This window comes from Hominimerdicola alba, assembly GCF_900112155.1.
In the GTDB taxonomy this organism is placed as follows: domain Bacteria; phylum Bacillota; class Clostridia; order Oscillospirales; family Ruminococcaceae; genus Hominimerdicola; species Hominimerdicola alba_D.
The window spans coordinates 1-57,671 of record NZ_FOKQ01000002.1; the positions used below are offsets into that span (position 1 = coordinate 1).

52 protein-coding genes and 4 tRNA genes (1 of these 56 running past the window's edge) are annotated in these 57,671 nt (G+C 47.3%); 30 read left to right on the top strand and 26 right to left on the bottom strand.

From position 1 onward, the window contains the following. On the top strand, window positions 1–246 hold a 246-nt coding region (locus tag BM265_RS01175; RefSeq protein ID WP_074959662.1), incomplete at its 5' end, for a hypothetical protein. A gap of 239 nt (window positions 247–485) precedes the next feature. Here the strand turns inward: BM265_RS01175 and BM265_RS01180 are convergent. From BM265_RS01180 to BM265_RS01225, 10 genes are all read right to left on the bottom strand, one after another. Beyond that, window positions 486–674 (bottom strand): alpha/beta-type small acid-soluble spore protein, encoded by a 189-nt coding sequence (locus BM265_RS01180; protein ID WP_074959663.1) that lies wholly within the window; start codon window positions 672–674, stop codon window positions 486–488. Between the two features lie 189 nt (window positions 675–863). Continuing rightward, window positions 864–948, bottom strand: a tRNA-Tyr gene (locus BM265_RS01185). A 37-nt stretch (window positions 949–985) separates the two neighbouring features. After that, window positions 986–1,061: transfer RNA gene (locus BM265_RS01190), tRNA-Thr, on the bottom strand. A gap of 135 nt (window positions 1,062–1,196) precedes the next feature. Then, window positions 1,197–1,270 (bottom strand) — tRNA-Pro (locus tag BM265_RS01195). A gap of 102 nt (window positions 1,271–1,372) precedes the next feature. Next, on the bottom strand, window positions 1,373–2,011 hold the full coding sequence (locus BM265_RS01200) for a CatB-related O-acetyltransferase (protein WP_074959664.1): 639 nt from the start codon (window positions 2,009–2,011) through the stop codon (window positions 1,373–1,375). Between the two features lie 20 nt (window positions 2,012–2,031). Continuing rightward, window positions 2,032–2,706: a tRNA (adenine(22)-N(1))-methyltransferase gene (locus BM265_RS01205; protein WP_074959665.1), complete on the bottom strand. Its 675-nt coding sequence runs from the start codon at window positions 2,704–2,706 to the stop codon at window positions 2,032–2,034. Beyond that, on the bottom strand, window positions 2,699–3,238 hold the full coding sequence (locus tag BM265_RS01210) for a shikimate kinase (protein WP_074959666.1): 540 nt from the start codon (window positions 3,236–3,238) through the stop codon (window positions 2,699–2,701). Before BM265_RS01210 ends, BM265_RS01205 begins: the two co-directional genes overlap by 8 nt. A 47-nt stretch (window positions 3,239–3,285) precedes the next feature. Continuing rightward, window positions 3,286–4,116: an RluA family pseudouridine synthase gene (locus tag BM265_RS01215; protein ID WP_074959667.1), complete on the bottom strand. Its 831-nt coding sequence runs from the start codon at window positions 4,114–4,116 to the stop codon at window positions 3,286–3,288. Further along, window positions 4,098–5,030: a hypothetical protein gene (locus tag BM265_RS01220; protein WP_074959668.1), complete on the bottom strand. Its 933-nt coding sequence runs from the start codon at window positions 5,028–5,030 to the stop codon at window positions 4,098–4,100. Before BM265_RS01220 ends, BM265_RS01215 begins: the two co-directional genes overlap by 19 nt. Then, window positions 5,011–5,673: a histidine phosphatase family protein gene (locus BM265_RS01225; RefSeq protein ID WP_074959669.1), complete on the bottom strand. Its 663-nt coding sequence runs from the start codon at window positions 5,671–5,673 to the stop codon at window positions 5,011–5,013. The genes BM265_RS01220 and BM265_RS01225 overlap by 20 nt, the downstream gene beginning before the upstream one ends. A gap of 203 nt (window positions 5,674–5,876) precedes the next feature. Between BM265_RS01225 and BM265_RS01230 the strand changes: the two genes are divergently transcribed. The 3 genes from BM265_RS01230 to BM265_RS01240 all read left to right on the top strand — a co-directional run bounded on the left by BM265_RS01230 (window position 5,877) and on the right by BM265_RS01240 (window position 8,832). Then, window positions 5,877–6,512, top strand: a complete 636-nt coding sequence (locus BM265_RS01230; RefSeq protein WP_074959670.1) for a helix-turn-helix domain-containing protein — start codon at window positions 5,877–5,879, stop codon at window positions 6,510–6,512. Window positions 6,513–6,604: 92 nt separating this feature from the next. Further along, window positions 6,605–7,906 (top strand): 4Fe-4S dicluster domain-containing protein, encoded by a 1,302-nt coding sequence (locus BM265_RS01235; RefSeq protein ID WP_074959671.1) that lies wholly within the window; start codon window positions 6,605–6,607, stop codon window positions 7,904–7,906. Further along, window positions 7,903–8,832, top strand: coding sequence for an RnfABCDGE type electron transport complex subunit D (locus tag BM265_RS01240; protein WP_074959672.1), 930 nt, complete (start codon window positions 7,903–7,905; stop codon window positions 8,830–8,832). Before BM265_RS01235 ends, BM265_RS01240 begins: the two co-directional genes overlap by 4 nt. A 117-nt stretch (window positions 8,833–8,949) precedes the next feature. On the opposite strand, the gene BM265_RS01245 is transcribed toward BM265_RS01240, so the two are convergent. The 3 genes from BM265_RS01245 to BM265_RS01255 all read right to left on the bottom strand — a co-directional run bounded on the left by BM265_RS01245 (window position 8,950) and on the right by BM265_RS01255 (window position 11,617). Beyond that, window positions 8,950–9,852: an alpha/beta hydrolase gene (locus BM265_RS01245; RefSeq protein WP_074959673.1), complete on the bottom strand. Its 903-nt coding sequence runs from the start codon at window positions 9,850–9,852 to the stop codon at window positions 8,950–8,952. A gap of 133 nt (window positions 9,853–9,985) precedes the next feature. After that, window positions 9,986–10,165, bottom strand: coding sequence for a hypothetical protein (locus BM265_RS01250; protein ID WP_143098646.1), 180 nt, complete (start codon window positions 10,163–10,165; stop codon window positions 9,986–9,988). A 36-nt stretch (window positions 10,166–10,201) separates the two neighbouring features. After that, entirely contained in the window at window positions 10,202–11,617 is a 1,416-nt protein-coding gene (locus BM265_RS01255) for a dockerin type I repeat-containing protein (RefSeq protein WP_074959675.1), read from the bottom strand. 442 nt (window positions 11,618–12,059) lie between these two features. Here BM265_RS01255 and BM265_RS01260 point away from each other — a divergent pair, with 442 nt between their 5' ends. The 7 genes from BM265_RS01260 to BM265_RS01290 all read left to right on the top strand — a co-directional run bounded on the left by BM265_RS01260 (window position 12,060) and on the right by BM265_RS01290 (window position 19,462). Continuing rightward, on the top strand, window positions 12,060–13,064 hold the full coding sequence (locus BM265_RS01260) for an aldose 1-epimerase (protein ID WP_074959676.1): 1,005 nt from the start codon (window positions 12,060–12,062) through the stop codon (window positions 13,062–13,064). Then, window positions 13,037–13,840 carry a hypothetical protein gene (locus BM265_RS01265; protein WP_074959677.1) on the top strand — a complete coding sequence of 268 codons (804 nt, stop codon included), beginning with the start codon at window positions 13,037–13,039 and terminating at the stop codon, window positions 13,838–13,840. Before BM265_RS01260 ends, BM265_RS01265 begins: the two co-directional genes overlap by 28 nt. 66 nt (window positions 13,841–13,906) lie before the next feature. Beyond that, window positions 13,907–16,390 carry a glycoside hydrolase family 94 protein gene (locus BM265_RS01270; protein WP_074959678.1) on the top strand — a complete coding sequence of 828 codons (2,484 nt, stop codon included), beginning with the start codon at window positions 13,907–13,909 and terminating at the stop codon, window positions 16,388–16,390. 318 nt (window positions 16,391–16,708) lie between these two features. After that, a complete protein-coding gene (metG, locus tag BM265_RS01275; protein ID WP_074959679.1) occupies window positions 16,709–18,664 on the top strand; it encodes a methionine--tRNA ligase in 1,956 nt (651 codons plus the stop codon). Continuing rightward, on the top strand, window positions 18,665–18,883 hold the full coding sequence (locus BM265_RS01280) for a hypothetical protein (RefSeq protein ID WP_074959680.1): 219 nt from the start codon (window positions 18,665–18,667) through the stop codon (window positions 18,881–18,883). Between the two features lie 28 nt (window positions 18,884–18,911). Further along, window positions 18,912–18,985, top strand: a tRNA-Arg gene (locus BM265_RS01285). A gap of 81 nt (window positions 18,986–19,066) precedes the next feature. Further along, a complete protein-coding gene (locus BM265_RS01290; RefSeq protein WP_074959681.1) occupies window positions 19,067–19,462 on the top strand; it encodes a hypothetical protein in 396 nt (131 codons plus the stop codon). Between the two features lie 377 nt (window positions 19,463–19,839). Here BM265_RS01290 and BM265_RS01295 read toward each other — a convergent pair whose 3' ends face one another. From BM265_RS01295 to gpr, 7 genes are all read right to left on the bottom strand, one after another. Then, window positions 19,840–21,435 carry a mannitol dehydrogenase family protein gene (locus BM265_RS01295; protein WP_074959682.1) on the bottom strand — a complete coding sequence of 532 codons (1,596 nt, stop codon included), beginning with the start codon at window positions 21,433–21,435 and terminating at the stop codon, window positions 19,840–19,842. A gap of 10 nt (window positions 21,436–21,445) precedes the next feature. After that, on the bottom strand, window positions 21,446–22,453 hold the full coding sequence (locus BM265_RS01300) for a sugar kinase (RefSeq protein ID WP_074959683.1): 1,008 nt from the start codon (window positions 22,451–22,453) through the stop codon (window positions 21,446–21,448). 4 nt (window positions 22,454–22,457) lie between these two features. Continuing rightward, window positions 22,458–23,258, bottom strand: coding sequence for a bifunctional 4-hydroxy-2-oxoglutarate aldolase/2-dehydro-3-deoxy-phosphogluconate aldolase (locus tag BM265_RS01305; RefSeq protein WP_081358331.1), 801 nt, complete (start codon window positions 23,256–23,258; stop codon window positions 22,458–22,460). A 20-nt stretch (window positions 23,259–23,278) separates the two neighbouring features. After that, entirely contained in the window at window positions 23,279–23,737 is a 459-nt protein-coding gene (locus tag BM265_RS01310; RefSeq protein WP_074959684.1) for a hypothetical protein, read from the bottom strand. Window positions 23,738–23,746: 9 nt separating this feature from the next. Further along, the gene (uxaC, locus tag BM265_RS01315; RefSeq protein WP_074959685.1) at window positions 23,747–25,162 is read right to left on the bottom strand and encodes a glucuronate isomerase; all 1,416 of its coding nucleotides are present in this window, start codon (window positions 25,160–25,162) and stop codon (window positions 23,747–23,749) included. A gap of 88 nt (window positions 25,163–25,250) precedes the next feature. Further along, the gene (uxuA, locus tag BM265_RS01320; RefSeq protein WP_074959686.1) at window positions 25,251–26,324 is read right to left on the bottom strand and encodes a mannonate dehydratase; all 1,074 of its coding nucleotides are present in this window, start codon (window positions 26,322–26,324) and stop codon (window positions 25,251–25,253) included. 582 nt (window positions 26,325–26,906) lie between these two features. Next, entirely contained in the window at window positions 26,907–27,773 is an 867-nt protein-coding gene (gene gpr, locus BM265_RS01325; protein WP_074959687.1) for a GPR endopeptidase, read from the bottom strand. 340 nt (window positions 27,774–28,113) lie between these two features. On the opposite strand from gpr, the gene rpsT reads away from it, so the two are divergent. From rpsT to BM265_RS01345, 4 genes are all read left to right on the top strand, one after another. Then, window positions 28,114–28,365, top strand: a complete 252-nt coding sequence (gene rpsT / locus BM265_RS01330) for a 30S ribosomal protein S20 (RefSeq protein ID WP_074959688.1) — start codon at window positions 28,114–28,116, stop codon at window positions 28,363–28,365. 220 nt (window positions 28,366–28,585) lie between these two features. Further along, entirely contained in the window at window positions 28,586–29,041 is a 456-nt protein-coding gene (locus BM265_RS01335; RefSeq protein WP_074959689.1) for a MarR family winged helix-turn-helix transcriptional regulator, read from the top strand. Next, window positions 29,038–30,819 (top strand): ABC transporter ATP-binding protein, encoded by a 1,782-nt coding sequence (locus BM265_RS01340; protein WP_074959690.1) that lies wholly within the window; start codon window positions 29,038–29,040, stop codon window positions 30,817–30,819. The genes BM265_RS01335 and BM265_RS01340 overlap by 4 nt, the downstream gene beginning before the upstream one ends. Then, a complete protein-coding gene (locus BM265_RS01345; RefSeq protein WP_074959691.1) occupies window positions 30,819–32,750 on the top strand; it encodes an ABC transporter ATP-binding protein in 1,932 nt (643 codons plus the stop codon). The genes BM265_RS01340 and BM265_RS01345 overlap by 1 nt, the downstream gene beginning before the upstream one ends. 163 nt (window positions 32,751–32,913) lie before the next feature. Here the strand turns inward: BM265_RS01345 and BM265_RS01350 are convergent, their stop codons facing one another. The 5 genes from BM265_RS01350 to ilvA all read right to left on the bottom strand — a co-directional run bounded on the left by BM265_RS01350 (window position 32,914) and on the right by ilvA (window position 37,908). Beyond that, window positions 32,914–34,122 carry a cation:proton antiporter gene (locus BM265_RS01350; RefSeq protein ID WP_074959692.1) on the bottom strand — a complete coding sequence of 403 codons (1,209 nt, stop codon included), beginning with the start codon at window positions 34,120–34,122 and terminating at the stop codon, window positions 32,914–32,916. A gap of 133 nt (window positions 34,123–34,255) precedes the next feature. Then, the gene (locus BM265_RS01355) at window positions 34,256–35,728 is read right to left on the bottom strand and encodes a dockerin type I repeat-containing protein (protein ID WP_074959693.1); all 1,473 of its coding nucleotides are present in this window, start codon (window positions 35,726–35,728) and stop codon (window positions 34,256–34,258) included. A 74-nt stretch (window positions 35,729–35,802) separates the two neighbouring features. Further along, window positions 35,803–36,177 (bottom strand): Rid family detoxifying hydrolase, encoded by a 375-nt coding sequence (locus BM265_RS01360; RefSeq protein ID WP_013499610.1) that lies wholly within the window; start codon window positions 36,175–36,177, stop codon window positions 35,803–35,805. 56 nt (window positions 36,178–36,233) lie between these two features. Further along, window positions 36,234–36,704 (bottom strand): NUDIX domain-containing protein, encoded by a 471-nt coding sequence (locus BM265_RS01365; RefSeq protein ID WP_074959694.1) that lies wholly within the window; start codon window positions 36,702–36,704, stop codon window positions 36,234–36,236. 1 nt (window position 36,705) lies between these two features. Further along, window positions 36,706–37,908 (bottom strand): threonine ammonia-lyase, encoded by a 1,203-nt coding sequence (ilvA, locus tag BM265_RS01370; protein ID WP_074959695.1) that lies wholly within the window; start codon window positions 37,906–37,908, stop codon window positions 36,706–36,708. A gap of 186 nt (window positions 37,909–38,094) precedes the next feature. Here ilvA and BM265_RS01375 point away from each other — a divergent pair, with 186 nt between their 5' ends. From BM265_RS01375 to BM265_RS01435, 12 genes are all read left to right on the top strand, one after another. After that, on the top strand, window positions 38,095–39,993 hold the full coding sequence (locus tag BM265_RS01375) for a leucine-rich repeat protein (protein WP_074959696.1): 1,899 nt from the start codon (window positions 38,095–38,097) through the stop codon (window positions 39,991–39,993). Between the two features lie 158 nt (window positions 39,994–40,151). After that, window positions 40,152–41,180, top strand: coding sequence for a leucine-rich repeat protein (locus BM265_RS01380; protein ID WP_074959697.1), 1,029 nt, complete (start codon window positions 40,152–40,154; stop codon window positions 41,178–41,180). 216 nt (window positions 41,181–41,396) lie between these two features. After that, window positions 41,397–41,945, top strand: a complete 549-nt coding sequence (locus tag BM265_RS01385; protein ID WP_074830617.1) for an NADH peroxidase — start codon at window positions 41,397–41,399, stop codon at window positions 41,943–41,945. A gap of 300 nt (window positions 41,946–42,245) precedes the next feature. Beyond that, window positions 42,246–43,628 carry a hypothetical protein gene (locus BM265_RS01395; RefSeq protein WP_074959699.1) on the top strand — a complete coding sequence of 461 codons (1,383 nt, stop codon included), beginning with the start codon at window positions 42,246–42,248 and terminating at the stop codon, window positions 43,626–43,628. A gap of 82 nt (window positions 43,629–43,710) precedes the next feature. Continuing rightward, window positions 43,711–44,967 carry an ABC transporter substrate-binding protein gene (locus BM265_RS01400; protein ID WP_074959700.1) on the top strand — a complete coding sequence of 419 codons (1,257 nt, stop codon included), beginning with the start codon at window positions 43,711–43,713 and terminating at the stop codon, window positions 44,965–44,967. A gap of 166 nt (window positions 44,968–45,133) precedes the next feature. Beyond that, on the top strand, window positions 45,134–45,736 hold the full coding sequence (locus BM265_RS01405) for a hypothetical protein (RefSeq protein ID WP_074959701.1): 603 nt from the start codon (window positions 45,134–45,136) through the stop codon (window positions 45,734–45,736). Between the two features lie 38 nt (window positions 45,737–45,774). After that, window positions 45,775–47,355 (top strand): xylulokinase, encoded by a 1,581-nt coding sequence (locus BM265_RS01410; RefSeq protein WP_074959702.1) that lies wholly within the window; start codon window positions 45,775–45,777, stop codon window positions 47,353–47,355. Window positions 47,356–47,406: 51 nt separating this feature from the next. After that, a complete protein-coding gene (locus BM265_RS01415; protein WP_242940745.1) occupies window positions 47,407–47,757 on the top strand; it encodes an MmcQ/YjbR family DNA-binding protein in 351 nt (116 codons plus the stop codon). Continuing rightward, window positions 47,754–48,536, top strand: coding sequence for an aminoglycoside adenylyltransferase domain-containing protein (locus BM265_RS01420; protein ID WP_074959704.1), 783 nt, complete (start codon window positions 47,754–47,756; stop codon window positions 48,534–48,536). Before BM265_RS01415 ends, BM265_RS01420 begins: the two co-directional genes overlap by 4 nt. A 5-nt stretch (window positions 48,537–48,541) precedes the next feature. Continuing rightward, on the top strand, window positions 48,542–48,994 hold the full coding sequence (locus BM265_RS01425) for a GNAT family N-acetyltransferase (protein WP_074959817.1): 453 nt from the start codon (window positions 48,542–48,544) through the stop codon (window positions 48,992–48,994). 104 nt (window positions 48,995–49,098) lie between these two features. After that, window positions 49,099–49,788, top strand: coding sequence for an L-ribulose-5-phosphate 4-epimerase (gene araD, locus BM265_RS01430; protein WP_074959705.1), 690 nt, complete (start codon window positions 49,099–49,101; stop codon window positions 49,786–49,788). Window positions 49,789–50,551: 763 nt separating this feature from the next. Further along, window positions 50,552–52,594, top strand: coding sequence for a zinc ribbon domain-containing protein (locus BM265_RS01435; RefSeq protein WP_074959706.1), 2,043 nt, complete (start codon window positions 50,552–50,554; stop codon window positions 52,592–52,594). 158 nt (window positions 52,595–52,752) lie between these two features. Here BM265_RS01435 and BM265_RS01440 read toward each other — a convergent pair whose 3' ends face one another. Next, window positions 52,753–53,511: a phosphotransferase family protein gene (locus BM265_RS01440; protein ID WP_074959707.1), complete on the bottom strand. Its 759-nt coding sequence runs from the start codon at window positions 53,509–53,511 to the stop codon at window positions 52,753–52,755. Window positions 53,512–53,934: 423 nt separating this feature from the next. Between BM265_RS01440 and BM265_RS01445 the strand changes: the two genes are divergently transcribed. The 3 genes from BM265_RS01445 to mfd form a co-directional block, all read left to right on the top strand. Further along, the gene (locus BM265_RS01445; protein ID WP_074959708.1) at window positions 53,935–55,047 is read left to right on the top strand and encodes a transglutaminase domain-containing protein; all 1,113 of its coding nucleotides are present in this window, start codon (window positions 53,935–53,937) and stop codon (window positions 55,045–55,047) included. 242 nt (window positions 55,048–55,289) lie between these two features. Beyond that, window positions 55,290–55,916: an aminoacyl-tRNA hydrolase gene (gene pth, locus BM265_RS01450; protein WP_074830587.1), complete on the top strand. Its 627-nt coding sequence runs from the start codon at window positions 55,290–55,292 to the stop codon at window positions 55,914–55,916. An 18-nt stretch (window positions 55,917–55,934) separates the two neighbouring features. Next, window positions 55,935–57,671: the 5' portion of a transcription-repair coupling factor gene (gene mfd / locus BM265_RS01455; protein ID WP_074959709.1), read on the top strand. The gene runs 1,716 nt beyond the window's last position; the window shows 1,737 of its 3,453 coding nt (coding positions 1–1,737); it begins with the start codon at window positions 55,935–55,937; its stop codon lies off the right edge, out of view.

Below are 57,671 nucleotides of genomic sequence, written 5' to 3' on the forward strand. Positions count from 1 at the left end.
CTCGAGATAAGTGAGACCTCGATTCATACATTTCAAGGTCACAGGAATGAATTCACGATAAAGCATGAACCCAGTCTTGCCTGCACAAAATGCAATAACATGTTTCAGGCTGAGCCGTATCAGTCTGAAAAGACTAATGCATTCCTGCATTTTCTGATGTCGATCAAGCTGAAGAAAGCTGAGATCGAGTACAAAGACATGATCAGGTATGTAGATAAAAATCTCAAATTCAATGGTGATGATTAAATTTGACCCTGCAGGGATGTTGATTCCTTGCAGGGTCGGATATTTTATTGGGTGCGGGATATTTGACGGTTACGCATTTTCAATAAGGCGATCAAATTTAGCCGGATTCTGCTTCAGATCAAGCTACTGTCTGCCCGATTTTTTTTGCTGGCGTTTCTGAAGAAAGATAAAAAAATCAGCCGTGCAGGTCGTGATGACTTGCGCGGCTTTATGTATCCGCCCGCTTGGGGCGGGGTAGATCAGTTCCTGCTGCCTGTCTTGTAGGCATCGATCATCTTCTTGACCATCTGACCACCAACGGAACCTGCTTCTCTGGAAGTCAGATCGCCGTTGTAGCCCTGCTTGAGGTTTACACCTACCTCGTTAGCTGCCTCCATCTTGAACTTGTTGAGAGTTTCTCTACCCTGCTGAGTTGTTACACCTTTCATTTTGTTTCTCCTTTTGTTTTATTCGGGCTTGCGATAATATTGTACACCGATACAGCCGTGATATTACAGGGAATTTTTGGCGTGATAAATTTTATATTTTTCGTCCGAAAAAAATAAAGACCTGTCAGAAAACTGACAGGTCTTTGAATGCAAAAGAAAAACGTCTTACAGTTTCCTGTAAGACGTTTCTGGTGGGAGAAGATGGATTCGAACCATCGAAGCTAGAAGCAACAGATTTACAGTCTGCCCCCTTTGGCCGCTCGGGAATTCTCCCATTTATTCACCCGGAATATTTCCCGAATGAATATAACTGGAGCTGGTGGACGGACTTGAACCCCCGACCTGCTGATTACAAATCAGCTGCTCTACCAACTGAGCTACACCAGCTAATCATCATTAGCGGTATTCCGTGGCGTCGTCTCTCTCCTGACGACTTAATTATTATATCACAACTTCCGCTCGATGTCAATAGGGTTTTTTAATGTTTTCAAATTATTCACAATTGACTTTAAGTTGTGAAAATCGAGACGACAGGATTCGAACCTGCGGCATCTTGCTCCCAAAGCAAGCACTCTACCAAACTGAGTTACGTCTCGTCCTGCGCTGTATTTCGTGCAGCTTTAATATTATATCACTCTGTGGTGCGATTGTCAAGAGGGAAATCGAAAATTTTCAGCCTTTTTAAAATTCGGTAATGATTATAGTATTTCTTTGAGTGTTTTCCTGACTTTTTCAATATCGCCTGAGGTCAGCAGGGGGATAAGACTGTTGATCTCCTCGATGCTTTTATCCCACCACCTGAAAGCCAGCAGCAAGCTGATAAGCTCATCATCGAAACGCTTGCGGAGAACCTTTGCGGGGTCGCCTGCTACGATGGTATAGGGGTCAACATCACTGCCTACGACACTGTTGGCGCCGATGATAGCTCCGTCGCCTATGTGTACCCCGGGGAGAATCACAGCGTTCTGACCTATCCATACATCGTTGCCTATGACGGTATCGCCTTTCAGGGGCAGGTCTTCGGTGGCGGGAGGTGCCATATCCCAGCCTGCGAGGGTATAGAAGGGAAACGTGGATACCGAATTCATCTGATGATTCGCACCGTTCATGACGAATTCCACACCTGAGGCTATCTGGCAGAATTTACCTATGATAAGTTTGTCTCCAAGCCATTCGTAATGGTGGGTGACATGGCTTTCAAAATCGCTGTCGGCGATGTAGGAAAAATCTCCGACGATGATATTTTTTGAAGTGACCGCGGGCTTTATGTAGATCTCTTTATCATACCCTTTTATCGGGTGCAGTACGTTGGGGTCGGGGATAATTCCGTTTTTCATGCGACCGCTCCTTTTGGTATTTATTCGCATTCCTCTCGTATTGTTTTGGAAAGCGCTTGCATCTCGCCGGCAGTATCGTCGTCTCCCGAAGCCTGTTTGCCTTTGGCGCAGGCTTCAAGGCGCACGGCCTGTCTTTGAAGATATTCTCTGCCGTCATCATCGTCAGCTTTTACTCTTCCACAGAAAAGATATCTCAGGTCGCAGGGATAGTCGGGCGTTTTGCCTGTGTACACCGCCTGCATGACGGAGTATACGAAACGTCCGCTTATACAGGGGTTTTCGGCTGTTACCTCAAATCCGTTTGAATAAAGCCATTGGCGGAGAGTATCCCACTTTGTCATGGGCTGGAGAACTAAATTTATGGCGGGTTCGGCAGATGTCAGCCACCGGCAGTCTTCCAGTATGCGGACGATAAGCTCGCCCCCCATGCCCGCGATGACTATATCTGTAAGCCCATCATTCGGGACTTTTTCAAGCCCGCAGGAAAGTATGGGTGTGACTTTGCTTTCAAGACCGTTTTCGGCGATATGTGCCGCGGCGCTTTCAAGGGGCTTCTCAGCCACGTCACAGGCATAGGCTTTATCGCAGAGACCCTCAGCCGCCATATAGCAGGGGAGATATCCGTGGTCGGTGCCGATATCGGCGATAACACGCCCTTTGCACAGCGAAACACAGGTCAGCAGACGTTTATCCATCATCTTCCTCCTGAGTCAGCGCTTTGCCGTTTATGAATTTATTGTACATACGCTCTATCTTCACTGCGATGACGAGCGGGGGATATCCGCCTGATACGGTGAAGTGGGAATGAGCCTGATATTTCGGCTTTCTGTCGTCGAAACGCGCTTTCAGCTGTTCGCGGGTGGAACTTGCGGCAATGGGGCGGTGAGGGTCGTCCTTGATGCGGTCGTAGCAGACATCAAAATCTGTGTCGATAAATACAGCCATTCCCGAGTTTTTAGCAGTCTCGCCGTTTTTTTCAGACAAAAGCGCGCCGCCGCCTGTTGCCACAACTCCGCCGATATCGCCGAAAGCCGCCAATGCTTCAGTTTCTTTTTCTCTGAAATATGGTTCGCCTTTCTGCTCGAATATCTCTGGGATAGTCATGCCCTCCTGCTCTTCGATATAGTCGTCAAGATCGATACACTGGCATTTCAGCCGTTTTGCAAGTATCTTTCCGACAGTGCTTTTACCGCAGCCCATAAAGCCGCACAAAAATATAGGTTTCATTATATGACCTCCCGAGGAATATATTTGATCAATGGGTGCCGCCGATATCAGAGCCTTCTGCCTGATCTTACGGTGACTTTTTCGCCGCTTTCGGGCGAAACGAAGCTTATCTCACTGCACATAAGTGCCTGTCCTTTTCTTTCCGAACAATCGCCGCCGTACATCTCATCGCCTATCAGCGGCAGACCTATATGCGCCATATGCACCCGTATCTGGTGGGTGCGTCCTGTTTCAAGCAGGAATTTGCACAGCATGGAGTTTTCACGCCTTTCGATGACCTGCCAGCAGGTGGCGGAATATTTGCCGTCCTCCCTGACGCAGCGCAGTATCACGGATTCGCGCTCTCTTGCGATAGGTGCGCATACCCTTCCGCCGCTGAGTTTCGTAGGCGGTATCAACCCGCAGTAGACCTTGCTTATACTTCCTGCCAGTGCATTGGCGGCATAGCGTGTCTTAGCCACGCAGACACAGCCTGCAGTATCGCGATCAAGACGGTTAACGGTGCGGAATGTCAGCCCTTTGCAGCGGTGGGCGAAAAAATTTGCCAGTGTATCGCCGCGGTGATTTATGGATTCGTGTACGGGCATATTCGCAGGTTTGTCAAAAACTATAACGTCCCCGTCTTCATAAAGCACGGGGACTTCAAGCTGGGGATTAGGGTCGGGGACAGTCTGGGCAGGTTCGGTGACTGTTATCTTCTGCCCTGCGGCTGCGCTGACTGTCACTCTCACCTTTTCGCCGTCAAGACATATGCCCTGTGAGTTTTTCAGCCTTGTAAGCAGTCGGCGGGAAAAACCCCTGCCACGCAGGATATCCTTTACCGTCGCGCCGTTTTCCTCCTGCGTGACGGTAAGTGTTCTTACATATATTTCTTCCATCTTTTTATCATACCCGGCAGCTTATCCTGATTCCTTTCCCCGAGAAGCTCACGGATGAACATGGAATAGCTGACTTTAAAATAGGGATATATCGCAAGATACGGATACACCAGCAGCATGGCGGGCACGAACTTTACGAAATGCGCTATGAAGGAAATATAACGTCCGTGTTTGCCGTCCATCAGTCTTACAGAAAGGTCACAGGCATCGTAGACGTTTGAACGGGGGTTCAGTGCCATGATAAATGGCGTAAGCGCCAGGGATATATAATAACGTACCGCCAGGAACAGCCACACCGCCGTCATGCTTAGGGATGCCATCAGCGAAAGCAGTGCACCTGAGGTCAGTTCGCTGAGCCTTATGACCTGCACCCAGTAGTGGGCGCTGTATGCCGTGATGAACGCGGGTGTTATGGCGATGATCTTTAACATCAGCTGTATGAAAGATGCATAGAAAGAGTTGCTGTAATACTTAACGGAATGTGCCGCGACATATTTCCTTGTTTCGGTGATATCGCTGTCCATGGCTATATCAAGGTACAGCCTTCTTACCAGGCAGAAAAATGGCGATACCAGCGTGAATTCAAACATGGTCTTGCTTATCCAGAACAGCCAGGTGGTACCTCTGAATTCAAGAAGCTCTCTGATGCTGTAAAGCCAGGTATATCCCACGCTGCGCAGCAGAAGATAAAGCGTAGCTTCGCAGAGGACCACCAGTGCGACTATGGAGAACTGGTATATCATCAGCGATATGCTGTCGCCGCTGCGCTTTGCTATCCTGCGGGCGGCACAGTGCCTTATCTCGGCGTTCGACAGGGGAGCGCCCTCATCGGCGGGTAAAACGGGAACATCTGCGATATCGTTTTCGATATCCATTACATTTGCAGTATCCAAATTATTCGCCTTCCTCTTCATCGTAGAAACTTCCGTAGTTTTCGTCGGGGTCGCGGTCGGGATATCTTCCCAGTACCTCAAATGCCTCCGACCTCTGCCACATGGAAGCGGTAACAAGCACTTCAAAGCCCTCGCCGAAATCACAGGCATAATCCATGGGACGACGCTTGGGCACTCCGAAACAGCTGAGCATATTCATTATTATGCCGCCGTGGGTGACTACTGCCGCGGAGGTCAGACCCTCGTACATCATATCGGAAATGATGATCTTTATAGCTTCATAGCAGCGGTTCACCATCTCTCTTGCGGATTCTCCACCCGGAGGAGGATTGTCAAGTCCGCCCTTGATATACTGTTTATATTCTGGAGTATCCATAAGCTCCTCGGCTTTTTTGTTTTCAAACTTGCCGAAATCCATCTCGCGAAGTTCGGGAAGTTCAACGGTATAGCAGTTGGGATAAATTATACCCGCGGTCTGCTTGCAGCGCTTTAAGGGTGATATATATACTTTCTGCGGATTGGGATAATCCAGCTTTTCAAGCTTGTCAAAAAGTTCCTGCGCACCCGCACTGCTCAGCGGCAGGTCGGTGGTGCCGATATATCTGCCGTCCTCGTTGGCTTCGGTGATGCCATGACGTATAAATGCTATCCTGTAACCCTTCATGGAAATTCTCCTTAAATAAATCTTTAATTTCACTTTACAAATAGTGAAAATTGTTGTATAATGGAATTGCGGTCGGTTCGTGTATTTTACTATACTGACCGTTGTCACACTATTTGTCTTGATATACCAAACGCTGCGGCAGACAGATACTGTCTGTTTTCCCGATAGCGCTGGGTATTAAATTCTCGGGAGTAGGTTTTGGTATGAAAGCAGACAAAACTCAGCAGTATCTTCAGCAGGTCGGTGAAAGGCTCAGAGGAGCACGTCTGCTGATGGGTATAACGCAAAAGCAGGCTGCGGAAGCAACGGGTATGTCGCAGTCGTTTTTGTCCTTGGTCGAACGCGGACGGAAAAGCGTCTGCACGGCGCAGATAATATCACTTATAAGGTACTACAAGGTGCCATACGAGATGATATTCGGCAGCGAGGAGAATGACTATAATCTAAGTGATTTTCCAAAGGGCTGCAGCGCTGATATCTCATTTGAGCTGCTGAGTATGCTGGTCGGAAACGGAAACAGCGACAGGCTGCTGACGGGGACCAACAATTGTCTGAAACTTGTGATATATATGATCTTCAGGACGATATACCGCGAAAACCCTAAAAACAGTGACAAGCTGTTCTCTATGGACTTTGATGATGCACTTCAGCGGGCTAATCGCGTGCTTTCAGCCGCGCCCGACAACATCTCGTCCTTTATACAGAAGAGCCGCGATGTCAAGGTCAACGGTTTCGAGATACCGACCGAAAAGAATCCAGAGCTAAGGGCATTCATCGCAGAATGCGAATTCATGCTCAGGAATGCAAAGGATTCAAGTCCGATAAAAGCACCGGACTAGATACACAGACATTATATCATATTATTTGGCAAAAGTAAAGACAAAGTGAGACAGTTCGGACAAATTTCTTCCACGGGTTAAGGAGTGATAATTTGAAAATCAGAGGTATTTTTCTCGACAGGGAAAAGAACACCGACAGAAGCCTTACGATAGCGCTGCCGACTCCCGAAAGGGTAATGGTGCCGCTTCCGATTGGCTGTAAGGCATCGGTAAAGGCGGGGCAGTGGGTGCTCCGCGGAAACAGCATATGTGACGGCGAAACGCCTGTTCATGCGTCTGTTTCGGGTAAAGTCGAGGAGATCAGAACGATCGGAAGCCCTGACGGCAGCTATGAGGCTGTGGTCATCAAGGCGGACGAAACACAGAAAGACGCGGCGATAAGGATGCCGCGTGCAGAGGACAGAGAGAGCTTCATAGCGGCTGTAAAGGCTTCGGGCAGCCCTGCGGGCGACAAGCTCGAAAAGGCAAAGGACGCTGATGTGCTGATAATCAACGGCATCGAGAGCGAGCAGTATCTTACGGCTGAAAACAGGTGTATGCTTGATGACGGCGAACTGATAACTGCGGGCATAGCGCTTATCGAAAGGTTTATGAGCATCAGTACGAGCGTAGCTGTCACGGAAAAGCTTAACGGCATCGAAAAAGTATATATCGCAGTTGCTTCAGACTGCACAGAAGCTTTCGCGGCAATGGAAAAGGTGGCGGCAAAGGCGCCGAATACCACAACAGTCAAACTCAGGGGCGATCATCCCGGCGGATCGGATCTGATGCTTGTAAACAATGTTGCGGGACGCACTATCAAGCCAACGGAAACAGCGGCGGATAAAAATGTTCTGGTGCTGCTGCCGTCTGAGGTGGCATTCATAGCTTCGTACTTTGAAACGGGTATGCCCTTTGTGGAGAGAAGGGTGACGGTCGACGGTGACCTGGTAAAGACTCCCTGCATAATGAAAGCACCTATCGGCACTCCGCTTTCGGCTCTGCTTGCTTATGCTGACGCTAATACCAAGCCTGCAGAAAAGCTGATAATCGGCGGTATGATGACAGGAAGATCGGTGACTGATCTTGAACTGCCCCTTGGTGCTGAAGACAGCGCAGTGCTGATATTCATGAAGCCCATCGAGGCGGGCAAGGGTTCGCTGAAGGTCTCCGATAAAGCCACAAACTGCATAAAATGTGGCAGATGTGCACAGGCTTGTCCTGTTAAGCTGATGCCCATGAGAATAGAAAAAGCTCTTAAAAAGAAGAGCAAGGCGGCACTTGAAAGACTGCGCCCCGATCTGTGCGTTGGCTGCGGCTCGTGTACCTACGTATGTCCTGCAAAGCGCGAGCTGAGCGAAGTTGTGCGACAGGCTGCGGAGGGATTCGGCAGCAAGGGAGGTGAACAGTCATGACGGATTTCAGACCTGAGGTGGCGGAGTTCAAACATTTTTCTGCGCCTTATATCAAAGATGATGCTTCGGTATCTAAGATAATGACACATATGCTGGTAGGGCTTATGCCTTCGCTGGTGCTTTCTGGGATACTCTTCGGCGGAAGGGCGCTGATGCTGACGGGTTTCTGTATACTTACATCGTTGCTGTGGGAATGGCTGTTCTGCTTTGTGACGAAAAAGAAGAGCTCTACTGACGATCTTTCTGCGGCGGTGACGGGCATGATATTCGCTTTCATGCTTCCGTCGAACTTCCCGTTCTGGTGTGCAGTTGTCGGTACGCTTATGGCGATAGTTGTGTTCAAACAGCTTTTCGGCGGACTAGGCAGGAATATTTTCAATCCGGCTGTGGCGTCGAGACTTGTATGCTGGTTCCTGTTCCGTTCAGACTTCAGTAAATATCTTGAACCAGATGTAATTTCTGCAGATGTCGAAACTTTCGGCGAGGTATCTCTGCTGTCGGGTGTAGATGCTTACGGTGATATGTTCCTCGGCAGAGTTTGCGGAGGACTTGGTGAGGTATCTGTAATAGCACTGCTGACAGGCGCTTTCTACCTGCTTTCAACAAGAGTAATATCTCTTTATGAACCTATCGCTTTTCTGGGAACAGTATTCTGTTTCTCGGCGGCTGCAGGCAAGGACGGTGTATATCAGATACTTGCGGGCGGAACGGTGCTTGCGGCGTTCTTCCTTTGCAGTGACAGCGTGACTACTCCGACCACTACACTTGGCAAGATAATATTCGGTATACTTGCGGGCGGTCTGACCTGTGTGTTCAGGTTCTTTGCTCATATGCCGCAGGAGGGTATGCTGATAGCTATACTTATCTGCAATGTGCTGACGATAGTCATCGACAGGGTGACAGAGACCAGACCCGATAAACAATAAATAAAAATTTTACCGACCTGCATGAAGCGGGTCGGTATTTTTATACACTCAGGTCGTGTCGGATTCCGCCGAAGTTTTCAACATAAGACAGGATCATTTGTTGAAAAAAACGGCGTCTTACAAACTGCCAAGGAAATCCTTAACATACGTCTTGTAGCTTTCGGCATCTGTGAGAATAGATATCGCGTGTCCTGCCCCTGTTATGAAGTGTACCTCGCTTCTGCCCTTGGTGCGTGCCGCCATATCCTCGGAGTTTTTCGGCAGTATAAAGCTGTCTTCAGCGCCGTGAATAAAGAGTATGGGAACTTCATTATCATCGAGAGAGTCTATGGGGCGCATACTTTTCAGCGCATAGCCGTACCTTATACGCGCTCCGATATCGGCAAGGTCAACGAGGAAAACAGGCACATGATATTTCTTATACGCCCCGCGCAGTACGTTGTCGATATCTGAAAAACCGCAGTCGGCAACGGCAAAATCAACCTCGGGGTGATATTTCATGGAAGTGACTGTGGAAGCCGCGCCCAGAGATTCGCCGTGGAGACCCAGCTGAGATATATCGCTGTACCGCGAGCGGGTATCCTTTACAAGTTCGTAAATATCCTCGCCCTCGCGTATGCCGTAGGTGGTGAATGTGGGTTCGTTCTCGCCGTGTCCTCGCAGGTCGTAGATGATGCAGTTGTATCCCAGCTCAAGGTACATGGGTACGTATTTGAGCGACCCCATGCGGTTGTCGGTGTAGCCGTGGGACAGCAGAATATACTTGTCCGTCGGGGTGGGATTTTTCAGGAACTGTACGTGAAGTTCGTAGCCGTCAAAGCTTTCAACGGTATAATTCGTTTTTTCAAGGTTTTCGTAGAATGAGGTGTCATAATGTTCGGACTGCCACTGCATAGCCTCGTCGAGTGTCTGTCTTTTGCCTGTCATAACGAATGATGCCAGCCAGAGCATCAGTGCGAATGTCAGCAGAGGTACTGTGGCGGCTATGATTATCAGCAGTTTTCGGAGCTTCTTGTTCATGTGTACCGACCTCCTTTATATCTATTATCTTATCACAGCGGCGCGGCTGTGTCAACGTACCGCAGAAAAAAGGCACACAGAGAGTATCTCCGCGTGCCGATGTTTATGCTTTTTGAACTTTTGCCTTTGCGGTTCACAGGTGGAGTACCGTGACCGCTGTGAATATCAGCAGTACTGCGGCGATAATGAGTATGATGCCTGTCCTTTGCAGACGCTTTGTGCGTTCTGCCCTATCCTGTTTTATCTTTTCAAGCTGAGTTGCTGCGTGTTCTTCTGCCTGTTTCATAAGGTCATTCTTATCGCTGCTGCTCATTATCATCACCCCGTTCCTGTGGTTTTGTTCACATGATTATACGAGTAACTTTTTCCCTTTTACGTGTGCGGCTATCAGCGTGATATCGGAAATATTTACAGAACCGCTCCTGTTGACATCCGCTCTTTCTAACTTTTCGGAAGTGAGCAACTTTTTGCCCTTTACGTGTGCGGCTGTCAGTGTGATATCAGTGATATTTATAAAGCCGTCGCCGTTGACATCGCCTAGCTTGTAAGCGGATTTTTTTGCCTTTCCTATCTTGACGAAAGCTGCCGGTTCAGAGGCGCTGTCATAGATCGTATAAGTTCCCAAAAGTGAAGGAGTAGGCTCGGTGACCATGCTGTCAGTAAGGTTGAATCCGCCTTCTCTGAAGAGGAGCGCAATTTTATTGCCTGTCGCTGTTATGTCCGAGTTGATAAATTCTATCGTGCCTGTGAGTGAGCCTATCGCCACATTGCCGGCAGCGGAGACCTTAGCGTTGTCAAATGTGAGTTTGCAGTTTTCGTTGCATATGCAGATCTCAATGTTTGAGCCTATGGTCAGTGAGCCATCACCTGTTATGACGGTGTCACCGTAAAGGACGACGTATCCCTGTAACTCGATATCGTTGACGAGATCTATGGTGAGATCGGGTACCATACTGTATATCAGTTCCTCGTCGGGTTCGTGTTCAATGTTTCCTGATATGCCGAGAACCCTGTGATCCGGGTCGTAGTAAAATTTTCCGTTTCCCAGGATATCATCACAGTTATCGGCTGTTACCAGTGTGCTGTCTATCCACAGATCGTAGGAGGGGATTATCCTGATGTCCTTGGCGTAGGACATATCTTTGTTGAATATTCCGCCTCCGCCGTATACTACATCGTCAGGTTTTGTTATGACGCATTTGAATAGTGATACGAAATCGAAGCCCTGCACTCCTGATTCTGTGCCGTGGACAGTGAGGAAAGAATTGTTCACGTAAATATCTTTTGTATCAGTTCCATAGCCGATTATGGGGTAAATGCCACTGACGTCCACATTGGCATTTTCGATGGTCAGGGATGTTTCGTTATGTACAGCTATGGTATACGGCGAATCGTAGTTTTCAAGGGATAGTTTGCCTGCTCCGGTTATCGTTGTATCGGCATTAAAGTTGAATGTTCCTTTTAAATTTGAATCTCCGATAACGTTTACGGTAAGTCCGTCTATCTCGCTTTCTATTATCTGTGTGTTCTTTTCGCCGTAATCACCATTTATGGTCAGTGTTTGCGTGCTTGGTTCATACCTGAATACGCCGTTTTCGAGTATGTCTTTACAGTTTGCCGAATTGACCTGAACATTATCTATTTTAAGATCATAGAATCCTACGGCACCAGCTTTCAGTACCCATGCGGGAAGTCCCGAAAATGCGGTGGATGACAGCATTACAGCTGTTGAAAAAGATACTATCCGCTTCTTTAAAATACTCATATCAGACACTCCTTTCTGGATCGTTCAAAAATTTACTATATCGTTTACTTTGATTTTTTCAATGTCTGTTCTGCGAAAAAATTTGTTTGCAAATATTTTAACATATTTTTGAATAAATGTCAATAATATTTGTGCGTTTTGTTTTTGTCTGCAAAAAGCTGGCAGAGAAAATGGTTTCAAAAATATTTCAATTGGAAATATATGGCAAAATTATTAGTGAATATGGTATAAAATTAAATTATTTCTGCTTAACGAACTAATGTTTTCGTAAACGTTTAAGTTTCGTTGTAAAGTTGTTCAAAACAGGGGGGGTGAAATTATTAAAATGTGCAAAAATAATTAAAAGCACTTGAATAATCATACCAAGTGTGATATAATGATTGCTATATGAGGTTACAAGAGGGTAAATGCGCCCTCTTACGCAAAGTGAGGAGAGTAAGAAGTGAATAAGATCGACTTGAATTATACGTTCAAGGGCAAAGACTGCGTAAAGATGCAGTCGGGGAAATACACCGCTGTTATCGCCCCTTCAGTGGGTTCTTCGGTGTTGAGATTCAGAGATGACGAAAACGATTTGGAAATATTTAAATTCCGTAAATTCATACCAATGAAAACGATTGAGGAACAGCGCGAGATATGGGGTCTGCCCACGCTTTATCTGCCTAACCGCTTCGATAAAGGCGTTCTCAAGACTTCCGATGCAGTTTACGAACTGCCGATAAATGAACCACTGTTTGATAATTTCATCCACGGCTGGGTACATAAGCGCGAACATGAGATAGAATGCTATACCGAAGAAAACGGCAAATGCGTTCTGATAACCTCCTACGTTTTCGATAAGAATGACGAGATGTATCAGTACTTCCCGCTGGATTTCAAGATATCCTACACATTCACCCTCTCTCCCGAAGGGCTGAGACAGGATATATATCTGACTTCAAATGCTGATAAGGCTCTGCCTGTTTCGATATGCACTCACACCTGTATAAATGCTCCGCTGAAAGACGGCGGAGATGAGGCTGATCTGAGACTCTGTGTTCCTGTGGGCGAAAAATGCGAGCTGAACAGGAGATGTCTGCCTACCGAGAAGCTGCTGTCTCTGGCAGACTGGGACAAGGAGTACAAGAACGGCGAGAAAGTGCCCGTAGGTCAGCCCCTGGACAACGATATGTACACAGCTGTGATGAACAGCTACAAAAACAAGCCTTTCAACGGCGTCATCGTAAAGGATACCAAGAGCGGTCATACTCTGCTAAACGAAGTATCCAAGGAATTCAGGTTCTGGAATATGTGGAACGACAACGGCGACAAGGGTTATTTCTGCCCCGAGCCCATGACTGCCATGATAAACTCCGCTAACCTTTCCCTCAGCGATGACATCACAGGTTACTGTGAGCTGAAAAAGGGCGAGACCTTTAAATGCTGGCAGAGGTTCTATACCGAGTAAAAAAACTTTTTACGGCAGCAGCTGCGGCAGTTTTTGCACTGTCGGCATCAGGATGTGAGTGGGACGATGCGGAGATACCCGAAACGGGATCCGCGGCAGATAAACTGACCACGGATGATGAGATAGTCACGGAGGAGGAAAGTCTCACGGAAGTGGGATCGCAGACCACCGAAAAGGACGGCGCAATAACTATCGCGAAAGCTGTTTTTGAAAAATGGCTGGAAGTCCTTGCGGAGGGTGACAACGATACCGCCGATGAGATGATGACCGAAGACCTTAAAGGGGTCGCTCCGAGGTCAAGGCTGTTCAATGAATACTTTCCGGGCAAAGCGCGTACAGAATACTTTGCGCCTGCGGGAGTATCCGAGGACGACGGCGTGACAACAGTAACACTCAGGGTAACGGTATACCCCGAAGACCTGCCATTCGGCAAGGTAAGTGCGGAGGTATCGGTACTGATAACGGCAGATGACAGCGGTAAGATAGACGAAGTTCGTGAGATAGGCACAGATGCCTCTGACGAAAAAACGCTTTACCGCAATGCCTATATCGCTTACAATGCGGCTGCAGAGGTCTTTGATGAGATCGACCCTGTAACCGCCGCAGGTATGCACCATATGGGTGAAGGCTCTGACCTGACGGCAGCTGTCTGGAAAGAAATGCGTCCTGAGGGTGCTGAAAGTTTCAGCATAGCAGTTCGGGACAATAAATTAATGTATGTATGCTGGGGCTGCGGGGCTTATTCGCAGAGATACCCGAAGCCGAAGCAGGAATGATATCATAGGATCTGTCCCCATGGGGCGGTGACTTAGTATAAAAATAATGGAAAGGTGGAAAAACCAATGAAATTCGGAAAATTCGACGACGTGAACAAGGAATACGTCATCACCGAACCAAGAACTCCTTACCCTTGGATAAACTATCTGGGCTCTCAGGCGTTCTTCTCCCTCATATCCAACACAGCAGGCGGATACAGCTTCTACAAGGACGCAAGACTGAGAAGGATCACACGTTACCGTTACAACAACGTGCCGATCGATATGGGCGGCAGATATTTCTATATCAACGATAACGGTACTGTATGGAACCCCGGCTGGTCACCTGTAAAGACTGAACTTGATGCTTACACCTGCCGTCACGGTATGGGCTACACTATCATCAAGGGTGAAAAGAACGGTCTGGAGGCTGAGGTTACATTCTTCGTACCTAACAACTACAACGGTGAGGTACAGAAGGTCGTTCTGACCAACAAGAGCGGCGCTGAAAAGTCTTTCAAGCTGTTCTCTTTTGCAGAGTGGTGTCTGTGGGACGCTCAGGATGACTGCACAAACTTCCAGAGAAACTTCTCAACAGGCCGTGTAGAGGTAGACGGCTCTGTTATCTATCATAAGACCGAGTACAGAGACAGACGCGATCACTACGCTTTCTACTCTGTAAACGACAGCATCGACGGCTATGATACCGACCGTGATTCTTTCATCGGTCTGTACAACGGCTTCAATGATCCTCAGGCTGTAATGGCTGGCAAGGCAACAGATTCCTTCGCTGACGGCTGGTCGCCTATCGCTTCTCACTACAAGGAGATCACCCTTGCAGCAGGCGAGAGCAAGACCCTGATATTCGTTCTGGGTTATGTTGAGATGCCCGCAGATCAGAAGTTCGAGGCTGACGGCAAGACCATCAACAAGGTAAAGGCTAAGGCTATGATCGAGCAGTTCAACACTCCTGAAAAGGTTGACGCTGGTCTGGCAGAGCTGAAGGCTTCATGGGATGCTCTTCTCGGCATACTCAACGTTAATACTCCCGATGACAAGGTTGACCGTATGGTAAATATCTGGAACCAGTATCAGTGCATGGTTACATTCAACCTTTCACGTTCTGCTTCCTACTTTGAGTCAGGTATCGGCAGAGGCATGGGCTTCCGTGATTCCAACCAGGACGTTCTGGGCTTCGTTCACCAGATACCCGACAGAGCAAGAGAGCGTATCATCGATATCGCTTCTACTCAGCTTCCTGACGGCGGCTGCTATCACCAGTATCAGCCCCTCACCAAGAAGGGCAACTCCGATATCGGCGGCGACTTCTCCGATGACCCGCTGTGGATGATCCTCTCTGTTTCCGCATACATCAAGGAGACAGGCGACTGGGGCATCCTGGATGAGATGGTTCCTTACGATAACGATGAATCCAAGGCACAGCCTATGCTGGATCACCTGAAGGTTTCCTTCTATCACATTGTAAACAACCTTGGTCCTCACGGTCTGCCTCTCGCAATGCGTGCTGACTGGAACGACTGCATCAACCTGTCCTGCTACTCCGATACTCCCGGTGAGAGCTTCCAGACTTACACCAATCCCAAGTTCGCAGCTGAGGGCGGCTACTCCAAGGTAGCTGAGTCTGTAATGGTTGCAACTCTGTTCACATACGCAGGTCCTAACTACGTATCTATCCTCAAGCATCTGGGCAAGGACGACGAAGCTGCCGCAGCTCAGGCTGAGATCGACAAGATGAAGAAGTGCATTATGGAATCTGCATGGGACGGCAACTGGTTCCTCAGAGCTTATGACGCTAACGGCGAGAAGATGGGCTCCAAGGAGTGCGAAGAGGGTCAGATATTCATCGAGCCTCAGGGCTTCGCTATCATGTCCGAGATCGGTAAGGAGCAGGGCGCTGACAAGAAGACTCTTGCAGCTATCGATGAAAGACTCAACACCAAGTTCGGTCTGGTACTCAACAACCCCGCATTCTCCAAGTACTATATCCAGTACGGTGAGATCTCCACATATCCCGGCGGATACAAGGAGAACGCAGGTATCTTCACCCACAACAACGCATGGATAATCTGCGCTGCTGCTTACGCAGGTGAGGGTGATCAGGCATTCAAGTACTATTCCGAGATCGCTCCTGCTTTCACTGAGGAGACTTCTGATATCCACAAGACCGAGCCTTACGTATACGGTCAGATGATCGGCGGTAAGGACGCAGGTTCCGATATCGGCAGACCCGGCAAGAACTTCGGTCAGGGCAAGAACTCCTGGCTGACAGGTACAGCTGCTTGGAATATGGTAGCTATATCTCAGTACATCCTCGGTGTACAGCCTGACTTCGATGGTCTGAAGATCGATCCTTCCATCCCTTCGGCTTGGGACGGCTTCAACATCACCAGAAAGTTCCGCGGCAACACCTACAACATCACCGTTAAGAACCCCGATCACGTATGCAAGGGTATCAAGTCGGTAACTGTTGACGGTACTAAGATCAACGGCAACGTAATGCCTGTATTCGAGGCTGATACTACTCACGAAGTTGAAGTAGTAATGGGCTGATATACTTAGCTTAATCAAAAGAGCGGTCACGTACCGCTCTTTTTTGTTTGCCCCACCGCGGACGATATTCTGTCAGAAGTACCGTGTGACTTATTGGGGGAAAACCCCCTTTCCTAAAACTTCTAAAAGTCTTTGGAAAGGAGTCTGAGGGACAACCTTTCTTCAGAAAGGTTTCCCTCAGTGAACCACGCAGTACATTTGACAAAACATCGTCCGCGGTGGGGCAAAACAAACAGAGGATTCGGCAAAAAAGGCTTGCAATTGATTTTATAATGTGCTATAATAGTATAGTGACATTCTTGACAGGAGGTCTTTTTTATGGAGAAAGAGAAGTTTTATATAACAACAGCTATTGCGTATGCGTCCAAGAAGCCGCATATCGGCAACACTTACGAGGTAGTTTTCACTGATGCTATCGCTCGTTTCAAGAGGATGCAGGGCTATGATGTGTTCTTCCTTACAGGTACGGATGAGCATGGTATGAAGATAGAGGGTCTTGCTAAGGAAGAGGGTATCTCTCCCAAGGAGCACGTTGACAAGGTAGCAGGCGAGATAAAGGATATCTGCAAGTGCATGAATATCTCTTATGACGGCTTTATCAGGACTACCGACGAACAGCACGAAAAGGTAGTTCAGAAGATATTCAACAAGCTTTATGAGCAGGGCGATATCTACAAGGGTTCTTACGAGGGTATGTACTGCGTTCCCTGCGAGAGCTTCTGGACACAGTCACAGCTGGTTGACGGCAAATGTCCCGACTGCGGACGTGAAGTAAAGCCCGCACATGAGGAAGCATACTTCCTGAAGCTTTCCAAGTATCAGCAGTGGCTGGAAGACTATATCGAGACACACCCCGATTTCATCGTTCCCGAGAGCCGTAAGAAGGAGATGCTCAACAACTTTATCAAGCCCGGTCTTCAGGATCTCTGTGTTTCGAGAACTACTTTTACATGGTCGATACCTGTTACATTTGACCCCAAGCACGTTATCTATGTATGGATAGATGCGCTTTCAAACTACATCACAGCACTGGGCTATGACCCTGACGGAAGCAGCGAGCAGTTCAAGAAGTACTGGCCCTGCGACTGCCACGTTATCGGCAAGGATATAATGAGATTCCATTCTATCTACTGGCCTATCATGCTCCATGCGCTGGGTGTTGAGATACCCAAGAAGCTCTTCGGTCACAACTGGATACTCTTCGGTGAGGACAAGATGAGCAAATCCAAGGGCAATGTTATCTATGCCGATGAAGTTGTTGATACCTTCGGTGTTGACGGCGCAAGATACTATCTGCTGAGCGAGATGGGTCTTAACGGTGACGGTTCCATAACTTACGAATCTCTGATAGAGAGATACAATTCCGACCTGGCTAATACTCTGGGCAACCTGGTAAACAGAACTGTTGCCATGACCAAGAAGTATTTCGGCGGTGAGATACGTCAGCCAGAGGTCAAAGAGCCTGTTGATGACGAGCTTATCGCACTGGCAGAAGAAACTCCCAAAAAGGTGGCTGAACTTATCGACCAGTACCGTATGGCTGACGCTATGGAAGCTATCATGACACTGGCAAGACGTGCAAACAAGTACATCGATGAGACTGAGCCGTGGGTACTGGGCAAGGACGAAGCCAAGTTCGGCAGACTTTCCACAGTTCTCTACAACCTGCTTGAAACTATCAGATTCCTAGGCGTTATCCTTGAAGCATTCATGCCCGAGACCAGCGAGAAGATACTGGCTGAGGTTGGCACAGATGTCAAGGGCCTTGACAGCCTGACAAAGTTCGGCGGACTGAAAGCTGGCGGAAACGTAGGCGAGCCTGTTCCGCTGTTCGCAAGAATAGATGCTGCAAAGTTCATGGAAGAAGCTGAGGCTAAGATGGCTGCACAGGCAGCAGCTGCTGCGGCTGAAGAAGCTGCTGATGCATTTGAGCCTGTTCCTCTCTCCGAGCAGATAACCATTGAGGATTTCGCAAAGGTCGAGCTGAGAGTTGCAGAGGTCAAGGAATGTGAAAAGGTCAAGAAGTCCAAGAAGCTTCTTTGCTTGCAGCTTGATGACGGCTTCGGCGGCAGACAGGTAGTCAGCGGTATAGCTGCATGGTATAAGCCCGAAGACCTCATCGGCAAGAAAGTCATCATCGTGGCTAACCTGAAGCCTGTTACACTTTGCGGTGTTGAATCCAACGGCATGATCTGCGCGGCAGACGCTCCCGATGGTTCTGCAAGGGTTATTTTCCCCGACCAGACACTGCCTAACGGTGCTAAGCTGAGATAAATGGGCGGATTTTCGCTGATATTGGTGCTCTTTGTTTTGGGCGCAGCTGTGTTTGGTATCATACTGTTCGGTCTTGGCACATTTGCAGCCGGTCATTTTATCGGGAGATCCGAAAAGACCAGGAAACTGGGCACTGCACTCAGGATAGTCAGCTATTTTCTGCTGATACCCATATTTGCAATTGGGATAATAATATTCGTTACTGCAAAACTAAAATAATATCGGGGGCGATAACGCCCCTGAATATGCGTCCGTAGCTCAGCTGGATAGAGCGTCAGACTCCGACTCTGAAGGCCGCAGGTTCGACTCCTGTCGGGCGCACTAAAAATCAAAAGCGCTTAAATGCGGTATGCCGCAGATAGGCGCTTTCTTGCTATATTTCATCTTTGAAGGAGTGATCGTATGAACATAATTAAATATCCGAGCGAAGCCGATGTAAACGAAGCTATTGCCGAAAAAGAGCCCTTACTCGTTTTGATCTCTTTTGACGGTGGCACTATTATAGTAAGTCATATAGATGAAGCGATGGAACATCATATACTTCTTGCCAAGGCAGGTCATGAAAGCACTGATATTGACAAGTATTTCCGCATAGTGCTTGATGATGAGGGCGCAGACTGGACTTTTGTATGCCCGCCTGATTACAAAGGCATATCCGACAAGCAAAGGCGCATCACCGCATTTTACAAGGACGGTTTCGCTGTGATATCCGATGCCCTGTCACAGCTTGGTTTCATGGTGGGTATCAATATCCCCAAGAGATACCGCAGACATTTCGACTATATGATGACAGAATAAAAGGTGTGCCCCCGCGGACACACCTTATTTTTATTATCATAACGCCCTTGAAAGCCGATCTTCCTGCCTGAAAGTATTTTACTGCATTTTACTGTATTTTACTGCAACCCATTTGCAGCAAAATAAACCGCGTAATTTCGGGCTTTTTTGGCTGAAAATCGTTTTACTGCATTTACTGCACAGGTAGTACGAACACTTTAATAAATTATTTTTTCTATATATTGGAAATATACTGTGTTTTTTACGATTACTTCTCTATCCGTGCATTATATGCAGAATAATAAAAAACAGGGCTGAAACATAGCTTTTTCGGGCATTTAATTTACTGAAAAACTGTGTCAGTAAAATGCAGGATATTCAGTAAAATGTTTAGCACACTAAAACGCTGATTTCAGGGTCGCCCTTACTGCACCCTTGCCTGCCAGCATACTGTCGAGATAGGCTGTTATCTTGTCAGCAAGACCCGCTTTCACAAGGTCGGTGCCGAAGAGAGTGCTGTTCGTCAGGATACTGCGGACTTTATCCGCATCGCAGGTGCTTCCGTACCATTCGGGGCGGACGGTCTTCTGCATCTCTTCAAGCATGGGGTCGGCACTGAGGGGCATAGCTTCGCCCTTGTCGTCAATGCCTGTGAGGTATCTCAGCCATGCGGCTATCACAAGGGGTATCAGCGTCAGTTCACCCGAAGTTCCCTTTTCGGCATAGGCTTTGATAGTCTCGCCGAAGCGTATGGCAAGCTTCTGGCTGGTATCGGTGGCTATCCTCTGGGGAGTATCGGGCAGATTTCCGTTGGGCAGTCTCTCTTCAAGAACTTCCTTGAGAAAATCCTCGGGGCGGATGATGCCCGGGTCTACCACAACAGGCAAGCCTTCGCCGTAGCCCAGACGGTACACCAGTTCTCTCAGGTCAGCATCTTCCATCTCCTCGGCTATCTTCTTATGTCCCAGCAGACAGCCGAATACTGCCAGCGCAGTGTGCAGAGGGTTCAGGCAGGTCATGACCTTCATCTTCTCGGCACGGTCAACGGTCTCGCGGTCGGTGAGGTATACACCAGCCTTTTCAAGGGGCGGTCTGCCGTTGGGAAAATCGTCCTCTATCACCAGATACTGAGGCATCTCGGCGTTCACGAAAGGCGCTATGAAAGTGCCTCGGTCAGTCTGTACAGGCTGCATATCTTCGATGCCCATAGCGGTGAGTTCATCACATACACCGCTGTCAGGACGGGGAGTTATCTTGTCTATCATCGACCATGGGAAGCTTACCTTGCCGCTTTCGAGATAAGCGATGAAGTCCTCACCTGCCAGACCATTCTCAGCCCATGCCTTTGCTGTGAACATAACGCCCTCACGAAGCTTGTCACCGTTGCGGCTGCAATTATCCATGCTGACCAGTGCTATGGGCTTAGCACCCGCCCTGAACCTTGCATACAGCATAGCCGCGATCATTGACATGGCAGAATTCAGCTGACCCTCGGGACCCGCTTTGATATCATCTTTCACAAAGGGGAATACCTCGCCCTTCATATCCTTTACGGCATAGCCCTTTTCGGTTATGGTGAAAGATATCATCTGCAAAGAGTCGTTCTCAGCGTACTTTTTCAGCTGTGCAAAACCATCGCCCTTAGCACACAGCGCACCGCCTATACTGCCAATCACCCTCAGATATCTGTCACCCTGCGCCCTCAGACCCACCAGCAGTACAAGGTCATCAAAGGGGTCGTATATCTTCTCGATAGTCTCGGCATCAAAGCTGTCCACAGCGATGATACCGCTGTCAGCATCACCCGAATCAAGAAGTTCGTCCTGCAAGCAGGCTATGTATCCGCGGAAGATGTTTCCTGCGCCGAAGTGTATCCACCTCGGAGAATCCATGGTCTTCCGCTTTACAGCTTCAGTATCGTATGCGGGCATTTTAAAGCCTTTTTCAGCCCATGCCTGTTTGTTATTAACTATGCTTTCCGTTGATAGCTTCATGATTATCTCCTCATCTCTGTACCTGTGCCGAACCGCCGCCGAATGCCAGCGACTTTACTTCCTCCACACTCATGATATTGCAGTCGCCCTCCACCGAGAGTTTAAGACAGCTTGCAGCCGCCGCAAAGTCAACTGCGGACTGTGTATCCATGCCCTTGCCCAGAGCGTATATCAGCCCCGCAGAGAAGCTGTCACCGCCGCCAACGCGGTCAACTATCAGCGAACGGTATTCACGGCTGAAACAGTGCTTCTCGCCGTCGTACAACAGTGCCGCCCACTTGTTTTCATCCGATGAAAGAGTAGTTCTCAGGGTTATGGCTACTTTCTTGAAGCCGAAGCGCTCTTTCAGCTTTTCAGCCACCGCCTTGTAGGCATCGTAGTCGCTGTCATCGCGGGCGTTGGTGGGTATGCCGAAAAGTTCCTCAGCCTGATCTCTGCCGCCGATATAGATATCGGTGTATCCAAGTATCTCCGCCATGACCTTTCCAGCGGTGTCTTTATCCCACAGCTTACGGCGGAAGTTTATATCACAGCTGACAGTTATACCCAGCTTTTTCGCAATCTTTACAGCTTCAAGTGATGCCTTTGCACATTCTTGTGAAAGGGCGGGAGTTATTCCCGTTATGTGGAACCAGTCCGCACCAGCAAGCAGTCTTTCCCAGTCGTATTCCGAAGCCGATGCCGCCGCCAACGATGAACCTGCCCTGTCGTATATGACCTTTGAGGGACGCTGTGCCGCGCCTTTTTCAAGATAGTACATACCTATCCTGTCACCGCCCCTAAGCACGTCAGAGGTATCCACGCCGTACTGACGCAGGGTGTTTATCGCCGCCTGACCTATCTCGTGGTCGGGCAGTTTAGTCACGAATTTGGCATCATACCCGAACTGTGCAAGGGATATGGCAGTGTTTGCTTCACCGCCGCCGTATACGGCATCAAAGCTGTCTGCCTGCAAAAATCTTGCGTGTCCCGGGGGAGAAAGTCTCAGCAGTATCTCGCCGAAAGTCACAAACTTCATGACATCACCCCCGCACTATGCGCATACCCGCGCCCTCGATGCTAACAAGACCCTTTTCATCATAAACGGCTGTGCTTTCATCAAAGCTAACTCCGCGGTGTGACATATGATACACCGCTCTTTCGGGGCGCTTTGAAGCAAGAACGTTCACACCGTTATCTGCCTTTATAAAGCTGAGTGAGAGCATTTTCTCAACAGCCGCTTCGGTCTCTTTCCTGACCCATTCAAAGTCACCTGCCGCTATCTTTGCGCCGTTCACCATGAAGCTTCCGCCGCAGGCGATTATCTCAGGCGAATCCAGATATGCACCGATATTCTTCGTATTCAGTCCACCTGTGGGCATGAACTTTACTCCGCGGAAAGGTGCCGCCATAGCCTTTATCATGGCAAGCCCCCCCGCCTGTTCAGCAGGGAAGAACTTGACCTCTGTAAGCCCCATAGCCACAGCCTTTCCAACTTCGGTGGGTGTAGCGCACCCGGGAAGAACAGGTACTTTTCTTTCAAGGCAGAACTTTACCACAGCTTCATCAAAATTCGGTGAAACGATGAACTTCGCACCTGCCGCCAGTGCATCCTCAGCCTGCTGTACCGTCAGCACAGTGCCTGCACCTACTATCATTTCGGGACAAGCTTTGCACATCGCCGCAATAGCATCCTTTGCCGCCGCCGTCCTGAAAGTCACCTCAGCCGCAGGAAGACCGCCCTCGCACAGTGCCTTTGCCAGCGTCACGGCTTTGCCGGCATCCTCTATCACCACCACAGGGATTATGCCTATCTTACTCAGTTCTTCAACTATCTTATCCATTGTCTGTTACCTCTATATCATCAGAGTTTTATTTCTCCTGCTATTATCTTTGCTATGAAGTCCTCAAAGCTGTCTGCCACAGTTTCCGCTTCCTCGAACTCAGGCTCGCAGCCGTACACTACTTTGCCGCTCTCCGTGTTTATGGCGTAGTATGAATATCCGTCCTTCACCGACTGCACAACAGGTATATGCCTGTCCCAGAATTCGGTAACTGCACTGTCGCCGTCACACCATTCAAGGCTCATAAGCTCAAATTCGTTCCACCGAAAGCCGTTCTCTTGTTTGCGAAAGTCCCACGGGGTCACGAACCACACCGTTGCATCATTATTCTCACAGACCTCCAGAGGTCTGATGAACTGCAACCAGTTTTCGGGGATAGCGTATCTTTCCGTTATGAAGTCGGGAAAGTCATTGCTGTCCTTTGCAGGGAATATGTTCCAGCCGTTCTTCTTTGCCCATTCCTTGAATCCATTCAGCATACAGCCACCTCATTCAACGCCAAAAAACTTCACCGCATTTTCGTAGCTGACTTTTCTGACTATGTCCCCAAGGATATCTTCATCGAAGTAAAGCTCGCCGTCAGCACACAGCCTGCCTATAAATGCGCAGAGTATCCGCCTGAAATATTCGTGCCTTGTGTAGGAGAGCATACAGCGGGAATCCGTCAGCATACCGATGAAATTGCCCAGCACGCCCTGTTCGCACAAGCTCCGCAGATGCTCTTTCATGCCGCCCATATTGTCATTGAACCACCATGCCGCACCGTGCTGTACCTTGCCGCACACGCCCTCATCGTTGAAGCACTTAGCCAGCACATCAAGGGCTGTGTTCATGGAGGGGTCAAGGCTGTAAAGCACTGTCTTTGGCAGACTGTCAGTCTTGTCAAGCTCGTTGAGGAAAGCCGCAAGGCTCTCTATGGGGGCATCGCTGTGTATGCGGTCGAATCCCGTATCTCTGCCGATGGCTTCAAACATACGGCTGTTGGTATTTCTCGCAACCCCGAAATGCAGCTGCATCACCCAGCCGTGACGGCGGTACTCTCTGCCCAGAAACAGCATGACTTCGGTAATAAATCCCAGCCTTTCTTCCTCACTGACAGCTTCACCGCCCATACCTTTATTAAAGATGCGCTCGCATTCCTTCGCAATTGTTGGTATGCAGGGGAACATCACCGTACTCTGGTCACTGCTTCGGCAGCCCATCTCAGCGAAGTAGTCTATACGCTGTGAAAGCGCCTTTTTAAGGCTTTCAAAGCTGTCTATCCCAACACCCGAAGCTTCACCCAGATTACGTACATAGTCAGCAAAGCCCTTGTCCTCTATAAGCAGTATCTTGTCAGGTCGGAATGTGGGTATCACCCTGCACCCGAGTCCCTTGTCCTCAGCTATGACCTTATGCCAGTGCAGGTCGTCGCATGGGTCATCGGTGGTGCCTATTACTTTTACTTTCGACATACCTATTATCTTCTTGGCTGAAAGCTCACCGCTTTTCAGCTTAGCGTTGCAGATATCATATATCTCGTCCGCATTCTTCTCGCATATGGGAAGATCACAGCCGAAATACCTCTGCAATTCCAGATGGCTCCAGTGATACAGCGGGCTTCCTACCGCCTGTGAGAGCGTCCTGCACCACAGCCTGAAACGCTCACGGCTGTCCTCTTTGCCTGTTATGTACTTCTCAGCTATACCGCACTGACGCATCAGCCGCCACTTGTAATGGTCGCCCCCCAGCCAGAGTTCGGTGATACTGTCGTAATTCCTGTCCTCGGCGATATCCTTCGGGTCGATATGGCAGTGGTAGTCGATTATAGGCATATCCTCTGCATATTTATGGAAAAGTATCTGCGCTTCTTCCGTGTCTAGCAGAAAATCCTTGTCCATAAAGGGTCGTCTTGTGTTATCCATATTTTACCTTTCTGTAACTGTAAAAACAGTGACATTCACTATGTCAAGGGTGTCCCCCATTTCTGCGGAACACCCGTTAGTCTTTTTATCAGCTCTGCTGACCTTTCAGCTTGTCCAGCATATCCCATACACCCAGTATGTACATGATGCCCAGAGCCCTGTCATACAAACCGTAGCCAGGTCGGCATTTTTCGTTCCAAATGTGTCTGCCGTGGTCTGGGCGGATATAGCCGTCAAAACCGCCGTCATGGTAGGCTTTGATGATATCCAGTATGCCAACATCACCGTCACAGTCGCGGTGGGAAGTCTCGCTGAAATCGCCGTTATCAAAGTGCTTGACGTTGCGTATGTGGGCAAAGGCTATCCTGTCACAGTGCTTTCTCACTATATCAGCCACATTGTTCTCGGGATTAGAACCAAGAGAACCCGAGCAAAGCGTCAGGCAGTTATATGGGTCATCTACCATGGTCAGAAAACGCTCCACCGCTGCTTCATCTGTCAGCAGGCGTGGCAGCCCGAAGATATCCCAGGGCGGGTCATCGGGGTGTATAGCCATTTTGATATCGCACTCGTGGCAAACAGGCATCAGCTCTTCAAGGAAGTATTTCAGGTTCTCCCAGAGCTTTTCCTTGTCAACGTCCTTGTAAAGGGCAAAAAGCTCTTTCAGATTTGCCAGCCTTTCAGGCTCCCAGCCGGGCATGGTGTAGCCCTTTGTCTCTTTGAGGATATATGCCGCCATCTCCTCGGGATCCTGCTTTATCTTACTTTTTTCATAATAAAGCGCAGTTGAACCATCAGGCAGAGGGTGAAAAAGATCTGTCCTCGTCCAGTCAAAAACAGGCATAAAGTTGTAGCAGACAACCTTTACACCGAACTCGCTGAGATTGCGGAGCGTCTGCTTGTAGTTTTCTATGTAGAGCTCGCGGTTCGCACCCGCAGTCTTTATATCATCGTGTACGTTTACCGATTCCACAACGCTCATGCCGAAGCCGTACTTGTCCAGCTCGTCTTTGACAGCCTGTATCTCGGACTTTTCCCAGACTTCACCCGGCTGCTTTTCGTGCAGCGCCCAGACTATCTCACTGACACCCGGTATCTGACGTATCTGCGAGAGCGTGATACTGTCATTTCCCGTGCCGTACCAGCGGAATGACATTTTCATGTGCTTGCCTCCTGTCATTAAATAATTCAACTATATTATACTACTCCGCCCATGTGAATACAAGTAAAGATTAGCTATCCCGACAGCCGTTCCGACAACGTTTAAGTACCTGCTTTTGCGGAATTTTACGAGGATACAGACGCTCTCAAAAGCTTACCGATTATTGCGGTTTTCAGAATGAACAAAAAAGTGAAACTAAGCGATCCTGCGTAAACTGCCAAAGAGACAAAGCGCGCGGTCAAGCCTCGCGCTAGCAGGCTTGCGGGAGTTTGAGGGCAGAGCCCTCAATCACCAAGGCACAAAACTAAAATACATAGCAAACAATAAAAGAGCAGCAAACTACCCGCCCTATCAAAAAGGCGCGGCAATACCAAATATTCCGAGCGTATGCGATCGTATGCCACCGCACATACTATGTGCGTAAATTATTGCCGCGCCCGTCATCGGACAGCGACAGCGAATCCGATGACTCGACCCGAGGAACGAGGGGCGAAAACAAGCAAACCAGCGTACACAGCAAATATCCGACTACCCCACCCCAGATTTAACTTAGCATACAATGAGTATCCCAATAAAAACCGACTATAAGCTCCTCAACTCCTCCAGCGTCATATTCTTCTGAAAAGCCAGATTTATCCCCTCAGCGATATATCCCGCCGCCGATTCCACCAGCTTGTCAATGCTTCCCGGGGTGACGGTCATTCGCTCGCTGCCCTCAGGGGCGGGTCTGCCGAATATCATCTCGGCGGCAGATGCAAGGTCTACCACCATTGGCACGCCGATGGCTATGCAGGTCACACCAAGGGTGGCGCGTGAAAGCTCTTTGCGGGAGTTTTCAACTCCACTGCCGGGGGATATGCCCGTGTCGCAAAGCTGTATCGTCCGCCCGAGATGGTCAAGCTCCCAGCAGGCAAGAGCATCAACAGCTATCACAAGGTCAGGGCGGACAGCTTCGCACAAAGCTTTGATCTGCTCGGTAGATTCTATCCCCGTCTGCCCCAGAACTCCTGTTTCGATAGCCGATACCTCGGTGAGTTCGTCGGTGTCCAGCTCGTGGGCAAGACGCTTTATGTGTCGGGTGGCGAATATCCTGTCCACCGTAAGAGGTCCCAGCGCATCAGCGGTAAGATGTCGGTTGCCAAGACCTGTCACAAGTATGCGCTCGCATCCGACCGCAAGGCTTCGCAGAGTTTCGGCTATGGTCTGTATACGGTCGTCGCGGCAGGTACAGTAGTTTTCAAAGGTGCTGTCCATCGCTTTTAGCGTGATATACCGCCCTTTCGGACGGCAAAGCTCTCTGGCGGCAGCAGAGGTCTCTATCGTGATGTCTGCGATCTCAAGCTGAGATCCCGACAGGATATCTATCTTGCGGCTTACGCCCTCAATATCGCGGCTGAGCGACAGCCTGCGTGCAGCCTCAACCGCCAGATCAGTGCGTGGATCTTTCATTTCAATACCTTCTTTCTGATGCTGTAAATAATAATTTATCATACGTACTGCGGGTTTTACTGGGGAAAACCTTTCTGAAGAAAGGTTTTCCCCAGTAAAACCCACAGTATGTATGATAAAATTATCGTATGTAGCATCACACAGGGGTGGATTTAAACAATATGTACAAATAAAGTTCCGAAAATTTGCGGAATTTTTTTTGAAAACCCCTTGCAATTGGGAGAAAAATGTGTTAAACTATTTTAGTAAGCTTGCCAAATCTGTTATCCGCATTTCCTCTCAGTCTGCGGATAGCTTATCCTGATAAGCGAGATTTTATACATTGAGGGAGGTGTCCATAATGCCTAACATTAAGTCTGCAAAGAAGAGAGTTAAGGTCATCGAGAAGAAGACCATGAGAAACAAGGCTATCAAGTCCGATCTTAAGACTGCTCTGAAGAAGGCTGATGCTGCTGTTGCTAACAATGCTGCTGATAAGGAGCAGGTAGTTAGAACCGCTATCAAGAAGGTCGATATGGCTTGCACAAAGGGTATTCTGCACAAGAATAACGCTGCAAGAAAGAAGTCTCAGCTTGCTAAGAAGCTCGGCTAAGATCGTTTTTAATAACGGATATGACCCGACACGTATGTGTCGGGTCTTTTTGTGCCATGCGCGTTTTGCTGAATATGCACGGAGTTATTACTTTAGTTATGCGCGTTTTGTATGAAAATAATTTGTTCATAAAATAGCTGTATAAATCATGACAAAATAGCAGTATAATTAAATAGCAGGCTGATAGTTAGCAAGCTAATCATAAGGGGGCGAATAATTAGTGAAAGAAGAAATTCAGAAAGAAGTCCTCAAAACTTCCAAGTATGTTCACCAGAAGATAGGTAACATAATCAATTCAGAGCTCGCCCATAACGATATAACCGCAGCCCAGAGCTATGTGCTGATGTTTATAATGTGTCATGAGCCGCCTGTTTATCCCTCGGATATACAGCGGGAGATGAATATAGCGGGTGCGACGGTATCGGGGCTGGTCAAAAAGCTGAGGGCTAAAGGCTATCTGACAATGGAAGGCTGCGACACCGATGAACGCAGGCGAGGTCTGATAGCTACCGAAAAGGCTGCCATGCACAAAGCCGAGATAGAAAACTGCATGGTCAGTATCGAAGGCAGAGCTTTCAAGGGTTTTGAGGAAGAAGAGCTTGAAACTCTTAACCGTCTGCTGTCGCGGATGGCAGATAATCTAAAAGACGCTGAAAAGGAGGGGCAGGATAAATGAAGAAGATCCTAGCTCAGATAAAGCAGTATAAAAAGGATACTATCCTCACACCTTTTTATGCCATGCTTGAAGTCGTTATGGAAGTGCTTCTACCCTACATAACGGCGAAGATAATAGATGAGGGTATAGAAAAGAGCGACATGAAGGCTGTCGCATTATTCGGCGGCGCGATGCTGGCTGCGGCTATTGTCAGCCTGTTGGCAGGCATGATGTCGGGTGTACACGGTGCAAGGGCATCTACGGGATTCGCCTGTAATCTCAGGGAGGAGATCTACCGCAAGATACAGACCTTCTCCTTTGCAAATATCGACAAGTTCTCCACTGCGGGTCTTGTTACCAGAATGACCACAGATGTCACCAATATACAGAACGCTTTCCAGATGTGCATACGCATCGCGGTAAGAGCGCCTTTCATGCTGATAAGCAGTCTTGTGATGAGCTTTATCGTAAGCCCGAAGATGAGCAGTCTGTTCCTGATAGTACTGCTGTTCCTGGCAATTGCTCTCGGCTCTGTTGTGGCTTTTGCCATGAAGACATTCAGCGCGGCTTTCCAGAAGTACGATGAACTCAACGCAAAGGTACAGGAAAATGTTTCCGCTATAAGAGTTGTAAAGGCTTATGTACGTGAGGATTACGAAAAGGATAAGTTCCGCAAGGCATCGGGTAACCTTTATAATATGTTCGTCAAGGCTGAGAGCATCGTAGCCCTCAACAACCCATTCATGATGCTGGTAAGCTACTCCGCGATCATCGCTATAAGCTGGTTCGGCGCACATATGGTAGTTGGCGGAAGCCTTACCACAGGTGAACTCACCAGCCTGTTCTCGTATATATTCAGCGCATTTATCTCGCTGATGATACTCTCATTCATATTCGTTATGATCTCCATGTCAACTGCCAGCATAAAGCGTATCAGCGAAGTTCTGGACGAAGAGCCCGATCTTTCCGACAAGGCTGACACCATCAAGGAGATGAAGGACGGTTCCATCGATTTCGAGCACGTTGATTTCGCATACTTCAAGGGTGAGAACAAGGAAGTCCTTCACGATATCGACCTGCATATCAAGTCAGGCGAGACCATAGGCATCATCGGACCTACAGGTTCGGGCAAGACCTCTCTTGTTAACCTTATCAGCAGACTTTACGATGTTACTTCGGGTGCTGTAAAAGTGGGCGGTGTTGATGTAAGGGATTACGATATGGAATTCCTGAGAGATAATGTTTCCGTGGTACTCCAGAAGAACGTGCTGTTCTCGGGCACTATCATCGAAAACCTCCGCTGGGGCAATGAGAATGCTACCGAAGAGGAGTGCATAGAAGCCTGCAAGTCGGCTTGTGCAGACGAATTCATCGAGCGTATGCCCGATAAGTATAACTCACATATCGAGCGCGGCGGCGCTAACGTATCAGGCGGACAGAAGCAGAGGCTCTGTATAGCAAGAGCCCTGATGAAGAGCCCCAAGGTGCTTATCCTCGATGATTCCACCAGTGCAGTTGATACTGCTACCGATGCAAAGATAAAACAGGCTTTCGCCGAGAGAATACCCGGCACTACAAAGATAATTATAGCACAGCGTATATCCAGCGTTGAAAAGGCTGACAGGATACTTGTTATCGAAGAAGGCAGGATAACAGGTATCGGCACTCACGAGGAACTGCTGAAGACCAGCGAGACCTACGCTGATATCTACAGTTCACAGGTGGGCGGCGGAGGAGACTTCGACAGACCCGAGAACGCTCAGGGCAAAACAGTCAGCACAGGAAAGGAGGGAGAGTAATGCCGAAATTCGATAAGACCGCACCACGTCCGCAGATGAGCAAGGACACATTCAAGGTGCTGGGCAGAGTTATCAAGTTCATGTTCAGGGATTACAAGATACACTTCTTTATCGTAGTTGTGTGCATTATCGTGCAGGCTATTGCCACACTTGTCGGTATGACCTACATGAAAACTCTGATAGATGATTACATCTCTCCCATGCTGAAAGCAAAAACAGCCGCTGAGGAAGCAGGAAAAGCCTACATCGCTGATTATTCAGGCCTTGCGGCATCCCTTGGCAAGCTTGCAGCTCTCTATGTTGTGGGACTCATATGCTCCTATGCGTACAACAGGATAATGGTAAACGTAGGTCAGGGCACTCTGCGTAATTTCAGAAATGAGCTTTTCGATAACATGGAAAGCCTGCCCATCAAGTATTTTGATACTCACGCCCACGGCGATATAATGTCTGTTTATACAAATGACGTTGATACTCTCCGTCAGTTCATCGGACAGAGCATACCACAGCTGATAAACTCGACCGTATCATTTGTATCCACTCTCACAGCGATGATAGTGCTGAATATCCCGCTGACGCTTCTCTCCATATTCATGGCTTTCGTAATGATGATAACTACCAAGAATATCTCCATGAAGTCTGGCAAATACTTCGGCGCACAGCAGAAAGACCTTGGTGAGGTCAACGGTTTCATCGAGGAAATGCTGGACGGTCAGAAGGTCGTAAAGGTATTCTGCCACGAGGAAAAAGCCAAAGAGGACTTTGGCAAGCTCAACGACAGACTGCGTGACAGCGCATTCAACGCAAACAAGTTCGCAAATATCCTCATGCCTATCAATGCAAATATAGGCAACCTCAGCTATGTTCTCTCTGCACTTGTAGGTGCGTTCATGCTGATAAAAGGCTGGGGCGGAGTAGAACTGGGTACTATCGCAACTTTCCTTAGTCTGAACAAGAGCTTCACAATGCCTATCACCCAGATAAGCCAGCAGATGACCTTTGTAATAATGGCATCCGCAGGCGCAGGCAGAGTTATGGATCTGCTTGACCAGACACCTGAGAAAGATGAGGGCTATGTTGAGTTCGTCAATGCAAAATTCGACAGCAACGGCGATCTCAAGGAATGTGCAGAGCGCACAGGCACATGGGCATGGAAGCACCCTCACAAGGAAGACGGCACTGTTACCTACACCCAGATGAAGGGTGAGATCGTTTTCGATGGTGTGGATTTCGGCTACAACGATGACAAGATAGTTCTCCATGATGTAAAACTGTTTGCCAAGCCGGGTCAGAAGATAGCCTTTGTAGGTTCAACAGGTGCAGGCAAGACCACCATCACCAACCTTATAAACCGTTTCTACGATATCCAGGACGGTAAGATAAGGTATGACGGCATAAATATCTCCAAGATCAAAAAGCCCGCACTGAGAAAAACTCTCGGCATAGTTCTGCAGGATACACACCTGTTCACAGGTACTGTAATGGATAATATCCGCTACGGAAATCTCGATGCTACCGATGAAGAATGTATCGCGGCGGCCAGGCTTGCAAATGCTTCGGGCTTTATCGAGAAGCTTGAGCACGGCTACGATACAGTATTAAAGGGTGACGGCGGAAACCTCAGCCAGGGACAGAGACAGCTTCTTGCCATAGCAAGAGCCGCAGTCGGCGACCCGCCTGTGCTTATCCTCGATGAGGCGACTTCCTCCATCGATACCCGCACAGAAAAGCTGGTCCAGACAGGTATGGACGCTCTCATGCACGGAAGAACTACTTTCGTTATTGCCCACAGACTTTCAACAGTCAAGAATTCCGACTGTATAATGGTTCTTGAACAGGGCAGGATAATCGAGCGCGGCACACACGATGAACTGCTTGAAAAGAAAGGCAAGTACTTCCAGCTCTACACAGGAAGCTTCGCAGAAAACTGATATTATAGTAAACGACATTGAAATTGCTGCTTTGCGAACTTCGCAAAAGCATAGATCGAACTTTTACTCGTTCTCAAAGTTCACTTTCTAATGTCGTTAACTATATAAACAAAAAGCGCAGTATGTTGTTGATAACATACTGCGCTTTCTATATTGGAGATGTTTACTTCGCATCGGCTGTGACCGGTGCGTCTTTGGTGCTGTCAGGTGATTTTGCGTAAAGGTATTTCAGGAATATGGGAGTTACAATACTGCTTACGATTATAAGCAGTATAACGGCAGTTGAGTAATCCGCAGGGATAACGCCCATGCTGAGACCTTTGTTTGTGATGATGAGGGCGACCTCGCCGCGGGTCATCATGCCCGCACCTATCTTGATGCAGTCAATGGTCTTGAACTTGAAGCACTTTGCGGCAAGTCCGCAGCCTACAAGCTTTGAAAGCATTGCCACTGCCACAAATGCCAGTGAGAACAGTATTATCTCGCTGTTGATGCCGTCAAAGTTGGTTTTAAGACCGATGCAAACAAAGAATATCGGGGCGAAGAACATATATCCGTTGACGCTTACCTTACGGTCGATATAATCCGCATCACGGACGTTGCAGAGGATTATGCCTGCGATGTACGCGCCTGTGATATCGGCAATGCCGAAGAATTCCTCAGCCACATAAGCCAGTATAAAGCAAAGGCTTAGTGCGATTATGGGGATACGCCTTGTATGGGGATATTTTTCGTCCCAGACCTTGAATACCTTGTATATCAGTATGCCGAGAACAACGGACGCTGCAAGGAATCCTACAACTTTCAGCGAAACTACGCTTATCTTGCTTGATGGGTCTTTCAGGCTGAGTACGAAAGTGAGTACCACTATGCCGATGATATCATCTATTATGGCGGCGGAAAGTATGGTCTGTCCCACGCGACCTTTAAGTACGCCCATCTCTTTAAGGGCTTCCACCGTTATGCCCACAGATGTTGCCGTCATTATACAGCCGATAAACAGCGCTTTGAAGAAATTCTCACTGCCGAAGCCGTCAAATCCGTAGAAAGCAGTATACAGTGCCGCACCGCACACCAGCGGTACAAAAACGCCCACACAGGCTAGTATACAGGCGATAAATCCCGATTTTTTCAGCTCCTGTAAATTGGTTTCCAGTCCTGCCGAGAACATTATCAGTATAACACCGATCTCTGAGAAAATGCTCAGATTATCCGATGGCTGTAGAATGTTTAGCACGCACGGACCGATTATCACACCTGCGATTATCTCGCCGACTACCATAGGCGCCTTGATCTTCCTTGCCAGCAGCCCCATGAATTTCGCACTCATCATTATTATGGCGAGATCCATAAGAATTTCGTATGCTTTCAAATCATTACCCCCTATAAAGCGCAAATATTCTCCCCCGTCCGAAAACGGGGGAGAAACGATTCCTACTATTAAAATTATAGCATACTTTGCGTCGAAATATGTCAATATTTATCGGAAAATTTGTTAAGCAAAATTAACTTAAAAGCCTCTTGCCCTTGATGTGTGCCGCAAGTTTGGTAAGGTCATTGACGTTTATTTTGCTGTCATTGTTGAAATCTGCGGCTGATGGGTCGGGGAGCATCTTTTTGCCCTTGATATGAGCCGCAAGCTTTATAATATCGGTAACATTTACCACACCGTCATTGTTGAGGTCGCCTTTAAGTTTGACCGACGGATCACTGTAGCCTGTCATTTCTGCTTTGTGCATTTCAAAGGTGAAAGAGATGTCAAAGCTTTCAACATCACGTACAACAGACAGTTTTATACGATCGGGGTCATCTTTGTCCGCTTCAACGATCATGCCGTCGATATCGTCGTTGCACAGTATCTTTACGTTTTGGCACTTTGCGGGAAGCTCAGCATCATAGTTGCCGTGTAGTGTACCGCCGCGGATAGAAAATTTATATCCCGGTTTCAGGTTCATGTCCATGTTCATGCGATAAGTAACGTGCCTTATCACAGAGTTTGTATTTATGCCCTGTCCTGCGGGATAGGCTGAGTCGATATATCCTGCAAAAGCTTTAAGATCATCAATGGTTTTGCCCGCATCGTTAAGATACTTGCTTAAGGTATTCAGCGGAACATTCGCACTGAAAGTGTAGTTCTCATAATTATCCTGTTTGAAGTCAAGGGGGATATCTGTCAGTATCTCACTGCCGTCATCAAGAATGAGAACGATCTTGGGATCGAAAGTGACCATCATAGCCTTTTTGTGAGCTTCGGTTGGCAGGTAGACATTTGCCCCCGAATAAGATACCCTGAAAACGAAGTCCATGCTGTCATAGTCATTTTCAAGGATAGTATCGCCGTAAGTTTCGGTAGTGCCTATGCCCTGGATAACTCTCTTCTCTGATGGTATCTTTGCGGTATCTTCTTTGTCAGCTATACAGTAAGCCTGGATAGATACATCAAGCATATGATCGCCGCTGTAATTGGTGTTTTCATCGTTTTCCACAGTCACTCTGTAATCGACACGGTCGATATCCTCATACTGATGACCTGTTCCTGAAAGCAGCTCTTCTGCTTTCTTGCGGGAAAGAGTTAGATAATATACATCATCGTAAGATGTATAGCCCTCCATAGTCTCGTGGCTGAATGGTCTGTCAAGCACGCTCTCGCTGCCATCCTTGAAAACCAAAACCGGTTGAAAGCTTATTTTGAGCTCCCTTGCTGCCGCTTCATCCTCGGTCTCTTTCCAGATATAGGGCTCTGCCTGTGAACTGTCGCCGGAGTCCCATTGCGAGTTCTGACTGTCAACATTGCTATCGGGTGCGCTTGAAGAATCGTAATCGGGTGCCGATGAACTTCCCGAATCATCGCTTATGGGGATTATCGGCAGTTCAGGATCGCTGTTGGTATCCGCCGATACTCCGACACCGGGCACTGCTGCCCATGCGAATCCAGCCGCAAGTACCACCGCAGCTGCTAATGCTGTTACCTTATTCATAGTATCTACCTCCGTTTCCTGTTATATTGTTATTTTGAGAAAGAGGATACCTTCATCGGGTATCCTCTCAGCCATTAAACTTCTGCTATTACCTCTACCTCAACGAGAACGTCCTTGGGGAGTTCCTTTACCGCTACGCAGGAACGAGCGGGCTTGGAAGTGAAATACTCGCCGTAAACGCCGTTGAATGCTGCAAAGTCGCTCATGTTCTTCAGGAAGCAAACTGTCTTTACAGCCTTGTCTATGGAAGTTCCCGCAGCTTTCAGTACCTCGCTGAGGTTCTTGCATACCTGATGTGTCTGCTCCTCGATGGTAGCTGCTTCAACATTGCCTGTTGCAGGGTTGATAGCTATCTGTCCCGAGGTGAACACCAGTCCGCCTACTACCTTTGCCTGAGAATAAGGTCCGATCGCATCGGGTGCTGTTTTGGTATAAACTGTCTCTGCCATAATTGATTACTCCTTTAAAATGGTTATTTATGATCACGGCTGCTGCCGTGTTATATCTATATAGTATAAAGCTTTTTTACCGTCTCATTTTCTCTTGATACAAAGTCTGTCTGAACAAATCCTGTTCCTTTCAGAGCGCTCCGTATCATAGACTTGGTCAGATCGGGGACATCGTCCCTTTCGGTGGCTTCATAAGCATCTATCCATACAGCCTCACTGTTCTCCTCGTTATCAGGACGAGCTTCGCCGCTTACATATCTTGCGGTGAAAACGCTGTACCAGTCCTTTTCACTGAACCTTATGCCTATGAGCTTTTCGGCCTTGACGGAAACTCCTGTTTCTTCAAGAACTTCTCTTTCGCAGGCAGCATCGGGAAGTTCGCCTTTTCGTATATAACCGCCGGGGATTATCAGCAGACCTTTGCCTGCGCCGTAGGTGTGCCTTACCAGCAGAACTTTGCCGTCCCTGATGACAACAGCCGCCGCGGATTTGCCCCAGTCGTTTTCCTTTTCGCTTTCTGTGCTCATATTACTTGTTTACTATCTTGAAGCCCTTTGCAGTAAGAGCCGCACGGATATCGCGGATATGGTTGTAATCTCTTGTTTCGAGTACAAGTCTCAGCAGGCACTCTGTGATATCGCTGTCCTCGCTGGCTCTCTCGTGGTGGATAGATACAACGTTCGCGCCGAGGTCGGCAATAGTTGCGGAAACGTCTTTCAGCTGACCGGGCTTGTCTTCCAGCTGAATGGTAAGTGTATCGGAACGACCCGATTTCAGCAGACCTCTCTTGATGACACGGGAGAGTATGGTAACATCGATGTTACCGCCCGAAACCAGACATACAACGTTCTTGCCCTTGATATCAGGTATCTTGTTGAACATTACAGCCGCAACGGAAACAGCACCCGCACCCTCAGCGATGAGCTTCTGCTTCTCGATAAGGTGCAGTATAGCCGAGCTTACCTCGTCATCGGTAACGGTAACTATGCCGTCAACGTACTGCTTGCAGTATTCAAATGTATTAGCACCGGGCTCTTTTACCTGAATACCGTCAGCGATGGTGTGAACGCTGTCAAGGCGGAGTATCTTGTCCTCAGCGATGGACTTTACCATTGAGGGCGCGCCCTCAGCCTGAACACCGTATACCTTTACGCGGGGATTCAGCTGCTTTACTGCAAAAGCCACACCCGAGATAAGTCCGCCGCCGCCAACGGGAACAACTATAACGTTGGCATTTGCCACCTGATTGAGTATCTCAAGTCCGATAGTGCCCTGACCTGCGATAACATTTTCATCATCGAATGGGTGTATGAAAGTGTAGCCGCATTCGTCGCGCTGACGTATAGCCTCGGCATAAGCGTCATCGTATACACCGGGAACAAGGCATATCTCAGCACCATATCTTCTTGTAGCCTCGACCTTAGAAATAGGCGCACCGTCAGGCAGGCAGATTATTGAGCGGATACCGTTCTTGGCAGCAGCAAGCGCAACGCCCTGAGCGTGGTTGCCCGCAGAACAAGCAATAACACCGTGAGATTTCTCTTCATCGGAAAGCTGGGATATCCTGTAATAAGCACCTCTTACCTTGAAAGAACCTGTTATCTGGAGGTTTTCCGTTTTCAGGAAAACGTTGCAGTCAGGATTTACCTGAGGAGCAGCGATACAGGCGGTAGGTCTGATGACCTCCTTTAATACATTTGATGCGTCGAACACTTTATCGAGTGTAAGCATGGTGATTGACCTCTTTTCAAATAATACTAAGTTTCGGTAAAAACCTTTAAACTATATTATATCACTAAGATATTGGATTGTCAATATTCTGTGAACACGAAAAAGGGGATATTTCGGGATTGACAAATGTTGAAAAACATAATATAATGTTTCTGAAATTTAATAATATAAAAAGGAGGAAATTTTATGAACATTAAAAAGATAATAGCAGGGCTTATGGCGCTGATGTTTGTTTTCGGAGGAACGGCACTGCCAAAGCTTCCGACAGCCTTCGATACCGCTGTAACGGCGAGTGCTTTTTATGAAACCTACGGGAACTTTAATTATATAGTAGATCATGAAAAAAACACTATCATGATAGACGGATTTAAAGATGGGTATGATGACTCGGAAACAAATATAGTAATACCCTCCGAGATAGATGGCAAGCCAGTTACTGAGATACTGGATGAAGCATTTAAGTGCCACAGTGAGATCAAAAGTGTTGTTCTGCCTGATGGACTTATTGAAATAGGAGAATTTGTATTCGAGGGCTGTACGAATCTTGAAGAGATAAACCTGCCAGAAAGTATCACCATCATAGGTGAAGATGCATTTTACGCAACAAAATGGTTAAATGATAAACTAGCCGAAGATCCGCTTGTTATCGATAGTAACATTGTAATTGACGGCTGCCATTGCAAAGGCGATATAGTTATACCCGATGGTGTCAGGGTCATAAGTTCATGTGCATTCCGTGAAAGTGGTATCACTAGTGTTAAGATACCTGACAGTGTCATAGAGATGGGTACATTCGCATTTGAGAGAAGTGCTCAGCTTGAAAGTGTGACTCTTTCCAATAGTATCACAGAACTTAAAACTGCTGTTTTTGAAGAATGTGAAAGCCTTACAAGCATCATCATTCCCGACGGTGTTACAAAAATAAAAGTTGATGCATTTAATTCGTGCAGTAAGCTTGCTGATGTGACCATACCCAAAAGTGTGACAGATATTGATCATAGTGCATTTTCAGGAACACCGTGGCTTGAAAAAAAGACTGTTGAAGATCCCTTGGTCATTATCAATAATGTCCTGCTCCAAGCAGGAACTTGTAAGGGAGATGTTGTGATACCCGATGGTGTTACAGTGATAGAAGATTATGCATTTCACCGCAATAAGGACATCACAAGCGTAACGATACCCGCGAGTGTTACCGAAATCGAATCACGAGCATTTGAAGATTGCAGTGAACTTGCAAAAGTTAGTATGGCAGAAGGTATGTTAAGCATAGGTTTTATGGCATTTTACGATTGTACTGCCCTTACCGATGTCAATATTCCCGAAAGTGTTCAATACGTTGGTTATTTTGCGTTTGGAAACACAAAATGGCTGGCAGACAAGCGGGCTGAAGATCCGCTGGTCATAATTAATAATAAGGTGTTTGATGCCGTTGTCTGTGAGGGCGATGTTGTTATACCAGAAGGGGTAACAGGTAATTATGAAATGGCATTACAAGACTGTTTATATATCACCTCCGTGACTATCCCGCGAAGCTTCACTTCCATAGATGACTACACATTTTCAGGCAATTACAAACTCAAAAGTGTGAATATCCCGGACACTTTGACAAGTATTGGATATAGTGCATTTGCTTTTTGTCAATCACTTGAAGAAGTTACCATACCCGAAAATGTTTCAAGCATAGGTGCTGCCGCTTTTTATAATTGCACAAGCCTGACAAGCGTAACAATTCCCGCAAGCGTGACTGAAATCGGGAACTCGGCATTCGGGTATAAAGACGGCGAAAAAATTGACGGCTTTACCATATCAGGCTATACAGGCACAGCAGCCGAAAAGTACGCAAAGGACAACGGCTTTGAATTCATCTCGCTGGGCGAAGTACCTCCCGCAAAAGACACCGTCAAAGGCGATCTCAACGGTGATGGTGTTGTCAATGTCACCGACCTTACAAAGCTTGCTGCGCATATCAAGGGCAAGAGAATGCTTCCCGATCCCTCATTAGCAGATTTTAACGGCGATGGTAATATCAATATCAACGACCTTGTAAAGCTTGCCGCGCATATCAAGGGCAAAAAACTGCTGTAATGCGTTTCTTTAGGCAAGATGATATCTCCCTCAACGCGGGGGAGATATTAGATGTATAATATAGTTAATATAATGCGTATTGTTCATTATTGTAAAATATATAAACAAATACAACATATTTAGTTTGTGTAGTATACGAATTTGAAGGAGGTAAATTTATGAAAAGCAAAAAAATATTGGCAGGACTTATGGCGCTGACTTTCGTGCTTGGCGGCGCGGCAATGCCTGCAAACACCATTGTTGATACAGTCCTGACGGCAAGCGCCGAAGAAACATTTGGTGATTATACTTATAAGCTGCTTGATGACGGAACGGTTGAGATAACAAATTATAACGGAAATGACGAAAATGTGGTCACACCCGCAAATATAGATGGTATTCCTGTTACAAGTATAGGCGAGCTTTCCTTTAAGGAGTGTACAAACCTGAAAAGCGTAAAGATATCCGAGGGTGTTACAAATATCGGGCGTTATGCTTTTGCTAACTGTACTTATCTGAAAGATGTAACGTTACCGGATTCGCTTGAGCGTATAGGGATCGATCCGTTTGTGAATACGGAAATTGAATCAGAACAAAACAATAACGGTGATTATATGATCATTGACGGCTGGGTGATCATTACGTTGTTTGACATAGAAAATGAATCTCTCACCATACCTGACGGTGTTGTAGGCATTGCTGACATGACAATGATGCATGGAGAGATACACCTGCCCGATTCTCTTAAATATGTCGGAAAGGGAGCTTTTTCAGATGCATTATCAACTGAACACAGAGTTTATGATACGCTGGAGATACCTGAAAATGTGATCAAAATATACGACGTTGGATTCATGTACAGGGCAAAGAGCCTTGTATTGCATGAGGGCTTGGAATATATAGGGAAAGGTGCTTTCCTGTACATAACAGCAAAGGAAATAACGGTACCAAGTTCTGTGACATATATCGGTGAATCAGCACTGGGATACAATGGTAAAGGCGAAAAAATCGACGGCTTTACTATATCAGGCTATACAGGCACAGCAGCCGAAAAGTACGCAAAGGACAACGGCTTTGAATTCATCTCGCTGGGCGAAGTACCTCCCGCAAAAGACACCGTCAAAGGCGATCTCAACGGTGATGGTGTTGTCAATGTCACCGACCTTACAAAGCTTGCTGCGCATATCAAGGGCAAAAAACTGCTGTAATGCGTTTCTTTCGGCAGATTTCTGCATGATGATAATATCTCCCTCAACGCGGGGGAGATATTTTATGTTGTTAAAATATACAAAATCGGTATAAATTAATCTCTGTAATTTTATGGGAGTTAGTCTTGACAAAATGCACTTAATATGCAATAATAAATTAAAGACTATTGTCTGACGTTAACAATTGAAACGAATATAAAAAGGAGGAATACCCCAATGAAAAAGTTTGTTTGCACTATTTGCGGTTATATCTACGAAGGTGACGCTGCTCCCGAGAAATGTCCTCAGTGTAATGCTCCCGCTTCAAAGTTCGATGAGCTGAAGGAAGCTGCTGAGCTGGTATGGGCTGATGAGCACAGAGTAGGCGTGGCTCAGGGTCTTGACCCCGAGATAGTTGCCGGTCTTAAAGAGAATTTCAACGGCGAATGTTCTGAGGTAGGTATGTATCTTGCAATGGCAAGAGTAGCTTACAGAGAGGGCTATCCCGAGGTTGGTCTTTACTATGAGAAGGCTGCATGGGAAGAGGCTGAGCACGCTGCTAAGTTTGCAGAGCTGCTGGGCGAAGTTGTAACACCTTCCACCAAGAAGAACCTTGAAATGAGATATATGGCTGAAAACGGTGCCTGCGAGGGCAAGATGAAGCTGGCTAAGAAGGCTAAGGAGCTTGGCTATGATGCTGTCCACGACACAGTTCATGAAATGGCTAAGGACGAAGCTAGACACGGCTGTGGCTTCAAGGGTCTGTACGACAGATACTTCAAGTAAGATATCTGTGCAGACATAACAGCTTGATATTTCGCTGTACATCGGCGGAAATTGTGAATATGTATTTTATTATGATGCCCGAATGTAATTGTTCGGGCATTTTTTTGTCTGTATATACTAATTTTCATAAAAAACTGTGTATTTATGCAATAATTTACAAATTAATAATTGAATTTTTGCGGCGGTATGCTATAATGTATCTGTATACAAAAAAATTGATAGGCCATATAAAAAATGTAATGGTTAAGAAAACTTTGCATTTTGGGATAATGACCGTTATTGAAGATAGAGGTACGGATTTTGGAAAAAGATGGTAAGAAAAAGCTGAAGCACTCTGTGCGCACGATGATGATAATAATGCTTATCGTCATGGCGGCAGTAGGGGCAGCATGCCTTAGTTATGCAAGCTATGCGCATTATGATAAACAGCTTGAATACGAAGCCGAGCTGCTCAGGAATTCTGCTGAACAGTCAGCGGCTGTGCTGGATATGCATATGAAAAAGCTGGAGGATGCCAGTGTTATCGTGCTTGCCGATGAAGGGCTCATGAGCTTCGATGCGGCCAATTTCTCCACGGGAACAGAGTATGATAATTCACAAAGGCTGGCTGAACTTAAAAAGAACGTGAACGCTCTCAGTATAATCGATAACTACTGCGACTTTGCGCTGATATACCGCAACGATGCAGCCGCGGGAATACTTTCGGACGGCACGAGAGAGCTTATGTGCGATAACGAGAACAAGGTATATCCGTTCCTGAAAAGGCTGCTGGGCGAAAACCGCAGGATCTGGGTCGCAGGAGTGAACGATGACCAGGGAAAGGTGTACTACATAAGTCAGGCGAATGACAATGTGCTGTTCCTGGGAAGTTTTTATACCGAAGAGCTCAGATACCTTATCACAAGCGCAGAACGTATAAAGGATTCACAGCTGCTGCTAATGGACGGCGACAAGAAAGTCATCACCATAAGCAATACCAAAAAGGAATTCGATATAGACCAGACCAGCAGCGACAGCTGTGTTGTTATCTCGGATACAACTATACAGACTGAAAAAACGCTGAGAAACGGCTGGACCATCGTGCTGATGAAAGATATGTCGGGTGCATACGAGTTTTATAAAAAGCTGGAGCTTGAAACGGCAATTGCTCTTATGCTGGTTCTGATACTCATGCTGACTCTGCTTGTTATAAACGTCAAGAATGAGCCTGCCTTCGCTTCTGTGGCTTCTATGACACCGGAGGTGGATATGCTGACGGGTATCATAAATGCCGAAGAAGCCGAAAACATCATAGCGGATAAGCTGGAGACCTGTGTTTCGGGGGCAACGATGATGCTGGCGATAGCAAGGATAACGAATCTCGACAAGATCCGTGCAGCTTACGGTGCATCGGGATACAACGGTGCTATAATCAAGTCTTACCGCGGTCTTGCAGAGTTTTTGAAGACTGATTCGCCCGAATCCAAGAATATCCTCGGACGTACAGGTGAGGGTGAGTTCCTGATAATGGCTGACTATACGCAGTACGACCTTTTCAAGGCGAATGATGCTCTCAAACAGGGGCTTATCGACATGAGCGAAGCGCTGAATTCAGTGTACCTTGCGCATGAGGATGATATCCATATCTGCGTGGGCGCATCCATCTATCCCACAACAGTATGGATTATGATGAGCTTTATCTGATGGCTGAAAAGGCGCTTCAGGAAGCAATAGACGATGACGAGAAAAGCTACGCTATATATAAAAAGGAAAAGAGCACACACAAATGATGGAGCATATTATTAAAAGATCTGCAGCGGTACTGACTGCGGCTGTCATGCTGGTGCTTTGCGGCTGTCACGAAAGGACGCTGAAAGAGGAAGACGAACCTGTCGAGATAAGTTTCTCCTGGTGGGGTACCGACGACAGGAACGAAAGAACGCTGAATGGTCTGCATATTTTTACCGAGCAGAGCGGCATAAATGTACGCCCGAAGTATTCGGAATTCTCGGGATTCAAATCCCAGATGGACGTTCAGATGTATTCGGGCACTCAGTCTGACGTTATGCAGCTGAACTATGACTGGCTGTATGAGTATACCAGGGACGGCAACGAGTTCTATGTGCTGTCCGATCTTGAGGATATAGACTTCTCTACATACCCCGAGGGTTCCCTCAGCTGCGGTATGATGAACGGAAAGCTTGAAGCTGTGCCCTATGGTTTCAACGCAGTCACATTCATATACAATAAGACCCTTTTTGAAAGCTACGGTCTGGAGATCCCTCAAAACTGGGACGACCTGTTCGCGGCTGCTGCGGTCATGCGCAGGGACAATATCTATCCTATATCGCTGACAGAGAAATTCTACTGGATGACAGCCTGCGCGTATATGGAGCAGACTACTGGTCACAAGCCTTTTGATGAGGATGGAAGACCCGCACTCACACAGGAAGATCTGGCTGTTATGCTGAGATTCAGCACCAGGATAGTTGACGAAAAGGTTTCAAAGCTTGGCAGTGAATATGACAGGCGCGATTTCGCCATGATGAAGAACGCTGGTACCGTATCATGGGCTTCCGATCCCGGATACTTTGAGGACGCTATAAACGATATGAAAATGGAACTGGCAATAGGTCCATTCCTGACAACGGACAGTTATCTCAGCTACGGCTGGTATGAAAAGCCCACAGGTCTGTATGCCATAAGGCAGGATACTGCAAATCCCGAAGAAGCAGGAAAGCTTGTCAACTATCTGATAAACAGCTCGGATATGGCTATCTCCCTTGAAATGACAAAGGGTACTCCCATAAGCAGTGCAGCCGCTGAAGCGCTTGAAGCCAGAGGTCTGCTTAAAGGCGTTGAGTACGAGGCTAACCGTCAGATGATGAGCGATGCCATGATACAGCCCATGTGTCCCACCATGGAAAACACCGATCTGATAGATATTTATATGACTGCTGTTTACAATATCCACTACAAGAACGCGAATCTTGAAAGAGAAGCCAAGCTTGCTATGGACAAGATAGACAGGCTTGGATTATGACAATATGATAATGATAAACAGCGGACGGTCACAGTGTGGCTGTCCGCTGTTTTTGCTATCGTAAGAAATACCACAATTTATGAAAAATAATCAACAATCATATGACTTGTAATCATCAATTTGATGTGGTATAATGAGTTGTAAGTACAATTTGGAGGTGCGTGATATGGAGGATCTCCACGAATGCTGGATGACTATGCCTGATGAGGACTTGTCTGACATATACCGCAAAAGGCTGAGGGAACAAAAGAGATTGGCACGTATGACCTTTATCCCGCTGCTGCCTGCGCTGGTGATATATGGATTTATCGGCTGGACGAGCTTTCTGGTATATGAAGCTTCGGGTTTTGTCAAGGGCGCCATGAGCTTTACTGTGGGCAGGGCATTTTACTATATCGGCTTTGCGGTCAGCGGCGCGATGATAAGCACTGTGAGCATCAGGCGGCGCTGGCTCATTTTTTTACCGACGGCATTGATGGTCCCTTTCGTGATTTTTCTGTTTAATGAATTATCGGCGGAGATATTGCTGATGCTTGCATATCTGCTGTTTGTGTATTTCAGACTTGGTACTGTGCTGTCTGACCTTGACTTGCTGAGAAGTTTGCCCAGGTTTCCCTTTGATAAGCACAGCGCCGACCGTGATCTGCGGATAATGAATTCAAAGGACGCGGAAAGATACATTGATCTGGCATCGGGAAAAGCCGTAGCTACGGGATATGAAAGCATATTCACCGATAAAGCCGAACTTCCGAAAAAATCAGGACATTAATTGAAACGTAAAAAATCATATCATAAAGGAGAATAGACATGACAACTAAAGACATCATTGAGCAGGGCAAGGCATATCTGGGCATTGAATTCGGCTCGACACGTATAAAAGCCTGCCTGGTGGACGAAAATCTCGTGCCCGTAGCAGGTGGCTCCCACAGCTGGGAAAATAAGCTTGAAAACGGCGTGTGGACATATTCAAGAGAGGATATCATCAATGGCTTGCAGGACTGCTATGCAGACCTCAGAAAAGATGTTGCAGACAAATTCGGCGTTGAACTGACAACTTTCAGCGGAATGGGTATCTCTGCCATGATGCACGGATATCTTGCCTTTGACAAGAATGACGAGCTTCTTTTGCCTTTCAGAACATGGAGAAACACCATCACAGGCGAAGCTGCCGCAGAGCTCACACAGCTTTTCGGCTTTAATATCCCCGAAAGATGGAGCATTGCACATCTCTATCAGGCTATACTGAACGGCGAGCCTCACGTTAAGGATATCGCCCATATAAATACACTGGCAGGCTTTGTACACTTCCTGCTGACAGGCGAAAGAGAGCTTGGTATAGGCGATGCATCGGGTATGTTCCCCGTGCGTGACGGCGGTTATGACAAGGATATGCTGGCTAAATTCCGCGCCCTTGACAAGGTAAAGGCTTTCGGCTGGGATATCGCTGATATCCTCCCCGCTGTACATTCTGCGGCTGAGGGCAGCACAGCTAAACTCACCGAAGCAGGTGCAAAGCTCCTTGACCCATCAGGCAGCCTGAAAGCAGGCGTGCCTTTCTGTCCTCCCGAGGGCGATGCAGGCACAGGCATGGCAGCAACAAATGCAGTCCGCGAGGGCACAGGAAACGTTTCCGCAGGTACTTCCATATTCTCAATGATAGTGCTTGAAAAGCCCATGAAAGGTCACTATCCCCAGATAGACGTTGTCACTACCCCCGACGGCGCAGACGTTGCCATGGTACACTGCAATAACTGCTGCGGCGAACTGGATAAGTGGGTGAATATGTTTATAGAATTCTCCAAGCTGGCAGGCAATCCGGTTGATGTTTCCACAGCTTACGAAGTGCTCTATAAGAACGCACTTAACGGCGCTCCCGACTGCGGAGGCGTGGTTTCATATAATACTATTTCCGGTGAGCCTGTTGTGGGTCTTGCAAATGGCAAGCCCGCATACTACCGTCAGCCCGACAGTGCTATGTCAATGGCTGATTTCTTCCGCGCAGAGCTCTATGGCGCTATGGCGGCGCTGAAAGCAGGCAACGATATCCTCTTTGAAAAAGAGGGTGTTCAGCCCAAGAGCATCACAGGTCACGGCGGACTTTTCAAGGTCAAGGGCGTGGCTCAGCAGATGCTTGCAGATGCCCTTAACAGCGATGTAAGCGTAATGTCCACCGCAGGCGAGGGCGGCGCATGGGGCATGGCTCTGCTGGCGGCTTTCGGTATCGAAAAGCAGGGCGAAACTCTGGCTGACTGGCTTGAAAAGCGTGCTTTTGCAGGCATGGAGAAGTCTACACTTTCACCCGATGCCGCAGGCAACGCAGGCTGGAAGAAGTATATGGAAAACTACTCCGCAGGTCTGGCAGGCGCTAAGGCTTTCGGCGAGATATAAATATTTAAAGGCTCAGACGAAATGAGCAGGCGAGAAACTATCATATCGTTCATGAAAAAGGAATACAGCGTGTTACCCGAATACCTCTTCGAGGGGGATTTCGACACTGCTGTCTTCCGCCATAACGATACCAAAAAGTGGTTCGGCATAATCATGAAAGTCAAGCGCAGTACCCTTGGCATCGAGGGCGATGGCACAGCCGATGTTATGAACGTAAAGTGCGACCCTCTGCTGGTGGATATACTGGTACAGCGGGAGAGCTTTCTTCGGGCGTACCACATGAACAAGCGGCTGTGGGTGAGCATACTAATCGACAGCGATATCGAGGACGGCGAGATATTCGGGCTGATCGAGCAGAGCTTTCAGCTGACGGATAAAAAGCCGAAAAAGAAAAAGCAATGAGTAAAGATACATACAGTTCCCTGACGGATGTTTTCGTCAGGGAAAGCATTGAAATACTGGGCGATGACCTTGTTGGGATATATCTCCACGGCTCTGCGGTGATGGGGTGTTTCAATCCCGAAAAAAGCGATATCGACCTTATAGTGGTTGTCAGTGATACAATAACCGATGATATAAAACGGCGATTCATGAAAATGGTTGTTGCCCTGAATGAAAAAGCCCCTGCCAAGGGTATCGAGATGAGCGTAGTAAAAGCAGGTGTGTGCAGACCTTTCGTCTATCCCACGCCCTTTGAACTGCATTTTTCTTTGGGTACTCTGGGCTGGTACAAATCTGACCCCGAGGGCTATATCCAAAACATGAAAGGCGAGGATAAAGATCTTGCGGCACATTTCACTATAATCACCCGCCGCGGCAAGACACTCTGCGGCAAACCAATAGAGGAAGTTTTTGGCGAGGTCGACAGGGCGCACTATCTCGACAGCATCTGGTGTGATATCGAAAATGCCGAGGCTGACATATGTGATGACCCCATGTATATTGTACTGAACCTCACAAGGGTGTTGGCATATTGCCGTGATGGGCTGATACTCTCTAAAAAAGAGGGCGGAGAATGGGGAATGGAGAATATCCACAAAAAATATTGCGGGCTGATATGTTCAGCCCTTGAAGAATATTCATCTGCCAAAGCAGGTGAATATGACAGCGCTTTAGCAAAAGAGTATGCAGGATATATGCTCGGCGAAATAACCCCGTATCTTCGGGCGGAAGAAAGGTGAACGACATGGAGATAACCTACAGAAAACTTGAAGAAAAAGACCTTGACACATTTATCACCATGCGCATAATACAGCTTCGCGAGGAGGGTGCAACTGAGGATATCGACCTGCGCCCCAACCTTGCCGACTACTACAAAAGGCATATGGCAGACGGCACTTTCGTTTCGTGGCTGGCGCTGGATGGCGATAAGATAATCGGCACAAGCGGAATGTCTATAGTTGAGAAACCGCCCTATTTCAGCTGTCCTTCGGGCAAACTGGGACTGCTTTCCAGTATGTTCACCGACCCCGATCAACGCAGGCAGGGCATAGCGAAAAAACTGCTGTCACTGGTAGTGGAAGAAGCAAGAAAAGCAGGCTGTGGTGCGGTTCACATTACCGCATCTGATATGGGCGTGCTGTTGTATACCGATTTCGGATTCAAAAAGAACGGCAATTTTATGTGCTATAATTTTTAATATGGTTATCCCGCTGACACATCGGACTTATAGTAAACGACATTTTAAGTGGTGTGGTAAAGGGATAATCAGAATTTTTAATAGTATAACAGGAGGAAAAAATAATGTTAGAAGAACTTAAACAGAAGGTGCTGGAAGCAAATCTGCTTCTGCCCAAGTACGGACTTGTAAAATTCACCTGGGGCAACGTTTCCGAGATAGACCGTGCCAGCGGACTCGTAGTTATAAAGCCCTCGGGTGTTGAATATGATGGAATGAAAGCGGAAGATATGGTTGTTGTTGACCTTGAGGGAAATGTTGTTGAGGGTCATTACAAGCCATCCAGCGATACACCCACACATCTGGAACTTTACAAGGCATTTTCCGAGGTAGGCGGAATAGTACATACCCACTCGAAGTGGGCGGCAAGCTTTGCACAGGCAGGAAAGGGCGTTATCCCTTACGGCACCACACAGGGTGACTATTTCTACGGCGAGATACCCTGCACAAGAAAGATGACCCCCGAGGAGATAGCAGGGGAGTATGAAAAAGAAACAGGCACAGTCATCATCGAGCGTTTCAAGAGTATCGACCCCATGAGCATACCCGCAGTGCTTGTACACAGCCACGGACCTTTCACATGGGGTAAGGACGCATTTGATGCGGTACACAATTCAGTTGTACTTGAAGAAGCAGCCTTCATGAATTTCCATACAGTTATGCTGAATCCCGGTATAGCTCCGATACAGCAGGAACTTCTTGATAAGCACTATCTGCGCAAGCACGGAAAGAACGCATACTACGGACAGGGTTAATTCACAATTCATAATTGTTGGCAGAGCCCTCAATCACCAAGGCGCAAAACCAAAATGCACAGCGAACAATAAGAGAACAGCATACTATCGACCAATAGGCGCGGCAATAACCCAAATACGAGCGTGGACAAAACAACTGTCCGCGCTCAAACTATCGGCGTAAAAATATTGCCGCGCCTGAAATCAACGGCGATAGCCACAGCCGACGCAGTCGCTGTTAGTTGATTTCTCGACCCGTCAGGGGCGACAGATGTCCCCACACAAACCATAGGAACGAGGGGCGACCCTGTCCTCCGCAGTACGATCATAAAAACACAAATGTTCCACACGGAACGTTTGTTTGAAGACAAAAAGCGTATACGATCGTATGCGACCGCATAAAATCGTATACCATGGAATACGACCGTATATGATCGTATCCCAACATAAGTGCTGACACTATCTGCCGTAATATGTATACATGAGTATGTTCCATACGACACATTTGTGCAAAATAAAGAAACGTATACAAAGACATACGACCGCATACCACCGTATGCAGTGGTATGATACCGCAGGCAAAAAGACCCCGCAGACATATATTTACAAATAGTGTAAAATACTCAAAGATATTTGTAATCTAAGTGGGTATTTGTGATAAGTCGAAAAATGTCAAAGTCGGTCTTGACAAAAGGTTATTAATGATTTATACTTATCATGTACATTTATGTTCAAATTTTTTAATTTGTAACAAGTATATCATGAAGAGCAGGAGGATAAAGCTATGAAATTTTGTGCCAAATGCGGTGCACAGATGGAAGACGGAATGAAGTTCTGCGGCGTTTGCGGAGCAGTAGTTTCCGATGGTACCGCAACACAGTCTGCACCTGACCAGCAGTACGGTCAGACACAGCAGTACAATCCGCAGGCAGCAGCTGCTGCACCCAAGCAGCCCAACCCGACTATCCAGAAAATCGTGGGTAAGGTGAAAAAGAACCCCTTGATCGCCGTGATCCCTTTAGTTGCGATAGCGGCAATTATCGCACTGATATGCATCATTGCAAGTGTGACAAAGTATCAGAAAATCGATGCAAAGGAACTGTTCAAGTTCGATTTTGAGGGTCTGAACGAGCATGGTACCGTAGTAGGTGAGCTCAATGCATATCCTGATTATGTGTATGATGAATATGATAAGTTACTTTTGCTGAGCAAGGATATGAAGCATCTCACCGGTGTGACCGGTTCAGATGCGGAAGAGCTTACAGAATTGTTAGGCGATGAGAAGGTATCCCCTTATTTTTCTCTCAATGCAGAAGAACTGAAGAAAGCATGGAACAAGGCAAAGGATCCCCAGGATCTGGTTACAATGAGAAAGGCTCTGCTGAAGACAAACTCCAAGGGCAATTACATTCTCAAAGCCAAGTTCGATAAGGAGAAAGATCTGAAGAACGGCGACAAGATCAAGGTAACGATCGATTATAATGCTGAGGAGCTGAAGAATGCAAAGATCAAGCTCACAAACACTGAGTTTGAGATCGAGGTAAAGGATCTTGAAGATGGCGTTGAGTTTGATCCTTTCGACAGCAAGTATGTCAATGTTGAGTTCTCCGGTATCGACGGTGACGGCAGAGTGAAGATCGATACAACTTCCGAGTCTATCGAAGGTATGTCTATATACTATAGCGCTGATCGTTCCAACGGTCTGAAGAACGGCGATAAGGTAAAGGTAACCTGTGAGATCTATTCCGGCAGATCTGAGAAGTCGGGCGATGCTATTGTATATGAGGCTAACGGCAAGTACTACGTTGTAAAGAGCCAGGATGCACTTACCAAGGAATATGAGGTATCAGGTCTTACCGAGCTGAAGGAGATCGATCCGTTCGAGAACATCAAGTTCGAGTACAGAGGCGGCGCTCCTTTCCTGACCATATACGATGTTGATAATGACGATATGGGTGAGCTGATAATAGACAATGTAGACTTCAATATCGATAACGGCTCCAACCTGAAGGTCGGTGACAAGTTCAAGGTCAAGGCTTATGCTTACAGCAGTCTCAAGGACGATGGCTACAAGCTCAAGGGTGAAGTTGATTCTGACGGTTATTATGTAAAGGAATTCACAGTTGACGATACAATGCCTGCATATGTAACAGCAGCTAATGGTTCTGAAGCTTATGCAAGTGCTGATCTCAAGGATCTGATCGCTGACGAGGAAAGTGAAGTCAGGGAGCATCTTCAGGATGCAAGATCTTCCTGGCTGTCCAATGCAACTAACGTTAAGTTCGAGGGTACTGTTGAGAAGGTTGACAGCCTGACACTGAAAGACGTTTATGTTGCTTTCTCCAACAAGAACAATTACAGCAATATCAGCGGCTATGTAAACAGAGTATACGGTGTATACGAAGTAAAGGTTAAAACAGATGATGAAGAGAAGCCTTCTGCAACATTCTTTGTTGCTATCTATATCAATGACGTTCTCTACGCTGACGGCAAGTATTACAAGAATGAAAGCTATAGCAGCACCGGATATAACTACTATGGTACTATGGCAGACTTCAACAAGCAGGTTGGCGACAAGGAAGGCTACACACTCACCAAGAGCGGCGCTGACTCCGGCGCAGTAGAGAAGCCTGATGATTCCAAGCCCGAGGAGACCACGACCACTACTACTGCAAAGCCTGAGAAGGACAAGGACGACAGCAAGGAAGAAAAGGCTGACGATTCCAAGGCTGAGGAGAAGAAGGACGAGGAAAAGGACAAGGAAGACAAGAAGGAAACTGAGAAGGCAGACGAAAAGCCTGCTGAAGAAGAGGAAAAGGCTTCCTGATCTGAATAATTACAGCCCCTTGGTGCTTATGGCACTGAGGGGCTTTTGCTTTACAAGGACAGTGGGTTATCTTGGTGGGCAAAAAGAAAGAGCGTGGACTTTTGTTGTCCACGCTCGGATTTTTTTATTGATGAGTTTGGATTTGTTTAGCCGAGGACTCAGGAATAATCTACAACGTCTATCCAGCGCATGAGAAGATCCTTTTCTTCCTCTCTGCCCTTGATAAGCTGTGCAGCAGCTACTATCGGGAGCCATGCCTGTACATACTGCTTGGATGTGCCGCTCTTCAGACAATATTTGTCGAGGTATGAATCTGCCAGATCGGGATTGTTAAGGCAGAACAGCAGATAAGTTCTTGCTACGTCAGCTGAAGCATTACCCTGTCTTGCTGCCGACCAGTTGATGACATAGGTGCCCTCATCGTTGATGATAACATTCTTGGGGGCAAAATTGCCGTGGCAGAGCTTTATGTGCTTGGGCATGGAATCCAGTCTTGTAAGAAGCTCGTACTTCTTTATCTCGTCGATAGCTGCCAGTGACTTGATCTGACGCGCCATCTTGTCCTTAAGCTTGGAAAGCAGGGGCATATACTGTGCGTGTATCTCACACTGGATATCGATGAACTGGCTGAGGTAAGTGTCCATCTTGTCGGGATTTTCGTCCATAAGCTGCTGGAGGGTCTTGCCCTTGATAAAATCAAAGGAAATAGCCCATTTGCCGTCTATCACAGATACCTCATGGAGTATGGGGGTCTTGATGAAGGAGTTTACCATTGTGGTCTCACATCTTGCGTGAGTAAGTGCAGCATAAAGGCACTTCTCCTTATATTCAGGCTTATTGTAAATATTTATGGACTTTCCGTCACATTCGTAGATGTCATAGATGTCGCCGTGAGCGATGAAATTTTTCAGTTCCATAGAAACTCTCCTTTTCAAAAAAGTATCGCCGTACTGTCGGGGTATCGGTGAGTACTTAAACAATTAGCTGTCTTTGTACTGTTTATATTATACTACGATTTGATTAGAATTTCAAGAGGTTTTCGTTATTATCACAAACATTTAGAATTTGTTAATAATTACAATGTCATATATTCATAAGCGAGCGCCTTATATGGCGAGTTTCTATAAAAGGGCTCATGCGACGTTGTGTATATTATCCATATAGTTATAGATATGCTCCATGTACAAAAATAAAAGGTTTGTTTGTTAACAGATGTGTATGACGAAAAACAGATCAGCAAGATCGGTTTTGATCATCGCAAAAAGTAGTTATTCGGAGCGTTGACAAATTTACTTCTGCATGATACAATATAAGAACGATACCTTTAAGGGGGCAGCAAAATGAAGAAAGCACTTTTCCCGATGCTTGCGGCGGCACTTATGCTCAGCGGGTGCGGGTTTAGCGATATTAAAGAAGCTATCAGCGAGAAAGTAGACGAAAAGATAGAAGCTCACTCCATAGAAAAAAGCTCGTATACTCAGGAACAGGTCAATGAAAAGATCTATAAAGAACTGGCTGAGTGCAAGCGCAAGATAGTATTTGACGGTGTAGTAAGCACTGAGATGGTTCAGAATGCGGTCTACGGCGCTAGGTATGACCGTCCCGATGTTTTCTGGACAGGCGGTTTCACGGTAAGCACGGATTATTCCACGACTACCCTTGAATGTGACAGCATTCACGATCTTGATGAAAAGACCCTGGCTGAAATGAAAGCGGATATGGACAGATCGCTTGATAAGGTCGTAAAGGAAGCGAGCGAGGGCGCTGCTGATTTCGACAAGCTGCTACTGCTTCATGACAAGCTTATTGAGATATGTGATTATGATTACGATGCGGCGAAAGCCACGGATTCGGAAAATATCGGATTTGCAGGGTCTTCTTATGGCTGTCTGGTTGAACACAAAGCGGTATGCGAGGGCTATGCCCAGGCATTTTCTCTGGCGGCGCAGAAGATGGGCTTTGAGTGCGGTATGGTCTGCGGAATGGCCAGAAATGAGAAGCACGCATGGAACTATGTCAAGATAGACGGCGAATACTACTGGTTAGATGTGACCTGGGATGAGAATGCGACGGAGAGTGAATTTGCTTATGTTCCCATGCACAAGTATTTCATGCTTGACGACAGCCGATTAATGAAAGACCGGACAGTTGAGGAAGATGTACCTTTTGTGCCTGTGTGCAGTTCGATGGATGAAAATTACTATGTAAAGAGCGGGCTGTACCTTGAAAGCTACAGTTTCGATCAGGTAAATTCGCTGTTGAACGAACACTATGAGGATGGCGGTCTGGATATAATGTTTGCGAATATGGACAGCTATGACGAAGCTGTTGAAGACCTTATGAAAAATGGCAGTATCTGGAATACAGATGTAATGAAGAACAACGTTGACAAGAAACCGGGCTATTTCCCGGATGAAGACAAGTTCGGCATACTGACTATAAGCATAGAATAAGCGTAAAACGGCGGTAATTCGGCTATTGACAAATCCGACCGCGATGTGATATAATACAATAAGCAATAGTACACACCCCGACTTCGAGAAAGTCGGGGATTTTGTGCTTGCATCTGTTTGTGAAAAGTACGAACGGATACGTTCGCATTGGCACGTATAAAGAGGAATGCGGGGAATTCCCTGCGCAAGTCTAAATCTGTAAAAACGAACATTAATATATATCAGATAACAGGAGTAAGAATATGGATATTTTTGAAAAGCTGAAACAGCTCTCCGCACAGCGCGGGGAAACAGGTACAAAACCCGAGTATATCATCGTGGGGCTGGGAAACCCCGGGATACAGTATGAGGGCACAAGACACAATGCGGGCTTCATCACCATTGAGGCACTGGAGAAAAAGCTGGGATTTTCGTGCGACAGGCACAAGTTCAAGGCTAAGGTAGGCAATACTGTTATAGGCGGCAAAAGCTGTCTTGTTATGAAGCCCGAGACTTTTATGAACCTCAGCGGTGATGCGGTGTCGGAGGCTATGGATTTCTACAAGATACCACTTGAAAATGTCATCGTGATATTCGATGATATCTCCCTTGATGTGGGTCAGATGAGGATAAGAAGAAAAGGCTCGGCAGGGGGACACAACGGCATCAAGAGCATAATAGCACAGTGCGATGGTGAAAACTTTCCGAGGATAAAGCTGGGTGTGGGCAAAAAGCCTAATCCCGCATATGACCTTGCAAAATGGGTGCTCTCGAAATTCAGCGAAGAGGACAGGAAAAATCTGGATGATGCCGCTGAAAAGGCTTGCATTGCGCTGGAGCTTATGGTGCAGGGCAAGACAGATGAAGCTATGAACAAATTCAATGCGTAGTTTTTAGGGTATGATGTGATGAATATTTTTTTTGAAACAGCAAGCCGTCTTGAACATTACAAGGATATCAAAAACTGCCTGCTGAAAGGCTATACTCCTGCGGCGGTGACGGGCGTTTCGGGTATACACAAGGCTATGCTGACGGCGGCGCTGTCATCGCTGGGCAAGTGCCTGCTGATATGCGCTGATGAAGCTGACGCTACCAAAATGACGGCGGATATAAACGAAATGGCAGGGGAGCAGATAGCCTGCGTTTATCCTGCAAAAGATATGAACTTTGCTTATATGGAGGGGATATCCCGTGAATACGAGCATAGACGTATAGCGGCGCTCTCGGATATAGTATCGGGCAATTGCAGGATAATGGCAGCAAGCATGGAAGCCTGTCTGCAAGGCACCATACCTCCTGCGGCACTGAGGGAGAACACTTTCGTTATTGAAAACGGCAGTGAACTTGATGCGGAAGAGCTTTCGCGGAAACTGCTGGCGGCGGGCTATACCAGAACAGACCAGGTGGAGGGTGCGGCGCAGTTTTCTGTCAGGGGTTCAATAATAGATATATTCCCTGTTCAGGATAAACAGCCTGTGCGTATCGAGCTTTGGGGCGACGAAGTGGATATGATGGCGTATTTCGATGTTGAATCCCAAAGACGTTCCGATCCGCTTGATAAGGTGACTATCGCACCTGCGCTGGAGATAATCTTCCCTGATAGTACCGAGCAGGTAAGGCGTATGGAAGAACTGGCAAAATCTGCGAGGGGCAAGCTTATCGACAAGATAAGAGAGCATATCCAAAAGGATATCGACCTTATCGAGAGCGGCATAATGCTCACCGACCTTGATAAATACTACACCCTTGCGTACAGCGAGACCGCTACGGTCTTCGACTACTTCGGCGGGGGCTTTTGTGCTGTCTCGGAATACAACAACTGTATAGAAAAAGGCAGGGCGGCACTGGCACAGATGGCGGAAGACCTGAAGATACTCTACACCGAGGGCATACTTTTCAAGCGGCTTGAGGGTTTCTGCCTTGAGATGGGTCAGGCGGAGAGCAGGATAGTCAACATGAAGACTATCTTTATGGATACGTTCATGCGCTCGCTGAACAGTGTGAAGCTCAAAAAGCTGATAAATACCGACTGCCGTCAGACTTCTGCATGGGGCGGAAGCATGGTGGCTTTGCAGGAAGAATTGCAGACGCTCTGCGATAACGGCTACTGCACGGTGGTGCTGGCAGGTTCGGAGAAGACTGTGCCTATCATAGTAAAAGACCTGAAAGATTCGGGGATAAACGCTGTGCAGATGGGTGAGGATTTCGAGATAAAGCCCGGAGTGGTATATGTGCGCACAGGCAGTCTTTCGGCGGGATATGATTATCCGACCATCGGCTGTGCGCTGATAACCCAGATGAAAGCCCTGTCCTCGAAGCGCAAAAAGCCCAAGCACAAGGCGGGCGAGGAGATAAAAGCGCTTTCTGATATACATTCTGGCGACCTTGTGGTACATTCCATGTACGGCATAGGCAAATTCATGGGCATAAAGAACATCGAAACAGGCGGTGTGAAGAAGGATTACATCACCATCAGCTACGCGGGCACGGATGTACTTTATGTGCCTGTTACTCAGCTTGACCTTGTATCCAGGTATGTGGGTCCCGGTGAAGACGGCGGTGTGAAGCTGAACAAGCTGAATTCCACCGAATGGACCCGCACCAGGAACAAGGTGCGTGCGGCTGTCAAGGATATGGCTGAGGAG

Coding starts and splice junctions, on each gene's coding strand:
- BM265_RS01180 (WP_074959663.1), bottom strand. CDS start 674: ATGAAAGGTGTAACAACTCAGCAGGGTAGAGAAACTCTCAACAAGTTC.
- BM265_RS01200 (WP_074959664.1), bottom strand. CDS start 2,011: ATGAAAAACGGAATTATCCCCGACCCCAACGTACTGCACCCGATAAAA.
- BM265_RS01205 (WP_074959665.1), bottom strand. CDS start 2,706: ATGGATAAACGTCTGCTGACCTGTGTTTCGCTGTGCAAAGGGCGTGTT.
- BM265_RS01210 (WP_074959666.1), bottom strand. CDS start 3,238: ATGAAACCTATATTTTTGTGCGGCTTTATGGGCTGCGGTAAAAGCACT.
- BM265_RS01215 (WP_074959667.1), bottom strand. CDS start 4,116: ATGGAAGAAATATATGTAAGAACACTTACCGTCACGCAGGAGGAAAAC.
- BM265_RS01220 (WP_074959668.1), bottom strand. CDS start 5,030: ATGAAGAGGAAGGCGAATAATTTGGATACTGCAAATGTAATGGATATC.
- BM265_RS01225 (WP_074959669.1), bottom strand. CDS start 5,673: ATGAAGGGTTACAGGATAGCATTTATACGTCATGGCATCACCGAAGCC.
- BM265_RS01230 (WP_074959670.1), top strand. CDS start 5,877: ATGAAAGCAGACAAAACTCAGCAGTATCTTCAGCAGGTCGGTGAAAGG.
- BM265_RS01240 (WP_074959672.1), top strand. CDS start 7,903: ATGACGGATTTCAGACCTGAGGTGGCGGAGTTCAAACATTTTTCTGCG.
- BM265_RS01245 (WP_074959673.1), bottom strand. CDS start 9,852: ATGAACAAGAAGCTCCGAAAACTGCTGATAATCATAGCCGCCACAGTA.
- BM265_RS01250 (WP_143098646.1), bottom strand. CDS start 10,165: ATGAGCAGCAGCGATAAGAATGACCTTATGAAACAGGCAGAAGAACAC.
- BM265_RS01255 (WP_074959675.1), bottom strand. CDS start 11,617: ATGAGTATTTTAAAGAAGCGGATAGTATCTTTTTCAACAGCTGTAATG.
- BM265_RS01265 (WP_074959677.1), top strand. CDS start 13,037: ATGCTGGCAGAGGTTCTATACCGAGTAAAAAAACTTTTTACGGCAGCA.
- BM265_RS01270 (WP_074959678.1), top strand. CDS start 13,907: ATGAAATTCGGAAAATTCGACGACGTGAACAAGGAATACGTCATCACC.
- metG (WP_074959679.1), top strand. CDS start 16,709: ATGGAGAAAGAGAAGTTTTATATAACAACAGCTATTGCGTATGCGTCC.
- BM265_RS01280 (WP_074959680.1), top strand. CDS start 18,665: ATGGGCGGATTTTCGCTGATATTGGTGCTCTTTGTTTTGGGCGCAGCT.
- BM265_RS01290 (WP_074959681.1), top strand. CDS start 19,067: ATGAACATAATTAAATATCCGAGCGAAGCCGATGTAAACGAAGCTATT.
- BM265_RS01295 (WP_074959682.1), bottom strand. CDS start 21,435: ATGAAGCTATCAACGGAAAGCATAGTTAATAACAAACAGGCATGGGCT.
- BM265_RS01300 (WP_074959683.1), bottom strand. CDS start 22,453: ATGAAGTTTGTGACTTTCGGCGAGATACTGCTGAGACTTTCTCCCCCG.
- BM265_RS01305 (WP_081358331.1), bottom strand. CDS start 23,258: ATGGATAAGATAGTTGAAGAACTGAGTAAGATAGGCATAATCCCTGTG.
- BM265_RS01310 (WP_074959684.1), bottom strand. CDS start 23,737: ATGCTGAATGGATTCAAGGAATGGGCAAAGAAGAACGGCTGGAACATA.
- uxaC (WP_074959685.1), bottom strand. CDS start 25,162: ATGGATAACACAAGACGACCCTTTATGGACAAGGATTTTCTGCTAGAC.
- uxuA (WP_074959686.1), bottom strand. CDS start 26,324: ATGAAAATGTCATTCCGCTGGTACGGCACGGGAAATGACAGTATCACG.
- gpr (WP_074959687.1), bottom strand. CDS start 27,773: ATGAAAGATCCACGCACTGATCTGGCGGTTGAGGCTGCACGCAGGCTG.
- rpsT (WP_074959688.1), top strand. CDS start 28,114: ATGCCTAACATTAAGTCTGCAAAGAAGAGAGTTAAGGTCATCGAGAAG.
- BM265_RS01340 (WP_074959690.1), top strand. CDS start 29,038: ATGAAGAAGATCCTAGCTCAGATAAAGCAGTATAAAAAGGATACTATC.
- BM265_RS01345 (WP_074959691.1), top strand. CDS start 30,819: ATGCCGAAATTCGATAAGACCGCACCACGTCCGCAGATGAGCAAGGAC.
- BM265_RS01355 (WP_074959693.1), bottom strand. CDS start 35,728: ATGAATAAGGTAACAGCATTAGCAGCTGCGGTGGTACTTGCGGCTGGA.
- BM265_RS01360 (WP_013499610.1), bottom strand. CDS start 36,177: ATGGCAGAGACAGTTTATACCAAAACAGCACCCGATGCGATCGGACCT.
- BM265_RS01365 (WP_074959694.1), bottom strand. CDS start 36,704: ATGAGCACAGAAAGCGAAAAGGAAAACGACTGGGGCAAATCCGCGGCG.
- ilvA (WP_074959695.1), bottom strand. CDS start 37,908: ATGCTTACACTCGATAAAGTGTTCGACGCATCAAATGTATTAAAGGAG.
- BM265_RS01375 (WP_074959696.1), top strand. CDS start 38,095: ATGAACATTAAAAAGATAATAGCAGGGCTTATGGCGCTGATGTTTGTT.
- BM265_RS01380 (WP_074959697.1), top strand. CDS start 40,152: ATGAAAAGCAAAAAAATATTGGCAGGACTTATGGCGCTGACTTTCGTG.
- BM265_RS01385 (WP_074830617.1), top strand. CDS start 41,397: ATGAAAAAGTTTGTTTGCACTATTTGCGGTTATATCTACGAAGGTGAC.
- BM265_RS01400 (WP_074959700.1), top strand. CDS start 43,711: ATGATGGAGCATATTATTAAAAGATCTGCAGCGGTACTGACTGCGGCT.
- BM265_RS01405 (WP_074959701.1), top strand. CDS start 45,134: ATGGAGGATCTCCACGAATGCTGGATGACTATGCCTGATGAGGACTTG.
- BM265_RS01410 (WP_074959702.1), top strand. CDS start 45,775: ATGACAACTAAAGACATCATTGAGCAGGGCAAGGCATATCTGGGCATT.
- BM265_RS01415 (WP_242940745.1), top strand. CDS start 47,407: ATGAAAAAGGAATACAGCGTGTTACCCGAATACCTCTTCGAGGGGGAT.
- BM265_RS01420 (WP_074959704.1), top strand. CDS start 47,754: ATGAGTAAAGATACATACAGTTCCCTGACGGATGTTTTCGTCAGGGAA.
- BM265_RS01425 (WP_074959817.1), top strand. CDS start 48,542: ATGGAGATAACCTACAGAAAACTTGAAGAAAAAGACCTTGACACATTT.
- araD (WP_074959705.1), top strand. CDS start 49,099: ATGTTAGAAGAACTTAAACAGAAGGTGCTGGAAGCAAATCTGCTTCTG.
- BM265_RS01435 (WP_074959706.1), top strand. CDS start 50,552: ATGAAATTTTGTGCCAAATGCGGTGCACAGATGGAAGACGGAATGAAG.
- BM265_RS01440 (WP_074959707.1), bottom strand. CDS start 53,511: ATGGAACTGAAAAATTTCATCGCTCACGGCGACATCTATGACATCTAC.
- BM265_RS01445 (WP_074959708.1), top strand. CDS start 53,935: ATGAAGAAAGCACTTTTCCCGATGCTTGCGGCGGCACTTATGCTCAGC.
- pth (WP_074830587.1), top strand. CDS start 55,290: ATGGATATTTTTGAAAAGCTGAAACAGCTCTCCGCACAGCGCGGGGAA.